Below are 57,671 nucleotides of genomic sequence, written 5' to 3' on the forward strand. Positions count from 1 at the left end.
TTCGGCTTGCCATGGCTCTTTGGAAAGTAAGGCTGAAGCCGCGCCATCTGCTCGTCGGTCAGCCAAAATAGACTACTCATGTTATACCCCTGAAACTCAGGGGTTTGAATCACGCAGCCGAGATGACGGCAACCAAATTAATGGGTCCAGAACCTAGGTTACTCCAACTATGTTCGGTGCGAGCATCGGTCGAAAGATCATTTTAGATCTACGCGCCTCGGACGGCAGTCGCTGCTATGGCAGGCATCGGAACGTGGTATTCCTCGCCGTCGAGAAAGTCCTTTAACTGGGTATCCCAAGAGAAGTAGATTTCTTTCAGGACGTCTTCATTCTGCTTGTCGAGAATAACAGCCGCCCTTGCAGCGAAGTTTCGGAAATGTTTGGCGAACTGTCCTTTCGGAGCTTTGAAGACGAGTGGAACTCGGGCACTTGAGAACTCCCTAAAACCAGCCGCTTCCAATTTCTCTCGCATGGTATCTTCCGAAGAAAGAGCGAATGGGGGCGGTGACGCAGGGACGACGGACATGTCCGCAAGGCTCTGCATCGTGCCGAAGACGATCCGGAACAACGGTGACTGTGGCGGTCCAATCCAATGGCTGAGTGCTACTCGCCCACCGGGTTTCAAAACACGCGCAATCTCGTTGAACATGGTTTCTGGGCTACCCAAATGCATTATCCCGAACGAGCAAATCACAGCATCGAAATCAGCATCATTTTTCGGTATCGCCTCGGCATCGCCGGTAACAAAGCGTGCCGCGGGGAAAGCGCTTTGCGCCGCCTTGACCATCGACGCAGATATATCAATGCCCTCAGCGTCAGCGCCAAGCGCGATTGCAGCGCCCGCAGCCCTACCGGTGCCGCAGCAAAGGTCTAGAATACGTTTGCCAGGGGCCAATTCGGCCATCGCCAGAAGCGTCGGAATCGCGCCGGTCGTGACCCGCCCTGTGAAGTCGTTATAGGCGGCAGCACGGGCGTCCCATCCCTCTTTTTCTGCAAACTTGAAGGCTTCGTGGGTCATGATTTTCCTCGCGTGCTTTTGTAGTCTGCTCCAAACTGGCGGACAAAAAACGCATGCGTCAGGGTCGAACTGGCCACAAGAGGGCCAATTCGGCCATCGGATTCGGATGGGAGAGTATGAAAATGACAACCAGGGATTTCATCGCTGAACCTCTGCGGATCGACATCCTAGCGGCCGAGAGTTGCCGGGGCGCCATTCTCTACGGCATTTATGATTTGCTGACGTCGGTAGGGTCGGCGTGGTCCTACCTAACCGAGGGCGCGCCCACCCCGCCTATGACACGAGTTAGGATCGTCGCCAGAGCCAATGAGCCATTCCGTTGCATAAGCCGCGTCCCAGTGACACCTGACGCGACGCTTGAAGAAGCAGACGACGCAGAGATCATCTGCCTGCCAAACTTCAGGATTGGCATGATGACCCCGCCGAAGGAGGTTTTGGGGCCGGAGATCGACTGGATCGTCGAGCGACACTCGGCAGGGGCGCGCCTGGCAACGGCATGCTCTGGCTCGGCGCTCTTGGCGGATGCCGGGCTCCTCGACGGTCAAGAGGCAACGGCGCATTGGTCCATGGCTGAGGTTTTTGAGAAGCGTTATCCGCGCGTGGCTTTCTGTCCGGACCGCACGCTTACCTTTGCAGGAGAGGGAGACTGCATCGTGATGTCAGGAGGTATGGCATCCTGGCAGGACCTCGCGCTCTACCTGATTGCGCGTTACATCGGATCGGAGCACGCAGCGAAATCAGCGCGGTTCTATTGTGTCGATCCGAAACCCGACGGCCAAAGACACTACGCAGCTCCCAAGAGAAGGTTGCAGAGCGATGACGCGGTCATTCAGGAATGCCAGACGTGGCTCGCCGATGCTTATGGAAAGCGTGACGCAGTAGCGCGGATGATCTCTCGCTCTGGCCTCCCGCGACGTACGTTCGACCGACGCTTCCGTGCGGCAACGGGCTACAGCCCCAAAGACTATGTGCAGTCGCTGAGGGTCGAAGAGGCCAAGCAATTTTTGGAGATAGATGACCACAGTGTCGAAGCTGTCTCCGAGGCCGTCGGGTATTCAGATCCCCGAGCGTTCCGGCGCCTGTTCAAAAAGATGACTGGTCTCAGCCCTGCTGAGTATCGACGACGATTTTCCAGCAGAGGCTTTCTTTCGGCTCGCTGAGGCGTCTTTGGCAACGTCAGCTAGGGGCTCATAGCAGTCATCTCACGGTTTCGGTCAGGTTCACCAGCGCGCCGGACGTGTTCAACGGCGGCAGTGCGGACAAACCCGCCTTTTGCTCACGCGGCTATTGCTGATGCAGCATCCGATCCCAGGTGCGGCACGTTAGTGATTGCGATTCAGCGCAAGTCAGCAGTAATTGGACAGCGGGAAGATTGCCTGTCACCCAATCGGTGAACAATAATGAGCACCCCTGCCAATCAATCAAAAGCCGCTTATGCGCTCAATTAGCCAGTACATCGACACTGAACCGATGCCATAGCCGGCAATCACTGTCGTACTCTGGCTGATCGAGCGTACCATCAGCCGCCAGATCACAAGCAACAGAACCAATGCACCAACAAAACTCAATTGCCCGGCTTCAACGCCAAGGTTAAATGCAAGCAAGGCCGCTGGAATATCGTTCGCGGGCAGACCAATGTCAGCCAAGGCTCCTGCGAAGCCAAGACCATGCAATAGCCCAAATCCAAAACATACGATCCAGGGCTTTTGTTTTGAAAGCCTGAACCCTTCTTCTTCACCCTTCACAATCTCCGTGGCTAGAAAAACGATGGACAGCGCGATGACAGCTTCGACCGGCGGGCCGGGAACAGTCAAGACACCAAACGTCGCCAGCGCCAAAGTGATGGAGTGTGCGAATGTGAAGGCCGTTACAGCGCCGACCAGTCTCCAGGGTTCACAGACTAGAATGAAAAGCGCAAAAACGAACAGAAGGTGATCCCAGCCTTCCAGTATGTGCTCAAAACCCAATAGGGCATAAGTGGCGAAAACTGACCATGTCGTCTGCTGTGAAGGTATGGTCTGGATGGCGGTCTCAGGCGTGAAGCGCAGTGTGGTTGGCTCAGTTTCAAAAGGGTGTAGACGGACCAAAACGTCGTTCTTTTGAGCCTCCAGGCCGTCAATTGTGATCGGCCGCCCCGCGATATCCGCGTGGCACTCGACGATCCAAGATGAAACCCATGTTCGACCGTCTGACCTTGGAGAAGGCCCGCGAATCGGCGTACACTCTTTTGGCAACACCGCGTTAATCGCCATAGGCTGGCCATTCACATCAGGCTTCCGCCAGTGGACGCTCCAGGTATCAGAAGAGATTTGACGTATCTCCAGATATCCGGGATCAAGTGCGTGAGCATTGGCCTTGGCTGCGGGCCAAGCACACAGCGGGAAAACCAAAAAGCAGATCAGCCATCTCATTCGGCTGAACCTGAGAGATCGGGGCTAACGATCTCGTAGTTTTGGACCAAGCTATCGTATTGTGCGTGTGCCAGATCTTCGCTGGCGGCGCGTCGCCAATCGCGCAAGACATCACTGTGAATTTCGGACAAGGCCGGTGTACGGCTAGGCTCAAAGGCGCGCACTTGAACAAGATGCACACCGTAACCGGATTGGACCGGTCCTCCCCAAGGACCTGTTTCAACCTCTAAGAGGCCTTCTGAAAAGCCAGGGCCAAAGACCGAGTCGATTACTCTGGTCACGGTCAACGGCATTGAAGCAGGTAGAAATGTTGAAGCGTCCGAATCGGTAACCTCTTGCCCTGCCTTCAATGCGGCCAGTGATGCCTCTATTTGTGCCTCGCTGGGGTCTTCACCCAGAAAGATCTGGGTAAACGCCACCCTGTCAGGCGTTGCGTACCGTGCGGGGTTTTGATTGAGAAACGCCTCTAGCTCTTCTTCCTCCGGAACCACTGACGTGGCTATTGCTTCGGTCAGAAAGTCCATTTTCTGGCTCAGTCGAGACCTAATCACGGAATCTCCGCGATCCAGGCCAAGTTTTCTTGCTTCTCTGACCAGAACCTCTTCACGAATTGACGCATTGACCAAGGCTTCTAGCTCAGCATCGTTCGGTCGACGTTTCCACCTGGCTTCAAACTGGTCTGCCAAACGCGCGACATCGTCTTCGTCTATCGTGATGATTGCCAGACTTTCGACCGTCTCGGTCTCAGGTGCAACAATATGGAACCAAATGAAAATAGCCACCCCAATCAAAAAGAAATGGAACAGAGGTTCTTTCAGAATTCTCATGAGCGCTCCTGCAAAACCTGAGCTTGAGATCTCATTTCAGTTGTTTTTTGCAAAGGGTCCCGGACCACGCAAACCTCATGCGCATGGTGACTGCCCCGAGTTGAGCTCACCGTCTCGCTGTCTAAGTCCATGCCTAAATCATGTTACTCCGCGGGGGTGTACCAAATCGGGGAGGAATACGCACGCTCCTGATGCGTCAGAACAGCATCTTGGGGCAACTCTGCACCGAGCCTCAGCTTGTCATAGAGGACCCAACGCGGAGTTGGGATTTCGATTGCCCGAACGTAGTAGAACGCCCTTGCGTTGGGGTCGAAATCCGGATCGGACCAAACCTTCACCAACTCGGCCGTGCCGATTGTGTTGGTCCAGCTGGCCGTCTCCAGGTCTACTGTGTTTCCTACAGCTGGAAGCTTGCCATTTTCGTCAACCACGCGGTCATCTGACCATGCGACATCGTAAACTTTTTCTTGCAAGCTACCGTCCGGGTCGAGCCATCCCTTTACAACCTGAACGCGGTCCAGATTTGCACCAACCGGGTCGCGCAGGGCAGCTATCAGGAAGGACGGTGCCCCATCACCTTCGCGAGGGCGCAAATCCGACCCCATGGGAACACCTTTGGTATAGCCAACATCTGCAAGGAACCGGGTCTCTACGTCAGCATCGCTAAAGTCCCATCCGCCAAAGAATCTCAACCCGATCCGAGGTCCGGTTGTTGCGTAGGTTTCGCGCCGCTTGAACGCATCGAAGATCGCCGCGCGTGTGTTCTCGGTCGCCCAGACAGCTGTGTACCCGGACGCGACCAACAGATCACCGGGTATTTCACCAAGATCGTTGGCGATGAATGGGTGCTTGATACGAGAGGCCGATGGCTCAACGCTGACCGACTTGCCAAAGAAGTTGTCCTCTTCAGCCGTTGCCAACGATGTGTGGCTGTCGGTAGCGCCACCCATGCCGAACTTGTATGGGTTCACGCCGAACCTTTCTTCCAGCATCAAACCGCGCTTCAGCGCTTCTCGGGCATATTCTCCGGCCAACATGCCCTCTATCTTAAGCTCAGTGATATCGAGATTGCCGACGTCCCAGTTTTCATAGTCTGCAAACTCATCATCCGGGCTTAGGAATGGGTGCGCTTCGCCGTCACCCTTAATCTGCGTGACCTCATAGTGCGGCTCCCATTTCGCACGAGCAGCCACGTATTCTTCGTCCACCTTTCCGCCGTGATATGTGTCTTCGGTCGGAAACATCCATCCATTTGACAAGTTTCCATTATGGGCAAATGCGACAGCACGACCGCCGGTTTTTTCTTGGTACTCTTCAAGCCAAGCATAGAGCGATTTTGGGTCTGTGTCGCCGTAAGGCGGCTGCGTGACTGGGGGGACCATCTGAAGCGCTCTGATCGGCCCGTCCCGCAACATAACGTTCCGGTGAAGGTTGAATCCCTTCGGGACAGAGGTCCACTCGAACCCGATAAAGGCCGTAAAGTTCCCAGGGTCGTTGTGCCGCTCGGCCGCGAGCACAATGTGTTCCCAGGTAAACGCAAAGGCGTCCGCACCAGGGCTGTAGGACTCAAGCAGGACTTCCGGCAATGTCATCTGAGAGAAATTTGTAATGATATCAAAAGCGGTCTTCCCAGCTTCTTCACCTCCGGCTTTATACCCTTCGTACCACTCCAGACCTTTTGGGTCGGAAATAACACCCGGCTTGCCGGCTTGCAGATCCGGAGCGAACCCCATCAGATCAGTGTGATCCGTCAAGACCATCCAGTCCAATGGCCGCCCCAATCTGACGGGTTGGCCCGTCGACGAGATGACCTGCTCACCCTTTGCAAAACGCCATGCATCGTCTGGCAGCAACGTGTTTCCAAATGCGCCCGCGTCCAGAGAAAGCCCCGTGTGAAGATGGGTATCACCCCATAAGGGCCGCTCTGGAAAACTGCGTTGTGCATATGGGGAGTAGGGTTGTTCCACGAACAACCCTTGAGCTGCCTCTTCGCTTGGCACGGCGTCTGAAAAAGCAGAAGTTGGCGCAATTACAAGCGAAAAAACAACGGCGGAAACCCGGTACATATTGAACTCCCAAATCAACAAAACGGTTCGATACAAGGCTCTTGGCGGCCCGCTAATATTCGATTTTGTTTATATCATAAGGTGTCGATTTCTGAAAATATTTCTCCCTGGCGATGTTCTTTACGCCATCATGGGTCGTATTGGTGTGCCAACACGAGCTTTTCGCCGGCCACCGCCAAACCTCATTGCGGTCATAAGCGATGACTGAGCGTATTGGCGAAGGTTCCAAAACCAAGCCCCAACAATCGGGACGTACCGTGGCAAGTCATGTCCCAACCGACTTACTCGGATGCAGCATTTTCCTGCAGAACCATGTTTAGGAAAAACTGCGTTGCGGGGTCCGTTTCTTCGAGTGCTACCAAAGCTTCAAACTTTTGGTGCAGCGCAGTTTCGCCCCAATTTCGGGTTGCAACAGCAATTTGCAGGGTCAATTCTGGATCACTATCCAGAACATTCGCAAAAACCAGTATGATCTCATCCTGGAACTGTTTTTGTGACGATCCAGCATCGGACAATGCCCTAACCAGAGCATCCTTGTCCTCCCGCGTCTTCCTGCGGTCCTTGAGCGCGAGACCAATTGCGTTGATCGCATGTAGCCTGTCCGCCTCTATGCCGGCGAGCGCCCACTCATGGGAATGCAAGCCACCGGATCTCAAGGATTTGGCAAAGCGCGAGCGGACAATCGAACGTGCCTGTGGATCAGTTTGTAGTCCCAATAGTCGAATAGCAACGGGCCAGTAGGCAAAGCGGTTCAAGTCATTCAACTCTTCCATAATCTGGCTGGTTGAAACCCTGCCGCCAATCGGGCGCAAATATGCATAATTTGCCCGCCCGATTTCCACCATGGCCATGTCATGCAGAGCTTGATCCCGGTGCCACAAATAGTCAGAAAAGAACGAAACGCGTGCAGCGTTGTCAGTTTCTCCCAAACGCCAAAGCCCACTATTGGCTTGAAGTTGTTCAATAAACTCGCTTCTTTCTGGATTCATCACAAAGATGCGCCGCCAAGCCCGCGAAAAATTGCGCCCAGCCTTGTCGTTGATTTCTGGTCCATATATCAGCAGAACCATTGTCGTTGGATCAGCCCGGAAGGCCCGTCGAGTAACACTGTCTATTAGAAATGGAATATTGGGTGCTTTACTAAGCTTTTCGTCGCTCCCCCTAAAGATGCGTCGAGTCGAATACTCGAACGGATTTTCTGGTGCTGGACCCGCAAATACAACGACTTCTGCGGCTAATATTTGATCAGAAATGGATGCCTCTGGCAGTTCAACACAAACCACGCAAGCATGCAAAGCAGGCGGTGCCGCAAGCCCGAGTATGCATATGACAGCTGCAATAATCCTTCGCATCGATGGCTCACAGACCTAAAATTCAATTCGCAAGCGTTACTGGTGCCTTGAAAGTACCAAAATACAATGCTTTGTGAAACGGCGTTGATACGTGAAGGTCTCTCTTTGACCCTGAGGCCTTGAGAAACAGCCTGAAAATGAGAAGAACACTCGATGGACAAGCTACTGGTTGGCCCGATTTGATTGGGCCGGTTTGATTATTAGTGCATAACTGGTCTCTGGTCCATCGGAACAATGGTTTCTGGTGCCGGCGGACGGTAACCCAATGCGCTGTGTGGTCTCTTGGTGTTGTAGTGCTTCCTCCAGATTTCAATGATGATTTGTGCATCTCCTAATGAGTAGAAGATTTCTCGGTTCAGAAGCTCGTCTCTGAACCGCGCATTGAAACTCCCGTCATAGCCATTCTCCCAAGGGCTACCTGGCTCGATGAATGCTGTCTTGGCCCCGACGACTCCTATCCAGTCTCGAACCGCTTGGGCAACGAACTCCGGCCCATTGTCGCTACGCAAATGTGCCGGTGGCCCTCTCAGGATGAAGAGATCGGTCAGGGCGTCGATCACGTCGGTCGAGTTCAGCTTGCGCTTCACCCGGATCGCCAGGCATTCCCGGCTGAACTCATCGAGAATATTCAACGTACGGAATGATGAGACCTTGCCCGCCATTGGTCCGAGGACAATGGTCGAGTGCCGTCATCGGTTCGGCAATGCACGAAGTCATGTGGTTGCGGTGTTCAGGCCTCAGACGGATGCACGATCCGTCGTTCAGCCAGAGCCGCTCTTCTTCCACTGCTTGCGCGGCACCTTCAATCCCTCCCGTCTCCATAGCCGTTCTACACGACCGACACTTACCTGCCAGCCGGCATCTCTCAGCAGAACAGCAACGCGACGGTAACCGTAGCTGCTGTATTGCCGCGCCAGTGCGATCTTGTCCGCTACAAGACGGTCTTCGTCTTCCCGTGCACGTGGCTGATACCGTTGTGTCGAGCGATGCTGCCACAGTGCCAGGCAGATCCGGCGTTCCGCAGACGCTCATTCTCCTTCTGCAAACGCTTGTGTTCCTTTAGTTGATCGGTTCCCATCCCACCATATTGCTTGCGCCACCGGTAATAGGTTTGTTCCGTTATGCGAACCTCGCGGATCGCATCATTCCCAGGCCGACAAGCACATCAACTTGCCGCAACTTCTGGACTATTTCCTCTGGCTTGCGTCTCTTGTTCGACATTCTCGGTCCTCCGTTCCTCAAACATAACGGTGGTCCAAATCAAATGGGGCAGTCCAATCGAGCCCCAGCTAAATTCAAAAATACGCACTCTAACATCAGGCTTTTCCCACAAAATGCCAAGCCGGAGGTGGCAATTCTCGCGCATCGTGGAACGAGTTGAGGACGACAAAAAAATGAGCATTGCATAGTCAGGGTCCGCTTTCGCAATATAGGGTCTGAAACGAGGGTATATTAATGCGACTGCTTTGGTTTCTAGCCGGAACCTTTTTTCTGCTGGCGCTTGGTTTACTGACCTCTTCCGCCGGCGCGCAGGAAGTGGCGCCACCACCTGAAACCGTCGCTGAGGACGCAGACACTCAAGACCAATTCTTCGCGCCGGTAATTGTTGATGGAGAAGAGCTGTTTCGATTGCGGGGCTCAAGTGCATTGCCCGCCTCCGAACGGGTTCTCATTGTACAGGCGCGCGTCATCGAAGCGGCCGAAGCGTCGGATCAGAGCACGGTTGAGATTACCTTTGAGGACCATGATCTAGGCACGCTCATCCTCGCTGATAGCAGAGAGATCACAGTGGTCACCGAGGCCGATGGCGAACTGGAGCAGATGGATGTACCGGTGCTGGCACATTTGCAGGCCGAGGCAATCGAACAGGCAATCCTGACATACCGCCGTGAGCGAACGGACGAGGCAAGGGTCACCGGTGCGTTGGAAGCGCTTGGCTGGACCCTCGGGTTTGGTCTGTTTTCCTACGCGGTTTTCTGGATCAAGAACCGTCTGAAACGCAAGATTACAAGCCTCGTTCGCCGTCATTTTGCGAATGTGGAGACAGCGACAAACGAACAAGTCCAGGCGGATGCCATCGCGGCGCTGATCCGTTTCGGCGTCAATTTCGTACTGCTGACGCTCTTCTTCCTCGGTTTCTATTACTACTTATCGTTTATATTGTTGTCCTTTGCGGAAACACGTTACATCGCGCAGCTTCTGCTGACCTACGTCACCGAGCCGGTTCTGCACATCGTGCTCGGGTTCATTTCTTATCTGCCAAATTTGATTACCCTGGCGATCATTGCTCTCTTGACCCGCTATGTGATCAAAGGGCTTCGCGTGTTCTTTGATGCGGTTGCGGCGGGAACCTTCGATCTGGGCGATTTCGAATCTCACTGGATCAATCCAACCTTCAATATCGCCCGGGCCGTCGTCATCTTGCTTGCACTGGTGTTTTCGTTTCCCTACATACCCGGCTCTGACTCTGCCGCTTTTCAGGGGCTCACGATTCTGATTGGCGCCATGCTGTCGCTGGGTTCGAATTCGGTGGTTGGCAACATCCTGGCAGGCCTTTTTGTGATCTACAGGCGATCAACCTCCATCGGAGATCGCATCAAAGTGGGTGACCATATCGGCGACGTCGTGCAGATCAAATTAATGGAAACACATCTGAAATCGATCAAGAACGAACTCATCTCGATCCCAAATGCGCAGCTGCTGAACTCGGAGGTCACAAACTATACCAAGAAGATCGACGGGAGCGGGTTGCTGCTTCATACAACAGTGGGAATCGGCTACGAGGAAAACCCTGAGAAAATCGAAGCGATGTTGATCGAAGCTGCCCATCGCACGAAAGGACTCAAGAGCAGGCCCGAACCGTTCGTACTTTGGACCGCCTTGGCGGATTTTGCGATCAATTATCAGATCAACGCCTACACGACGCGAGGCGCATCTATCCCGCGCATTACTTCGGATTTGCATCGAAATATCATGGCTGTCTTCACCGAAAACGATGTGCAGATCATGACGCCATCCTACATCGCAGATCCGGAAGAGCCGAAGATTCCCAGCCAACGATGGGAGGGAAAGTTGGCCCATGATTCCGGCGAGGCAAACGCTTCACCCGATAGGTAGCGTTGATTGCCTGCATCGAGAATTCTGATGGGATGCATATTTTTGTCCTGTTTGTCATTATAGCTTTCGTTTGGTTGTTCATGTTCGTAATTGGATGTTTGTTGTCCGGGATCAGCACCTGTGGGCCTGATTAGAGGATTTGCATAACGGAGGGTTTCTGGCTCATCTGAACCGTTAATGAGTGAAAATGAGACGGAAAGCTGGAACCGACAAACCGGCGGCCGAACGAGTCGACAGGCTTTGGGTGGGTAGAACGGTCGGATATGTCGAATGTAAAAAAACAAACGAGGTGGACACAGCATCCTTTGTTGTTTCCGTTCACTTCCTATTTGATCTTTTGACGCTTTCGCTCAGGACTCGTTGCCGCCTTTCGCCACTATTCACAACAATGAACGGTCGCAGCCCAAACCAGACCTTCATCGTTGGGCTTTGCAAAGTCCTAAATGCGGACTTTGCAGTAGTTGGATTTTCAGCCTTCGCTGACGCAGCATGAACTTGCAGTTGCGGCAAGCATTTCGTTGCGATGCAGCGCATTTCACCGAAGTAGCGGTTCAACGGTGTCGATATTGGACGCACCAAGACCGTGCGTTCGCCACAACCTGTTCCGATAAACCATACGCGGGCCAAGTTCGCGAAGGCTCACTGGTTGCGGACGACCGATTTCAGCCTAAAGCAAAGCTTCGTTTCTCGTTGCCCGAGACTCCGCGATTCAGTTTGCTCTTCATTGTTCCGACTGATTAGGTCTAGATCCGCCCGTTTTGGACATCATGGCCTTCGCATAGTCGCGTCTTGCTTGCGCAGGGTCCTCGAAGCGAGCGTGTACGACGCAAAAAATAGGCTGCTTTCATCTAGATCGTTGCGACGTGTAAACCAATCAAAAGGATCGGTCGGCTCTACCGACGCAAACTTGTTAACCGGTGTTGTGACAGGTGCAACACTAGCTTCACTATTTGTGATGTCATCAAGCAAAGTTGGACGGGCCGTGCCGGTATCCGGTGTGAGAATACCCATGATCTGTTCGCGACCAGCCGGAACGAAACGCCCGCTCTCCTCGACTGGAAACCGGATCGGCTGCCCAGCATAAACATCTCGCTGCACTTCACTGTTCTTAACGACAAGTGTTCCGTTAACAAGCACATACGGAATGCCTTCTGACGGAAGACCTTGTTGACCGAGAGTATAGTTCGCCTTTTCGGTCACAGTCTCCGGATCAAAAATCGTGATGTCCGCGACCATGCCTTCTTGCATACGCCCACGCACTTGCATTGCTCGCAAGCCTGTGTCACCTAATCGCTTCGCATGGATATAACTTAGCTGAGTGAGTGTGAGCATAAGCGGCACATTCGCTTCGCGAGCCAGTCTCAGGACAAGCGCGTGACTGCCTGCTGACCGAGGATGCCCAGCATAGTCTTCATAGGGGGCATCCCAACTCATCAGATTGCCCTCGATGTCCAGCCCAGCCATACCGTCGCCCGAGATGCCATAGCCCGCAATTGTGATCCAATCGTTTAGCCATTGCTCTCTTGGAGGGCTAAATACAATGGCGGTCCGTCCCGGTTCATTCTCAGCGAAGCTCAAGAACTCGTCTTTGGTCACAAAGCGATCGAGTTGGGGATCAAAGATAGTGTCTTCGTAATTGTACCCCATCGAACCTTCCCAATTTTCGGGGGCGATGATCGAGGCTCCGTAGTTTCCCGATCCGGCAGTCCAAGGATAGTAGCTGGACCAGACGTTGTAGCCTTGGTCGCGTGCCATCTGGAGCTTTTCCTGATTTTCCCACCACCCATAATCATTGTCATGATGAATGTGCAGCGGGGCACCAAGCACCATCGCATTGACCAGGATTTCATTTACACCCGTCTGTGTCTCTGTCGGTGTCGAAGCACTGGGATGAAATCGGTGATGGACGGAGGTCAATCTACCGTAACGCGCCGCAGCCCGCTGCGCTTCGAACATCTCATAGGTTGTAATTCCTTCGCGGGCGTAGCCTATGGTCGATCCCACGCCGAGTGCTCCTAGACGTAGTCCCTCATCCAGCTGGGCAGTGATTTCATTCATCTGCTCACGGTTGCTTGGTACAGAAGACCACCCCTCGACACCATCTTCCACGGATTGCGCCCTCAGTGCGAAAAAGTTTCGGAAGTCTATGTCCCCACCTTCCAGCAGGAGGCCGTCATGCACCCGCATCCGTGCGAATTCTTGTCCAACGACCGTACCATAGTTTGCCTGCGTCGCGCCTTGGCGCGCGCCATACCATTCATCGATGTTTGCTGCCCCAACTTCAAAATCCATTTGTGTCGTAACGCCATCGCGAAGGTTTACCTTGATGCCCCAAGGGTCCAGCCCGTGTTGCTCGAGATCGATAAACCCGGGAGCTACAACGTGCCCTGTCGCGTCGATGGACTCGCTACCGCTAATTTCTTCGTCGGTAATCGCAGTGATCCAGCCGTTGCTTATCCCCACGTTAGCAATCTGATCGAACCCGGTTTCCGGGTCCATTACTCGACCTTTGAGAATGACGACGTCGTAAGGTTGCGCGAAACACAAAGTCGAACAAACAGACAACGTGCCTGCCAGAAACAAGGTACGCATGGATAGATCCTCCCTTTGATCGGCAAAACTGAATGTTTCATTATTTTTGGCGTCTATCTTCGAACCACCTCAGAAAACGATCCGGGTTCTTAGGCCGAACAGTGCAATGTTATCCTGCGTTGAGTTCAGCAGCGGGTCAGAAATGAATTGCAGTGACGGCGTGATCTGCAGTCCAGGTGAGATTGAAAAGCGATAGAATGCTTCCAGAGTGAACTGATCGCCATCTATGCCTCTTGCCTCGGCCCAGTTCAGGCCCAGACCGGCCAAATCTGTATTGCGACCATAGTAACCCAGACCGGCAGAAACCGACCGGTCATAAAGCGCTGCGGTCCCCTTTGAGGCCCCTGCGCGGAAGAACGGCATCCACTTATTGTCAACGAACCATGCCGCTGAAAACGCAGCGCCGTAGTCTTCTGGGCGGCTACCATTGTCAGCCGCATCCGCATGCCAAAGGGTCAGATGGACATTGTCGAAGTAGATGCGATCAAAGCCGGAGGTGTAGCCAAGTTCGAGTGATTTGAAGAGATTGCCGTCGCTAAACACATCAAAGTTTGGATCAGACGGGTCGGCGTTTGCGTCTGAGACGCTGGCAACGGCGTAAAGGTTCTCGCTCAGCTTTACCCCAACGGCAACACCAAGGCCTTGGTTGGGCGTGTTAATTGTCGGGTTGGTATTGAAAGATAGGTTCTGGAAACCACTGTAGGGGCTTACCAACCCGTAGATATCCACAAAGTCCGTTACATCAATCTGGCCAATTTGCAGCGTCCATGAACCGTCCTCTGCCCTTTGGGTCCAGAAGAGGTTGGTCAGCAGCAGACCATTATCGTTGAAGGCTGTCCCTGTGATCGAAAGGGCTCCACCATCTAACCCAAGGAATTGCGGGGCAACATCGGTGTAACTGTGCCGATCTTCTATCTTGAATGTCAAAGAACCCCGTTCAGTTGCCTGCAAACTGCCGTAGAAGCGCGCAATTCCGCTGGCCGCTTCGCCGGTTCCCAGATCAGCATTCGTCGTTTGGCCCAATGCCAAGTAATCAATGTTGAACCGAAACCCATTCTCGGCCAGTCGGTCTTTCCACTGAAACCAACTCGGTGCGACATTGCGTGGAAATTCGGAACGATATTGCGGGTCAGATAGACCATCTCCGGGCTCTAGATCAGCCTCGACCGAGGAGGGCCCCGACAGACCTTGAGCCGACGCGGCGCCAGCGAAGGCAATACTCAATGCGGCAACCAGAAGTCTCATCATTCAGACGCCCTTGCCCCGCCGGTCTTGCGATTTCCCGCCGCCCGGATGCGATCAGCAACACGCTGCTTCCATTCCAGCCTGTCAGCTTCAGTTTCCAGAGTTTCGACACGTTCCGTCTCTAGCTGGAATGTCGCATTCATAGGCATGAGACCGTCCACAACCATCATATTTTGAACAGAAGGATCGATAGTCAGCGTGCCCGTCAGCCGAACGGGTTCGTGGAAATAGCTGGGCGCCCAGTCCCCTTTCAGCCGCACACGGATCATTTGGTTGGGCGGAGGTGGCGGCATGTGACTGCACATCCCTCTTTCTGGCACCAAATACGCCACAGGCCGACCGTCCGGATCACTCGGAGCAGGGATGGCAAAGCCCGCGAGTGTGATTGTTTGACCGTCGAGTTGCGGATTTCCGTTCGTGCCAGCCTTTCTTCGACGTTCCGTCACGATCTCTCGCTGACCGAGTAGCCAGTCGACATCAATTTCATCAGCCACCAAGGCAGCCTCAGTCTCGGTCAGAAGCGCTTGCCATTTCTGTCTCTCTACTGCGCTGCCACCGTTCTCCTGCAGCCTACCGCGAAGTCGTACGACGTACAGGATATCGTCAAATTGTTCGGGGCTGAGATCACGGTAGGGGTCTTCAAAGACCTGCGCGGATGGGTCCGGCAGGTCTGCCCAGTCCAACGCGGTGTCCGGCGTCGCCAGGACAGGATGTCCACACCAAACCAACCCTGCGAATACTACGGAGCGGAGCCAATGTCGCATAAATACTCTCCGGCTATTTAGACAGGTCAATCCAGTGTGTTTTTGTAGATGACGCCGTCCTTCATGATCAGTCGGATCGTATCTGGGCTTTCTGGCCTCGGGTCAGCACCGAACCATTGATCACCCGTGCCAACAACCGAGAAGTCTTCAAGTGGGTTACCATCGATTAGCAGGATATCCGCATAGGCACCTTCCTCGATAACGCCCAGTTTTCCGGCAGTATACGGGTTCATAAAGTCACCTGACAAAGCGACCACCTCGCCACCCGTCGATGTCAGTGTGACCATCGAAGTGTAGGGACCGAAGAATTCATTGTTCAGATGCTTTTCGTAGGCAATCTGGATATTGCACGCCTCAACCGAACCAACGCAGTCGGTCTGGAAGCCTCGTTTTACCGGGCATTCCTTCATATTGTCGATGTAACCCGCAAATGTGGCCGAGGCGGACTTTGCCTTAGCAAGGCTCGATGGGACATTTGCCACTGCCGGAATATCAAGCAATCCGGGATCGAAGGCCGTCAGGTTGGTCGTAATGTATGCCCCTTTTTCGTTCATGACTTGGGCAATTTCACAGTCAAACGAGAAGCCATGTTCGATCGACATCACACCCGCGTCTAGCGCACTCAGTATAGCTTCCTTACGATAGGAATGCGCCATGACATAGCTGCCATACTCATTAGCCACCTGCACGGCGGCTCTAATTTCCTCGGGTGATCCAGCTAGCAATTGCCATGGGTCAAAGGCCGAAACAACACCCCCGGATTGCATGAACTTCAACTGCGTAGCGCCCATGCGGAAGTTGTTGCGTGCAAACTTGTAGACGTCATCTACACCGCTCACCTCCTGCGCCAGGTTCAGACGGCTCATGTTGGTCTCTGAACCCGGTGGAGCGGTGAAGTTCGCGAAGTCCGCATGACCGCCGCGCGTTCCGATAAATGCACCGGACGGAAAGTAACGCGGGCCGTTAATTTGCCCCGAGTCAATTGCCCGACGCAACCCGCCATTGGCCCCACCCGCATCCCTGACTGCGGTGAAGCCCTGCATCAAATACATCTCGGCCATTCGCGCACCGTGTATGGCAAAATCCTCCCAAGTTGTGTTGGCCTCCATAGCGGGCAAGGTCGGCCCCATCAGCATGAGGTGCGCGTGCAGTTCAATAAATCCGGGGGTAAGGGTCCGTCCATCTCCGTCAATGACAGTAGCATTGGGGGCGGCGATCGCATCGGTTGATACGGCTTTAATCAGGTTGCCCTCGACCAACACGCTGGCATTCTCGATGCGCTGTTGATTCTCGCCATCGAAGATATGCACGTTAGTAAACAGCGTTTGGGGTTCTTCTTGATCCTGAGCCTGCGCGGACGCTGAAAAAGAAAGACCTGCCGCGACAATTACCGTCGAGCAAAGCGACATTCGTAGACCGGACATAAGTACTCCCTTCATATTCATTTTTTGCTCACTGTAGTCCGGAAAACTTTGCCTCGGTTGCCATTTTCGAATTAGGATGTTCGAATGTGGCAGCAAAAATGGCCACTGGACACAGCATTTGGTCCTAAATGGGTGAAGAGATTGCCATTCAACTCCACTTCTAAAGAGCATAGCGAGGGCTTTATTCGCCTCTCCTTAGCCGCTCCGTTTTTGCAATATCTCACCGAACGCAAGTTCAATCCGCAACCAGCATTGGATCAAGTCGGCTTGAAAGCCGAACTGTTGTCTGACCCATCCGTGTTCGTTCACTCAGAGTTGGTCTACGGTTTGGTGAATGCGTTCTCAGAAGTGTCCGGGGATCGATACCTAGGACTGAATGTAGGGGAGACGTTTGACCTACACGGATGGCCGCCGTTCGCTCAAGCCTTGCAATCTACAGAAACGCTATTCGAGTTTTTTACCCGTTTCGTCGGGCTTGTTCCTCAGCAATCCAATTCTGTTCGGCACAGCCTTATCGTTGAAGCAGACAAAGCGACTTATCGTATCGAAAGGCAACAGGAACCAACTGTCCCACCTATTCAGGTGACAGGCTTTGGAGCCGCAATCTATGTGCGCCTATTGCAGACCGTCGTCGGAGAGGCCTGGGATTCTTCCCGTGTGCGGTGGGAATGCAGATACATTAATGGTCTGCCTATCGACTACAAAGGGATCGAGGTTGGTCTTGGGACCGATTCTGGAATGCAAATTAGTTTTCCTGTGGAATGGTTGTTTTTGCACCATGTCTCTGAGGGCTCTGCCAAGCCCATAGCCTCGCCTCGACAGGATGAAGAGGTAACCGTGGTAGCTGCATTGCGATCTGTATTGCGCGAAAAACTGGATGAATCCGATTTGGGACCAGAGGTGGTGGCTGGATTACTGGGGATACAGCCGGAACGGTTTCTTAAAGCGCTTCAACAACAAGGCACAACGCTACCCCGTGAAATCAAGCGGCTGCGTGTCGATGTCGCCAAGGAGCACCTTAAAGGAGACCAGATGACAATTGCGGAGATTGGTCTGATGCTCGGCTATTCTGACAAGTCCCATTTCACTCGCTTTTTCCGAGGGCAAACCGGAATGACGCCGACCAAGTTTCGAAGCAAGTCAATGTAGTCAAGCCAAAGGAATGTTCAGAAGATGAACTACTCATCGGATCGGTTTGGACAAGTTACAGGGCGACGATAACTGGAATAGTCGACGGCTTGAATGGGGCGCCTGTTCAAAAAGATGACTGGTCTCAGCCGTGCCGATTATCGACGACGATTTTCCAGCATAGGCTTTCTTTCGGCTCGCTGAGGCCTCTTTGGCAACGTCAGCCATGGGCTCAGACCAGTCATCCGACGGTTTCGGTCAAGTTCGTAAGCTCGCCCAACGTGTTCAACGGCGGCAGTGCGGACATTGCTGCCGTAGGCTCAAAAGCTGCCGATGACCGCTCGCAGCCCCAAACCGGACATTTATTGCCGTGCTTTGCAATCTTCGACATGCGCAACATTGCTGCCATCCCGGAGGCCAAGGCAAAGTCAGCTAAGGATACACGCATCTCACATGTTCGCGGTCTCAACCACTCGCATCTTTACGTGTTTTCTCTGCGTCCATGCTTCGAGGTTCTGCTGAACGAACTCGGCGATTGAAGTCGGAACCTTTCCGGTCAGCTTCTGTACGTTGCCTGTGACACGGTCTTCTGAGCCTGCTGCAATTGCACCGTCCATTGCGGCCAATGATCTTGCATACTCTTCCGGCAAACCGAGACCCTGGTGACGTTCAGCAAGTCCGTCGATTGTCAGCCTGTTGTGGCTGATCTGGCGCCCGAGCTGATTGGTCAGTGTCTCAGCAACCACATCATAGGAAATCGCTTCCGGGCCAGTGAGAATGTAGTCGGTATTTTCGACCGTATCTGCGACCAGCAAGGCGGCGGCACAGGCGGCGATGTCACCCGCATCGATGAAGCCGATGCGGCCGTCATCAGTTGCCGTGTAGATCGCGGCCTCATCGCGGATCGGATCACGATGGTGTAGTTCCGAGAAGTTCTGCATGAACCATGCCGGTCGCAGCACTGCCCATTCCAGAGCGTTGGAGCGAAGCCAGGCGTGGACTGCGCCCATCATAGGCCCGCCTTCTTCAAGTGAAGAACCGCTGAGCAGTACGAAGCGCTGGACGCCAGCGGCGAGCGCCGCCTCAAGACCGGGTTGCATTCCTCCCAGTGAATCCACGGTGTCCGTGGGGGCTATGAGGTAGACAGCTCTGACGCCTTTGAACGCGGCATCAAATGTCGATGGGTCCTTCCAGTCAAAGCGTGCATCGTTTTCACCCTTTGGGCTACGTGTGCCTACGCGCGGAGAGACGCCTTTTGCTTTCAACTGTCCGACAACGCGGCTGCCGGTTTTCCCAGTACCGCCGGTAACAAGAATGGAGTTAGCCATCGATAAAGTCTCCCAGTTTGGATTTCAGAACTTCGACGCCTCCGACAGCATTCAGCAGAACCAGAGGGTTCCAGTAGTCGCGGTAACGGGTGATACGTCCGTTCTTTACCTCAATGACCGAGATGTAATTCTGGTCGTAGCGCCCGGCCTCGCCTTTACCTTTGCAAGAGAACTCCAACACAAAGGTTTCGCCGTCTTTGGCAACATGGGTGACAGCCGGGCTCATGGATTCAAAGCTGATGAGGCCTCCGGCTTTTGGCAAATAGGCTGCCATTGTGTCTCGGCCGCGGAGTTCGCGCACTGAGCCTTTTGGAGAAAACGGGAACTCGAACACGATGCCTTCGTCACACATGTCCAGGAAGTTCTCGCCTGCATCTGCGATGATTGCGTCACCGAGAGCGCCGCGCAGCATCGCGCCAAAGCTGGGTATGTTGTTTGTGTCAGACATGATCTCATTACCTCTTGTTGTTCCCATAATGGGAGGGTTGTTCTGTGAGTGGTGGCTTTGGTTATGTCGCTTTTCCGAACTGCATGATCAGAACACCTGCAATCGATAGCACAGCACCAGTGATGCGATAGAAGTCTGCTGGTCGAGGAGCGTTCCCAAGAAGCCCGTTCTGGTCCAGGATGAGTGCCATCGTCATTTGTCCGGCAACGACTGCGGCAATAAAAGCAGCGGCCCCAAAGCGTGGGATTAGAACCATGGTCGCCATCACGTAAATGACACCGATCACACCTCCTACCCACGCCCAGGGAGGAGCCGCATATAGTGATGATAAGGTTGGCAATGTTGGACGGAGCCAAGCGACCCCAACCATCAGGCAAGCGAATGAAATTCCAAAGGACAACAGGGTTGCCCAGAGGGGGTGCCCAGCCGCACGGCTGAGCTCTGCGTTCATTCCGGCATGGATGGGTATCAAGGCCCCGCAAAGCAGAGGCGCAAACCAAAGAAGTGCGATTTTCGGGTCCATCTTCGCACCCTTTCATAAGTCGCCAAAAACAGGTTGCAGTATCGATAAGTTTGATTCAAACTACGTCGGAACGATACTGTCTCGTCCTATATAAGGTAGAATCACGATGGAACGCAAGAGTTCCGACGTAAAAAATCCTGATCGGCCGCGTCGGAAGCCGGCCGGGGCTGCCGTTTTGCAAGACACGGTGACGGAAGCAATCCAACGCGCCTTGTTCGAGGAATGGGCGGAAACGGGTTACTCGGCTCTACGAATGGAGCGCATTGCGGCTCGCGCAGGTGTCGGAAAGGCTGCGCTCTATCGAAGGAGTAAATCCAAGTTTGAACTGGTGACCGAAGCGGTGAAATCAGCGGCCACGAATATCACTCCAATTCCGGACACAGGATCCTTTGAGAAGGACGTTGCCAAGCTTATGCAAAGGATGGCTGCAACTCTGCGTCATCCACTTGTGAGGCGGATTCTACCTGATCTGCATGCTGAGCACGCTCGCTCTGATGAATTGGCGGAATTGCTGGAGAGCGTGACGAGGGATCGCCGGGCCCAGGCAATGGTCATGCTGGACAGAGCTATTGAGCGTGGTGAACTTTCAGAAGACGCAGATAAGGGCGTGGTGCTCGATATGTTCATCGCACCGCTCTATTGGCACGTCATTGTTCAGCATCGACCTGTCAGATCAGAAAACATCCAACGATTTACCAATCTGGTACTAAGTGTATAAAAAAAAAGCAGTAACTATAAAGCACATTGAAAAACTGAGACAAAGGTCGTCTCGGTTTTTCGGCACAGCTTAACAGCCTAGGGAACCCAGTTTTGGTGGATGATCGCATAGTTTAATGCTTCGAGATCTTCAGTCAGCTGGCTGTATGAAATTGGTCCTCCCAGACATACCCTGACCGCTTCATCGGGCATTCCCTTCACCGTAAACGCGTTGCTCGGCATGATCCCGATTTGGCGATTGGCCATGTGACTCATCACATCAGCTCGGCTGGATCCTTCGGGTAGTGCCAGCCAGATATTAAATGCCTCCCGACTGGCCATGAAGTCTTGGTCCTGCATGATCTTGGCCGCCAAGTTCTGTCTGCGGTTCGCCTCCTTACGGACGAACTTCTGCACCGCCGCGGCTGTGCCATCCTCGACCCATCGCGCCATCAAAGCTGTTGTGATTGGTGACGCCATGACATTCGATGCCTGCAAAACCCGCGTGAAGTGGGTTTTCGACAGTCCAGACGGAACCACCGCAAGCGCAAGCCTCAAACCAGCGCCCAGACATTTGGAAAGACCCGCGATGTACCACCCCAATTCGGGAATCTGCTGCGAGATAGGCGGTGGAGCATCCGACGACACAAAACGACAAGCGTCATCTTCAATCAAAGGCAAACCGTACTTGTCCAAAACGGACGCGATCTGCTGACGTCGCTCCATCGGAATTGTAAGCGTCAGGGGATTTTGCAGCGTCGGGTTCAGATAAAGAGCAGAAGGTGCGTGCTCTTGGATAGCGGCATCCAGATCATCAGGAAGAATACCGCTGTCGTCTGATCTCACGCCAATTAGCCGGATGCCAAGTTGAGCGCCTATGGCGCGAATACCGGGATAGGTCACGCGCTCACAGATCACGGTGTCTCCGGGCTTGGCGAGCAATGTCAGGATCGACAGCAAACTGGCATGTGCGCCGGGCGTGATTGCCAATTGGTCTGCTGTAACGTCGATACCGTTGATGTTCATCCAGCGTGCTGCGGTCTCCCGGTCCTGCCGGCTCCCGATAATGGATTGGTAGCGAAGCAGAGGAACGAGGTTCGCAGCAACTTGTGCAAGGCCTTGTTCCATACGGGCCACAAGAGCCGGATCGTCTGGCTCCGGGGGCATATTCATGTTCGGGTCTTCTTCCAGCGCGCGACGCGGGTCTGCTTTTTCTGAAGTTTCTTCTGGCTTCCGAATAAACGAGCCCCGGCCGACAAAAGTGTCGATATACCCTCGCTTCGCAGCCTCAGAGTATCCGCGAGAGACAGTTGTGAAATCCAAGCCAACAAGCTTGGCGACGCTGCGTTGAGGCGGAAGCCTGTCACCTGCATCTAGCACACCTGTCTCTACATCATGTCTGATCGCTTCCGCGATCTGGACATAGAGTGGTTTCCCGTCGTCGCGCAGATTCGGTGTCCATGACTTCAAGGCTTCACTCCATTCAATGCAGGAAATTGTTTTTGTCACTTTTACCTTTATTGCAGGTGAATTTCAACATGTTGTCTCACCTTTCGTCACATTGATTGGTTATTGATTGCATTGTGTCTAGAGATGAACTATCTGAGGCGCAACCAAAGGAGATCAAAGATGTCCGAACTTGCAATTGACACCCACGACGACAGTGAAGAGCGCCCCATCAAACCCGCGATCATGAATGGGATGCGCCTCAAGTGCCCCAGATGCGGGGAAGGCAAACTGCTGCACAGCTACATCAAAGTGAACGATGAGTGCTCGAATTGCGGTTTGGATCTGAGCCATCAGCGGGCTGATGATGGTCCGGCTTATCTAACGATCCTGATCGTTGGCCACCTCATGGGATTCGCGTTGCACATCGCCTGGGTGACATGGAGGCCAGAACCATGGGTCTTGGCTTTAAGCATGTCTGTGATTGCAGTAGTCGGTGCCTTGGCACTGCTGCCGGTCATGAAGGGCCTGATTGTTGGATACCAATGGGCCAAACGAATGCACGGGTTCTAGCCAGCCTACTTTTGCAGACTAGCCATGCGCCTGTGGCTTGCTTCTGCTGCCAAGCTTCGAGGTCATGCCCGAACGACTTCGGTAGTTGAAGCTGGAGGATTCCTTGATGGATTTGAATTTCTATTCACTTGAGGCGACAGGAAAGACAATTGCAGATCTCACATCAGCCGCTCCCCTTATTCCTGCGAGAACCCCTGTCAATGTGGCCTGGCTGAACGATGAGGATGACTACGACCGGTTGCGAACGGTGCGCCGGATTGACGATGCCGGACTATTGCCGGTGCCGATATTTGCAGCTCGACGCCTTCAATCAAAGAAACACTTGTTTGACCTTACCGAAAAACTCCGGTTTGCCGGCGCACAAGGGCAAGCCATGGTCGTTGGCGGTGACCCAACTGATGCGTCGGGCCCCTTCAACAACACGATGGATCTCCTTCGAACGGAGTGGATTGAAAAGTATGCGATCAAGAGGGTCACCTTGCCGGGTTTTCCAGAGGGAAACACAGCCATAGGTTATCGTTCGGATGTGGCCCTACTGGAGCAGAAGGTAAAACTTTTAGAGTCCTGCGGGTGCAGCGTGAGCATAACCACTCAACTTGCCTTTGATCCATCCAGAATTCTCAACTGGATAAGCCAGCTTCGAAACGTTGGTGTTAGCCAGACCATCCAAATTGGGATACCAGGGCCGACTAAAAGGGATCTCCTGCTCAGGTTTGCACGCTCATTTGGGGTTTCGGCTGGCGGATTGAACAACGTGAGTGACACCGTGGACGGGATCGTTGATTGCTCCCGTCTGGTCTGCTTGATCGAACAAGGGCTGCAACGACGCAATTTAGCTGATGTTGCGGTTCACCTTTATCCCTTTGGTGGCGCGATGGTTGCCGTTGAGTGGCTAAAGGCGGTTAAGGCGCGGCAAGTTCGGGACGCTTCGAGCAAAATGCTAGCCTGAGGAAAAGGCCGGCCATTTAGGTCGGCCATTCCAGTTCTTAGAAAAGTTTTCCTATTTTTGAGGGTATCAGGCCGCCAGTGCGACCGAGTCCTTACCGGCAGGGATTCGCAGCGGACAAGTGGTATCGGTCACGGCTCTCCAGATTGCCTGAACGACGTCTTCTGAGAAGGTGAACTCTTTCCCTTCAGCGTTCATAAAGGCCGCCATAGTCTGCTCGACGAACGGCTTGTAGTCTTCAGGCGTGTCATTGGTTTCTGACATCAGTGCCATCGCGTTCTTGCCAAAATTCGTTGTTGGGGCCTGACCAGGTAGAACAATATGGGTCCGAATACCCAGTGGGGCCAGTTCAAGGGCAAGACATTCGGTGAAGACGTTCACTGCGGCCTTGCTTGCTGTGTAGACCGAAGCCAGCGGCAGCGGTTTGAGCGTGACGCTGGAAGAGACATTCACGATCACCCCTGATCCCGTGGCACGCATTTGCGGCAGCACGGCACGTGTCAATTCCATGGTGCCGAACGTGTTGGTCTTAAAGATCCGGCGAAGGTTATCCTCTGACGTGCCCTCAAAAGGCGAAAGCCAGCCGACGCCTGCATTGTTCACTAAAGCGTCGATGGGGCCAGCAGCGTCCAATGCCTTTGCAATACTCTCGCTGTCCGAGATATCCAATGGCAGGATCGTCAAACGATTCGAGGCCGGGAATAGTGCTTCATCTGGCTTGCGCATTGTCGCGATTACCGACCAGCCCTGTTCGAGGAAGAAGCGCGCCGTCTCCAGGCCAAATCCCGAAGAACATCCTGTGATCAATACGGTATTCATGACGTTATCTCCTGTTCTTTGATGCCTTGAAAGTAGACGACGTTGGCAGTATCATATATAATCAATAGTCCGTTATTTGTTTTCAATGGTCCGAAATGACAGATCCATTCTCTGAAATCATCGCTCTCCTTCAACCCAAAGCATCCTATTCAAAGCTGGTGCATGCATCTGGGCCGTTTCGGGTGCATCGTGAGGACGTAAACGAGGCCTTCTACTGCTCACTTCTTACCGGACGTGCGTGCCTGGAAGTCGAAGGGAAAGAGCCCCTGGTCTTGAATGCGGGTGACTTTGTGCTGATCCCAGCGGTCAAGTCCTTCACCTTCTCCAGTGTGGACCCTCCTCCACCCGATGGGCTAGTCAACTATCCTGTGGAAGATGAAGGCGGAGTATTCAGGCTTGGGTCAACCGATGCGGATCCAGAGGTTCAACAGCTGGTAGGACACTGCACCTTTGCCAGCCCGGATGTCGATCTCTTGGTCTCATTGCTACCAGACCTGATCTTTGTCCGCGGTGAGGGTCGGCTGGCTTCGCTTACAGGGCTTGTTCGCGATGAAGCTCGCGCAAACCGGCCGGCGCGAGATGTGATCGTCGAGAACCTATTACAAGTCCTACTGATCGAAGCCTTCCGATCTGGCGGGGACCCAGCCCCGACTGCTGGCCTTTTACATGGGTTGGCAGACATTCGGGTTGGGCCCAGTTTGCGAGCCATGCACGCGGCCCCGGCTCACAGTTGGACTGTTCAAGCTCTTGCAACTGAAGCTGGGCTGTCTCGATCAGCATTCTTCACACGATTTGAAGGGGTCATGGGAATGCCCCCAATAAGCTATTTGCAGAACTGGCGGATGACACTGGCAAAACACATGCTCCGGGCAGGAGATCTCAGCATTGCCGAAATCTCTGCCCAGACCGGATATGGTTCATCCAGTGCCTTCAGCACCGCATTCTCCCGCTATGTAGGATGCTCGCCCGCGCGCTACTCAAAGGCAAATCCACTGGAAGCTTCGGGCTAAGCTTTTCAGATGACACCGCCATTGGCGCGAAGAGTTTGCCCACTAATCCAACGGCCATCAGGTCCGGCCAGGAGCGAAACAACAGCAGCGATGTCTTCGGGGGTTCCGAGCCGACCAAACGGGTTTACCTTCTTGATGTTCTCGATCACCGCCTCGGACTTTCCAGTCATGAACAGGTCGGTCGCGACTGGCCCAGGCGCGACAGCATTCACGGTGATGCCACGTGGGCCCAATTCTTTGGCCAGCACATGGGTCATCGCTTCCACCGCAGCTTTTGTCGCCGCATAGACACCCTAAGTCGGCTGATATAGCCCGACAACACTGGATAAAAGACTGATGATTGCACCACCTTTGTTCAAACGGTTGGCGGCCTCGCGCATGCCACGAAAGACACCGCCAATATTGATGGCGCAGTGAGCCTCGAACTCTTAGCTAGCGCGCATCGAGGTTGGCGACCGAAGCCTCGATAGAGGACAGAAGATTTTCCGCACGCAGTCGCAACATCTCGACCTTTGCTACCGTTTCTCGTGCGCCGACTTCGCCGTACCAAAAGAAGTGATTGCCGGGCACGCGAGCATTTAACGCACCAGAGGTCGCGTAGCTCATTTGATCCATCAGGTTCTGCCAATTCTCCGGATTAATTGCTTCGGATTTGGACAAAGCTGGAAGCACGATGTTTCGGTAGAGATGCTGAACCTGATAAATTCCCCAATTGCCTCGGTCCGTCAGCGCGTGGTCATTGTCCAGTACCTTGTTGCCAGAGATCGTGACAACAAAAGGAAAGTCGGTCACCTTGAGCGCACCCGTATCGGCCATCGCCCAATCCAGATCCTCTACAAAACCACCGTTTTCGTAGCGCGATGCGATCATAATCGCATTTAGCGCGACCGGGATGTCTCCGAGTACATCGCTCTCGAAGCTTTCCCAAGGAAAAATCACATGCCCGTTCAACTCGTTCTGAGCAGTCACGTATTTCTCAAACAAGTCATAGAATTGCGGCGCCTTTGAAAGACCGTTATCCGCCTTCGAAATTGCACCGGGAGCGGCCAGCAGGAGGGGGATAGGTGGGGTTGACGCGAGCGACACATAGAGGCTCATGTCCAGCCCATTGGCCTCCGAAGCCTCGTAGACCGATTGAGCTATTTGCCCACCCGCGCTCCAGCCCAGAACGATGATCTCGCCCGATAGATTGTGCTTGTCCACATAGTGCTTGGCAACTGCAGCCACCTGTTTGCCCCAGTCGCGGATCGAGAATTCGGGGTAGACTTTGGAGTATACTTTGTTTCCTGTCGGATAAGACGCGGCGAGAAAAGAGTAGCCCTGCTGCCCAAACCAATAGGCCAGAAAGTCTTTCTCGTTACCGTCGGGGTAGCCATATGCGACGCGAGCCAGATGAAACCCGCCAGGAACAAATATCACCAATGGCTTTTTTGGATCGCCAGGCGCAAAATAATTCAGCGTCTCAAAGCTGTTAGTCAGTAGCATTTCTTCGCCTGGGTAGAGGTGTGCGCTCGCGTCGGCGCGCTCAACGCCCCAACTCTGCTCGGCGTTGCCTCCCATGGCGGCCAAAGACAAAACGAGCGCATACAACAGCCTTTTATATTTGCTCATTCATTAACTCCCATCTCGACGCCGGGTTTGAAGGTATGACACACCCGGCGATTTGATGTAGGGGTCAGTGCTCTTTCTTGGCCAACCAAAATCTCGCAACAGAACCTAAATACGAACCAGCGCAACAGAACCGATCAGAATGGGATCGATAACCGCAGGCTGGCACCGAGATCTCGGCTGTTTTCGGAGAAGACCCCGAAGCCGTTGACGTTGACCACCATGCCGTTGGACGCGAAGATATCCATACCAGCGGCGACTTCGAACCGCGTACGGTCGAGTTCCGCATTCCAAGCGAAGGAGGACAGACCCGAGGGCGCACTTGCCAGACGCGCTGTAGTCGAAACGTCAGCGCCGCCCAGAAGCTGAGAGATCGCCAGAGTGGCCTTTGGCCGGAAGATCGTTCCATTGGTACCCTCAAATTGGCCTCCAAATTCAATTGCAGGACGGGCATAAAAGAATGTCTCTGTATCACCATCGACGTCAAGTTCGGCACCTGTCGACCCCGTCTCGCTATACCCGTCGGTTCGCAACCCCGCGAAGCCAAGCGACATGAGCGGTTTGGCAAACCAAGCACCTTGATCGATCATGTAGCCTGCCCGAACTTCAGCTCCGTAGCTCAAAAAATCCTGCGTGCCCTTGACCGACTGCCCGGCCAATACCTCGCTCGTTATGTCTGCTGAGCCAAAACCAATCGACGCCCCGGCACCCAATTCCCAAGGGCCATAGTAGCGTTTTACCGAGAGCCCGGCCTGAAGGTGGTAGCCATCGCTGCTTGCATTGATCGTGTCGAAGTCCAGATCGCTCGTCTCATAAGCCAGCGCGGCACCATAGGTGAAGCCATTGTCGGCGACCATTTGCATGCCACCGGCCAGCCGGAAGCTGGATTCGTCGAAGCCATCGAGATCGTCGGTTGCATCCCGCGAAAAGCGGCGACCGCCCGCATCGAAATAGTAACATTGACCGTCGTCGAAGAACTTGGCGGACCCGTCCAGATCAGGGCAGCTGAACAACGACTCCGCGAAACGGAGTGTGGAATTCACTGTCGTGACTTGGTTGGCGACATCCACGCTCGGGCCAATCAGGTTAAGCATGTTCCGATAGGTGGTCACATCTGCGAGTCCGAGCAATTCTCCCGTCAATCCATCGTCGAGCGAACCTGCCTGAAAGACACCTTCGATATGACCAGCCAGACCTCTTTGGTTCCTTGACAGGATCCCAAATGAGCTGGGATTGGCAAAATCGATGGCATAACCGAGCTGCAACCGTTCTTCGCCAATCTGGCTAAGCGTATAGCGCACCACGGCTGCGTCTTTCACTTTCAGGCTGCTTGTGTCCATTGCACCAGCGGAGCCAACGATGTCGAGCGTACCAGCGGACTCGCCGCCAATGCCGGAGAGCTTTACTTGAACCTCACCGTCTAACACGGTGTCACTCTCAATCCGGATAAAATCGCCCGTCGCGGAATCGGTGTCCACATCGATCGCCAGGATCGCGGTGCTGTCATGAGTCAGATCTCCCGTCAGGACAGTCGTACCGATATTGTCTTCGCCTGCCACAAACAACGTCCCGGAATTATGGACTCTGGTCACGTCCATATCCCCCGTCGCCTGAAGCTCGGCCCCGTCGCTGTTGTTGATAATGACGTTTCCTGAATGGCCGCCGGTGATCGAACCGCCACCCTTGTTATTGACCGTTAGGCGCGCGTCGCCTTTATACGCAATCGCCAGACCATTGGCCTTTTGAGACGCGATCGTTCCCGCATTTGTGATTGTGTTGTCGGTCGTGCCATCCAGGACCAGGATCGCCGTGTCAGGGCTGCCCGGTAGCGTTGAGCTTGCACCGCCAGTGACCGAAGATTTACTATCGAGTTCGATGGTGACCTTGTTGCTGCGGCCTGCCGCACCTTCAGATTGTGCGATGATTGCAGCTGCGCCGGCACCGGCCACATTGATCTGCGATCCGATGAGGCTTACATTGACTTCGCTACTCAAGTCACTTGTTGACGCCGATTGCGCGAACACGCCATGCGCGAACTGACCGCTCGTTGTCACTGAACTATCCGTAAGCGAGACTGTCACCCCGGAACTGAGGCCTGCACCGCCTGCACTGCCCAGCTTCGCGCCGGCCTCTGCATTGTCCGGATCCGGCGTTCCAAGGATACCGCCGCCACCGCCGACCGACTGTGCAAGGATTCCAACTGCGTTGTTGCCTGCATCGGGATTTGCCGCGACCCCGGTTTGGATCTTCGCGTTATCCAGGGTCACAAAGACGCCGCCGCCAAATCCGTTTGCGGTACCGTCACTCCCCATGTCGAGCCCGGCCCCCCAATTACTTGGCCCGCCGCCCATAAACAATGCGCCGCCGAGACCGCCGCCGCCGCCGACCGACTGCGCCAGGATGCCATGGGCGCCACCGCCGGTTGTTGTGACACTGCCGGAGAAAATCACATCGACTTCGTCTGCATCGCTTCGGATCGCACTGGTGTTCTTGTTGGTTCCCAATGAGATTGCCGAGCCCGTTGCGCCGGTCAGATCAAGACCTGCAGTGCCGCCGCCGCCGCCAACCGACTGTGCCAGAATACCAATAGCAGCTTGGCCGGATGTATTGATGGTTCCAAAGGCCGGAGTTGACGCGGTTTCCCCGTAGATCAAAACCTGACTGCTATTGCCAGATGAAGAAAGCTCACTGCCGCCAAGCGTAATCCCGATCTTGGAGTTTTTAGTTGTGTAATTTGCGTTCTCGCCCGTACCCGCGCTGTCTTGGCCCGCCGCATTTGCAGCTTCCCCGCCACCGCCACCGATGGATTGGGCAAAGATCCCGTGTGATCCGTCTCCGTGGGTCGTGATGCTTGGCACAAAGGAACCGGTATTTTTGTACATCTGGACAACAACCTCCTTGCCGCTACCAGTCTTACCGCTTCCGCCCACGGCAATCGTCGCGTCCCATGTGAGGCTGCCATCACCTGTTCCAATCCCGCCAATGCTCCCTGCGTGGCCGCCACCGCCGCCAATTGACTGGGCATAGAGCGCGTGTGAGGCGTTGTAATAGGTTGTCAGTCCGCCTTGGTTGATCACATTTACGCCGCCGCCATCTCCTCCGCCGGATACGCTGCTGCCAACCGCAAAATCCAGCCCCCTCGCGGTATCGGTGTTGTTGGCGTCGCCCATGATGAAACCGCCGGTCAAAATGCCTGTACCACCGCCGCCGCCAATCGATTGGGCGTGCACGGCAAAGGCGTCGCTGTTTTCACGGTTGCCACTGTCCGCAGCGCTGCCAGTTGTGATGGTGCTGTTGCCAGAGACCGTTACGGTCACATTTTCGCCCGAACCCCCGCTGCCGCCAGATCGGCCGAGCCCGAATGTGAGAGCCTTTCCCTGGCTGTTGCCGCCATCACCCCCTGTCGAAACGGTACCCTTCACGCCGATGGCGCCATTCCCGCCGCCGCCACCAATTGATTGAGCCAGAATGCCGCGCGCAGCGTCTCCGGACAGGCTGATAAAACCTGTGTGTTTAACGTCCACAGTATTTCCCGAACCGCCCGTGCCGCCCGTACCGCCGATCCCGACGGTCGCAACGCGGGTATTCTCAGTCCCCTTGACATCTCCATCGACACCGATGCCGGCATTCCCACCGCCGCCGCCAATGGATTGCGCCAGAATGCCAACCGCATTGACCGTACTGTCCAGCGCCGCCGATGCCGAATTCAGCTCAATTGTGCCAGTGTTGTCGATCGATACGACCCCGCCATCGCTCGCGGTTCCGCCTTTACCACCGACGCCAACATTCAGATGATAGCGCGGAGTATCGGTGCCACCTTTGTCATCCGTAGTGACCATATCGCCGACGATGCCGCCACCACCATTGCCGCCGCCGCCGCCGATGGATTGGGCAAATACCCCGCGGCTGCTGTCACCGGCGATTTTCAAGGTGCCCGCATTTGAAACAGTCACCGCGCCGCCCGTGCCACCTTTCGCACCACTGCCTGCCACACCGAGCGCAAGTTCAATCCCGCCGCTGCCGTCGGATGCAGTCATGGCTGTGTCGCTGCTTTGGATTCCAAACCCGCCATTGCCGCCACCGCCGCCGATGGATTGGGCAAAAATCGCGTCCATTTCGCGTGAGGTCGCGCCTGATGCGCTTCCGGCGGTCGTGATCGTGCCGCCGTTTGTGATCCACACCTCGCCGCCGGCACCGCCCCCGGTGCCGCTTGCCCCCAAACCAAAGGTCAGCTGCTTGGTGTTGTCTTCGCCGCCGCTTGTGACACTGCCTTTGATGCCCGCGCCGCCGTTGCCACCGCCGCCGCCGATGGACTGAGCAAATATGCCCTTCGAATTGTCGCCATCGATGTTAATCGTCGCATCACTTAAGATCCTGACTTCGTCGCCGATGCCACCGCCTGAAGAGGAGGCGCCAAATGCAAGGTTCAGGCCATTCGCGGATTTGTTGCTTATGTTGCCGTTGACACCATAGCCACCATCGCCGCCACCGCCACCGATCGATTGGGCGACGATCCCATTCGAGTTCCAGTTCTTCGTGGTGATTGTTCCCGCGATTGGGATTGGGTTGTTTGCGGTGCCATTGTAGATGTTGACCGCGCCACCATCACCTCCGCCGCCTCCCGCGCCGCCAAAGTCTACATTGGCCGCCACTGAATTGTCGCCACCCTCTGTCTGAACGTTTCCGGTCATCCCGGCACCGCCGATACCGCCGCTGCCACCGATTGATTGTGCAACAACTGCGTGGCCCGTGAAGTGGTTGCCATCGTCAGGTGAGCTGGCCAATGTACTGCCGGTTGTGACCGAAGCGCCTGCTTCAAGTGAAAACTGCACCATCCCGCCATGAGAGGCTTTATCTGCTTTGCCGCCGATACCGATATTGAGCGCGTCGCCCGGCGCGCTACCGTCTTTGGCGCCGAAATGGTTCGACCCGCCAGCGCCGCCGTTGCCACCGATTGATTGCACAAGCACGCCACGCGATCCGGCTCCGGAGGCCGTAACGTGACCGCCGGAGGCCAGTTTGACCGTCGCGCTTTCGCCCGATGAACTGCCGCCGCCTTGGCCACCGATCGACAAGCTGATATCCTTCGACTCCTTGTTGGCGTCCTCATAGTTGAGCGAACCGCCACCTGAGCCGCCTGCGCCGCTGATCGATTGTGCAACAATCGCGTCAGAGAGGTGCCCAAGCGTCGTTGTCGCGCCGGATACCGTGACCGAGACGGTAGATGTCGTGCCGCCCGCACCACCTTTGCCGCCAATATTCACTTCCAGGGAACGACCGCCCTGATTGCCCTTTTCGGGATCGCTTTTGTCCTTGGTTGCGGAGGCCGACACTCCGCCTGACCCGCCGCCACCCGCTATGGATTGCGCGATGATTGCGTTGCCGCCCTGTTGCGCCGAAATGACATCCGTGCTGTACGCACCGGTCGTTCCCACCGTGATGGCGCTGGCGCTGTTTACGATGACGGCTTTGCTTGCGCCACCACCGCCGCCGCTGCCGCCAAACCCGAATTGCACGTCGGTCGATCCGGTCGCATTGGTGAAAGAGCCGGTTGCCGCCATTCCGCCATTGCCACCGCCGCCAGCGATGGATTGCGCGATAATGCCCTTGGCCGCGTCGCCTGATGCGATGATTTTCTCGCCGCTTGCTGTGGAAACAGTAACCGCGCCCGCACTCGAGCCGGAGGCGGCTTTGCCGCCGATGGCAACGTTAACTGTATTACTGTCTTCGCCGAGGTTGAAATTCCCGGCCGCGGCCATACCGCCATTGCCGCCGCTGCCGCCAATTGACTGTGCGACAATCGCATCCGACATGACAGCCGTTGTCTGAACGCCACCATTGGCATTCACCGTAACGGCACTACCAATGCCTCCGTTCGCACCCCGCCCTCCGACTGCGACGTTGACGCCGGTGCTCTGGCCGGAAACCGTCGCTGACCCAGCGATCGCACTGCCGCCATTGCCGCCGCTGCCGCCGATGGACTGGGCGACAATGCCATCTGCGTTCACGCCACCTGTCTGAATCAACTCGGTGCTGGTGACATTTACGACGTTACCATTACCAGCTTTCTTCCCGCTGCCGCCGACTCCGACCGAAATCCCATTCGAGCCTTCGCTAACGGTCAAATTGACTGCGATGCCGCTGCCGCCACTGCCTCCGCCTCCGCCGATCGATTGGGCCAGAAGCCCGACAGCGTGATCGCCACCTGTGGAAATCGCACCGCGACTGGTCACATCGACCTCGGCACCGCCACCGCCGCCGCTGCCGCTGCCGCCGACAGCAGTTGAAACCGCTGCTGTTCCTTCTATGCCAATGCTCGCGGAGCCCGATAGCGCGAATCCACCATTGCCGCCGCCGCCGCCAATCGCCTGTGCAACTAGGCCTGACGAACGGTCGCCCTCGGTCGTGATGGTGGCGTCGCTCTCGACCATTACAGGATTGGTGAATCCGCCCGGTCCGCCAGCCCCGCCAATGCCAATGGCTGCGCTGGCAAAGCCAATATCGGCGCTAGCGCTCACAGCAAAACCACCGTTGCCACCACCGCCGCCAATCGATTGTGCGAGCATGCCAAAGGAATCCATCCCCGAGGTCGATATGGAATTGCCTTCATCGATCGCCGTTATGGTCACGGACTGACCTTCGCCGCCACCTCCCGCGCCACCGCCGACAGCGATGGATGCGGCACCGCCAACGCCGGCTGCGGCCGCGACAGCGAAACCGCCATTGCCGCCGCCGCCACCAATTGATTGTGCATTAAGACCGTGAGATCTGTCCCCATGGGTCACAACCTCGCTATGCGACATGGTGACTTCAACCTCGCCGCCGGAACCGCCGGTTTTGCCGCGCCCACCGACGCCAACCGCGACAAGTTCACCAATTGCGACTGCATTGCCGCCATTGCCGCCACCGCCACCAATGGAATGCGCCGTGACCCCGTCTGAATCGGACAGATGCGTGGTGATTGTCGAGCCAAACTCGAGATTGCCAAGGTTGACAGAGACCTCTCCGGATTGAACGCTGCCGTCTCCACCCTTGCCTCCGACAGAGAACCATCCTTCGCTGCTGCCGCCATTGCCGCCACCGCCGCCGATGGACTGTGCCAGAATCCCGCGCGAGCATCCCGAAGGGCACCCGGCTTCCGAAGCGGCACTCACCGAATTTGGATCAGCCGCTGCCGCTTCGCCGGTCACAATTGTACCCACATGGTTGACCACCACGTTGCCACCATGGCCGCCACCACCGCCGCCGCCTCCTACAGCCGCGCCTAAGGCCGTTTTTGCCACCCCACCGGAACCGCCACCGCCGCCGATCGATTGCGCCTCAATCGCAGTGGATGCATGGCCCTGGGTTTCAATGGTCCCTGTATTCGTAACGATAACCGACTCAGCGGCGCCGCCAACGCCACCTTGGCCCGATGTTGTATAAAAGGCCCCAAAGGCATCTCCACCAGCGCCGCCGCCGCCGCCAAGCGCATGGGCCAGGATGCCCATAGACGCGTCGCCTTTGGTGCTGATCGTACCTTCGTTTGTCAAATCGATGCCCTTGCTCTTTCCACCGCCGCCGCCCGCTGCGGCAAATGCGACAACGCCCTTTGCCGGGGGCGCATTGCCACCCCGTCCGCCTATGGACTGGGCTGCCAACCCGACCGCGCTGGTCCCGGATGTTGTCACTGTGCTGGTGTTTGACAGATCGGCCGTCACATTGCCGGCATCGCCACCCGGGCTGCCAGACGTTCCACCTTGACCCCCCATGCTGACTGCCACAATCCCATCTGCATCCTCACCGGATGTCGTAACGTTAAGTGTACCGCTTACATGTACGGTGCCGCCTTCCCCCCCCGCCATCTTCGAAACAGATTTTTGGCTTGCCAGCCCAATGCTTGACGCCGAAATACCATGCGATTGATCTGACTGGGTTGTCACAGTAATGGTGGCGTCATCAATCGTGACGGGCGCAGCGATGCCTCCTGCACCACCTTCCCCCGCGGTTGCTACTTGACCTCCGGAGCTCCTAAGGCTGAGGCCGGGAGTTAGACCCAGATTGTTCCTATGGATTGTGAAAGAGGCACCGTCTTCCGTACGCAGCGTTACAATTCCACCGTGCCCGCCGCGCGTCGAAGTTTGTGCGCTCCTCATGAGGCCACCGGTGCTATCTAGAGACAATCCTTCATCTAACCCACCTAAACCGGGAGCTCCCAGCACGATAGGGGTGGAGGCGGTTAAACTGATGTTACCCGCCGTGCCCGCATTGAATTCATTCCTTTGACTGGTGGTTGGACCACCAGTTGCTTCGAATGCAATCCCCACTTGTGATTGTAAGGTTCCGTTTTCCGTCGGCGCACCCAGCGTTGCGTCGATCGAGTAGCCGGTATACGAATCTGGGCCGGGTGTATTCTGCCCGATCGTGTCCACCTCAAATGACAGCGCTTCTTCAGAAATCTCAGGGGTAGCCAGATTGAATGAGACGACCGGCTCACTTTTGCTATCGCCAGTCCATTCGAAATTTAAGTCGACCGCGCCCGTGAGGTTATGGGTCCCAGTATCAATGTTGAAATTGAGATCTGTCGGGTTTTTGATGACATATCGACTCGGACCGGTAAGGCCACCCAAGTTGCTTGTCAGATTGGATACTGTCAGGTCGGTCGTGCCGATGGGCACGTCGGTTCCCAATATAATCCCGCCAGATTGGTTTCCCTTGCAGGTATAGCTGGTCGGACTGCTGCCCTGCGTGCAGTTGGCTGGTCCGGCCTCTGCACCCGTCTGCGACAGCGGATAAACGACCAAGGCCGAGACATGACAAATCGTCGCTAATTCTAGCTTCCGGGTCATCCGAAACCACTTGCAATTACCAGACATGGGGCCATCTCCGCTTTGGTCTTCGTTCCGGGCAGGCGGCTTCGCCACGACCAAGCGCGCACTAAGGCGCAGTGGTCAGAACCAGAATGCCCGTTCAGTTATTGGACTGGTTCTGACATCAATTTTAACAAAGACTTATCGATGCTTCTTGGTCTGAGCGTCTCGAATATTGTGGTCACTGCGTCTCATTGCGGGCTTTTTGGCCGTAATGGATGCCCCCTTGGATCATGGAGAACACAGACCTCTCTCACGGCCCTTGCGCAGATGCCTTGATTGCGCCGCCCCCATTGACGCTCGAACCAATGGCGCCTTCAATGGGCAACTCATCAAAGGAGCGACGCCTGTCGGCGAATGCGGACATTCACCTGCCAGTACAAGATGGCGAATCCTTTGCGGCCTACTTCGGACAGGTGCTGGTCCCGGAGCTTGAGCGAGGAACAGTCATCATCTTGGACAACCTCGCCACGCAGAAGAACGCTGCCGTGGCCAAAACCCTGCGAAATGTGGGGTGTTGGTTCCTCTTCTTGCCGCGCTACAGCCCCGACCCGAACTCGATTGAGATGGCGTTCTCGAAACTCAAGGCGCAGCTGCGACGGATCGACGTCCGAACATTCATAGACATGTTCGACGCCCTCACAGAAATCTGCAATCTATTCTCATCAGAAGAGTGTTGGAACTGCTTCATAGCTGCCGGCCATGTCCAAGATTAAAGGCCGAAGGCTCTAATGAGCGACAGTCTTTTTTCCTGCCCCCCTAAACCGCGAGCTCCCAGCACGATGGGTGGGGAGGCGGTCAAACTGATGTTACCCGCCGTACCGGTGTTGAATTTAATTCTTTGACTGGTGCCTGGACCGCCAGTTGCTCCGAATGCCATCCCCACTTGGGATTGGAATGTACCGCTTTCCGCCAGCGCTCTCAGCGTTGCGTCGATCGCATGGCCGGCCAGCGGGTGTTTTTCGGGGTGTCCTAGCCCGATCGTGGCCACCTCAAAAGGCTGCGCTTCTTCAGAAATCTCTGGCGTAGTCAGATTGAATGAAACGACCGGTTCATTATTGCAATCGCCAGTCCATTTGAGCGATAGGTCGACTAGGGCCGTGAGGTTACGGGTCCCAGTATCAATGTCGAAATTGAGATTTGTCGGGTTTTTGATGACATGTCGACTCGGGCCGGTGAGGCCACCCAAGTTGCTTGTCAGGCCCGATACTGTCAGGTCTGTCGTGCCGGTAGGCACGTCGGTTCCCAATACAATCCCGCCCGATTGATCCCCCTTGCAGGTATAGGTGGTACCGGTGCCCTGCGTGAAGTTAACTGGTCCAGCCTCTGCGCTCGTCTGCGACAGCAGATAAGAAACGAGCATCAAGAGGTGACACATCGCCGCCAATTCAAGCTTCCAGATCATCCGAAACCACTTGCAATTACCAGACATGGGGTCATCTCCGCTTGGGTCTTCATTCAGACAGGCGGCTTCGCCGCGACCAAGCGCGCGCTAAGGCGCAGTGGTCAGAACCAGCGCGCCCGTGCAGTATTTGGGCTGGTCCTGATACCAATTTTAACAAAGACTTATCGACGCTTCTTGGTCTGAGCGCCTCGAATAATATGGTCACTGCGTCTCATTGGGTGACAGCAGGCCTTGGGAGCCATCGCCGCACCGGATATGTCTGCCCGGCAGAAACATGACAACGGTTTTCCGAACGTCGCGGATGACTTCAATAGCCGCAAAATTATAGGGAAGTTTGAGAACCTTTTTTGCAAAACTCGATCGGATCGAATCCCATGATCGCGTACAAAGAACCCTGATGTAGCCTGGATGTTCGAGAATAGGCGATCGCTACATCTTGCGTTGCGCCTCAGTGAATTGTTTCGCCAGGCTTGCGCATCCAGTCTAGAACAGGATGATAAACCTGCCCACCTCTGCTCCTTAGAGTGTCGTCACTCAGGCATTCCGAAGGCGAAACTCCGAACTTGGCGCGAAAACTGCGCCTGAAGTTCGATGCATCGTAAAAACCCCATCGCTCCGCGACGCGATGAACGGCTCCATGGATATTGGGGGAACGAAGCAGATCATTGCAGCAATTCTCCAATCTCTGTTCCCTGATGTAGTGGTCGATACCATTCTTTCCGAACGTGCGGTAAAGCGTTGCCCGCGACATACCAAGTTCGCGACAAATCCGATCCGGTGACAGATCGCTACGAGCGATGTTTTTTTGTACGAAGCTCTCGATGATTGACCGCCGACTCTTCTCGCTGCTGTCCTCCCAATATTCCTCCCCATCGCTGAGGATAAGACTCCGCATTTGAGCAAGCATCGCCGACGCGAGATGTTCGACGTCCCTGGTTTCTCCATCCCGCATTTGCCCGACCAGCAAATCAAGAGTGAAGGCCAGAAGTCGTCCGCGCGGCGTTTTGAGCGGGAGTGAGAGGTAGGCAGGGTGCCGCGATGGATCGTAACCGACGAGGGCGTGAGGGATTTGGAGCCCGACCACGGCTGCGTCTTGCATGAGTGCTGTATAGTCTCTTGACCAATCCATGATGTGGATGCTGTTTGCGTCTACGAAGGTGGTCTCATCATCAATCAGTCCCCGGCACGATCCGCCTTTATAGGTTTCGACCAGAAGTATGTTCGTGTCGAATTGCCTGATATGATGGGGCTTCCTCCAGATCTTTTGGTTGGAGAATTCTACTTCCGTCATGACCAGTCGATCGTGATGGTAGAATGCCACGTCGACAAAAAATGCATCAAGGGGTGTTTGTAGCGACACCCCAAAGAAGGGGCGTGCAAGCTCATGGTACTCTTCAACATCCAGGCGCATCTGCCGTTTCTCCAGAAATCATCACGTTACGATCAAGATCCCGACGCCGATTTCGGCTTCACTTTACAGGGGTGTGTCTCAAGCTTTGGGGCCGAGTGGACGAGAATGCGTGTTTTGCTGCTTGTTGCCTACACAACACTCATAAAGCAGGTTGCAGCAGGGTCTCATTCAAAGGCTCCGCTTAAGATTACGTGATACGATATATTAATCTTTTGTATAGTTGTATCCAACTATACACAAACCGGTGGTAAATTGCAATATTCTTACCTATTCTAGACCAGATGTATATCTCTATATCTAAATCTGTCAACTCTCCGGAGTTACGCTCAAGATATAGATGCTGGCGGGCCGCCCCGCTAGATTGCTCGAAATCCGCGTCAACAGCCCAAAGGAGGAGTGATGAAACAAAACGGGGCCGGTACAACTGATAGCCAGACCCGCGCCGAGCGGATCCACGAAACGGTCCGCGAACGGATCCTCACCAATCGCTACCCGCCCGGCACGACTTTGCGAGAGGGGGAACTGGCCGAGGAGTTCGGTGTGAGCCGCTCGCCGATCCGTCGCGCCTTTGCCCGGCTCGAGGAGGCGCGGCTGCTTGAGATCAGGCATGGCGTCGGCGCATTGGTGACGGAGATCCAGGCAGAAGATTTCTTCGCGGCCTATGACGTTCGCATGTTGCTGCTCGCGCAGTCAGGCCCGTATTTCGTGAGTCCGTTCCCAGCCGATGCGCCAGCTTTCTTCGCGGAGTGTCGTGATCGGTTTCTAAGCCTGGAAGAGGGGGACGTGATCGGCTTTGCACAGGTCAACAACGTCTATTTCATCGGCGCGCTAAACCTGATCAGAAACGAATATCTGCGGGATATTCAGATCAGGCTATTCTACGACACCGCACGAATGTGGAACGTCAAGCTGCCCGAGATTGTTTGGGCGGAAACCGTGTCCGACGTGATCCGCGATATCGACAATGTGATACACGCAATCAAGGGCCAAGATGCCGTGGGCCTGGCCTTCGTCCTCCGCAACACTCTCTGGACTGCAAAAGCCAGGTTCAACCAGACCCTGGAAAACTCAGCGTCCGCGCCACCGTGGCACCCGCCTACCTGGTCGGATGACGCCCCCCCAGATGATTGACCTGGTCATGTCGCGCAGGTCATCTTCCAGTCTTAAGCCTCGGCGGATGGTCTTTCCAAGTGATCCGCCCCGGTGTTCGGTTGAGTACATAGAGAAAGTCCGCGCGTTGCTCTTTACCTGACGAAATCTCGCTGCGTTGGGCGCAAATGGCCGCACCTGCTGCTGCATTGCAGTGCTCAGGAGGATGCTTGTGCGGAAAAACCTGTGCTGCGAGCGCACGCAGCGAGAAAATCAAACTTACGGGTTGGGCTCTTCAAGTTGCTACGCTTCCCTTTGGACGAAGGACTGGTTCCGGACTTGGCCGCCATTAAGTACTTTGCTTTGGAACAAGTAATAAGCGGGACACCCCGACAAACGAGATGAACGGATGTGCCTGGTTGGAAAGTTGCCTTTCGCAGCCAAATTTTCGTATGTTGTTGATAAAGATCGAAGGCATATCCGCATTCAAAACCGAATGTAAACGCCACCATGCGACAGCTCTCCGCCGTCTTAGGACTCGTAAAAAACAGGTTGGACCGATGATCGGGCGAACAGCGCTCAAGACTCTCTTTCTCTTGCTACCAATCGGACTAACTGGTCCCGTCATAGCCGAGGCACCAGATGCCAAAGCCGCTACCCCTTCAGGATCGGTTGATATCGTCGCGGTTTTCAATGCGACCTGCGCGTCTGGAAGGACGACCGCTGCGAGCTTACGGGAGAGCTTTGAAGCGCAAGGCTTCACCACAGATTGGCAGAATGACACATACGGTTATTTTACCCGTGCAGGCTTTGCGGCGAACTATCACATCTATCCAGGCAGCTGGAACTGCTTTGTGTCCGCTGAGAGTGCTGTGACACCTGATCTGTGTGAGATATTGTCAGTAGACGGTATTGAAGTGAGTGCCCGGCTGCCCGATGGTACCTGTGTTGCCAATATACCCGAGCATGGGCTGACCGTATTGGTTCGCAATATCTGCCCAGATTCGTCGCACGGAGCTTGCACTTGGGTGCAAGCCACACTGACTTCGGATCGGGAGTGCCGCGCCGATGAGGTTGTCGATTTGGCCGTTTTGGCCCGAAGCATTGTGAATTCGAATTAATTTGCATTGATCGATCTTCAGGCCGATGGGGGAAAAACTCCGTAGAGACTTTGACTTAATGTATGCCCTGCGGCACATAGAAACCTGTTGGCTTCGCCGCTTCTGTGACGCCTTGGCCAGGCTGCGTGCCCCGCTGGCATTCGGCGGCTGTGAACCCAAACTGCACCTCGATTGGGTCACCAGATCCGCAGATGTAGAGTACGCGGCGACTATCCTTGATTCCTGTCCGATTTGCTCGAGCGCATCCATCGTTTTTTGGGTGCCTCGAGACATTTCGTCTGATGGGTTAACAATGCGCTGAAAGCTTGTTGCGTTTGCTAATAGTTTCCTTAGCTCTTCGCCTTAACTCCCTTTGAATGTCTCATAGTATTTTTCGATGGGCGCATCGGCGAGGAAAGCAAGGCGTTCAGAGTTCCAACTATCGCCAACCGACAGAAGCGTATTCTTAAAGTCGAGAACTTCAGAAAGCTCATCGTGCTTTTCGTCGAACTTGGCACGAAAATATGGGTCGATCTCACCCTCAATGAAATGATTTTGGTCTAGATCGAAGAAGGCCTTCCCCTCGTCCCGACCAGCGACGTAGAGGTCAACCAGCTCTCTCGCATCGGCCTCGCGGTTGAAGTCCTTAAGAATGCGGAAAGTCCCCAGTGCGTTGACAGGAGTGATATGCTGGAAGTTCTTCTTGAACGACGCGTTTAGGGCGTCACCTATTTCAATCTCATTGTCGCCAAAGGAGTCATGGTACAATTGCCATGCGTTCCCGGCCTCCGGTGGATTGGATCCAGATTAAGTCAGAATCGGCTCTGAAGTCCAGTTTTGCAGATGGATTTCGGCGCCGGAATGGAGCTGCCAGTCTGGGAACTTGCCACCAACTGCAGTATTTGAGGCAGCCCATGGACTTGGACGCTGCGGAACTGGGCAGGCAAAGGCTTGCAACTTAACTGCATCTCTTGAATGCGATCACGTTGATACTGGAAGTGAGATGTCCTTAAAGAGGCTCATTGCCGTCCTGTGAGTGTCGAGCGCGAACAGGGTAATCTCTAGCGGGACCGAACTGTAGGCGTCGGCCAGGGATACTAGACTGCCCGTCTCTATCTCCTTGTGGCACATCGTGTGTGGCAACCACGCCACCCCGGACCCGCGTAAGACAAGTTCCCTCAGCAAGACCGAATAGGCGGATTCGACCTCGCGCTCGGAAGTCGAGCTTTGCACAAGCGCATCGGACAGCCCGGTTTGCTCCAGAAGTGCCCCGAAGTGGCTTTCCCTCGGATAGGACAAAACCGGAACCTTGGCGCCAAGTGTCTTGTCTTCCCGCACAATGCCACGAAGATCGCCACCAATCACTGGGATCAGAGTGTCGACCCCAATTACTTGGCGTCGGACAGTTTCATCGAACGGCAGCGACGGAAAGCCCTTGGCCTCATAGCACAAAAGCAGATCGGCATCGCCTCGTAGAAAGAGCGCGACGCAATCTTCACGGTTGAGCGTACGTACCCGCCAGGCCACTTCGGGACGCTTGTCCGCTAGCAGACCAAAAACCCGCGGGAACTCATCGGCTCCCAGGGCATGCTGAGTCGCGATCACTACGGTTAACTGCCTTTGGCCCTCGGGCGTCAAAAGAACGCGTAATTTTTTTGCGCGAGTGATCAACGCACGAATTTCCGGTTCGGCGGCCAACAACGCTTCAGACAATTCGATTTTGTTACTACCTCGCTTCAAAAGCGGTTCGCCAACCCAGTCCTCAAGAGCTCGTATTCGGCGCGAAAACGCTGGTTGCGTTACGTTTCTGCGCACTGCAGCCAAACTCAGCGAGCCACATTCGATCAGCGCGATAGCATCTTCAAGGAGCTTCAAATTCATTCTTGCTCATACCATTCGGCATAGCAGTTTGCAAATTCGGCATTTGCCACATCATGATTTACTGCCGACGCTAAGCCAAAGTCCAATCCAGTAGGGGTGATCAATATGAGCGAAACAGATTTGATTGCAAAGCCACAGATGGACGCTCTTGCCGCCGCACTTCGGCGCCATCCCAAACTGCGGCTCGCCCATCTTCCGACACCGTTGGAGCCCATGGATCGCCTTAGCGAAGCTCTTGGCGGACCGCGCTTTTGGATCAAGAGGGACGATTGCACCGGATTAGCGACAGGCGGCAACAAGGCTCGCAAGCTAGATTATCTCATGGCGGAAGCGAAAGCGGCAGGAGCAACGGCCATCGTCACACAAGGCGCAACCCAGTCAAACCATACGCGACAGTCCGCCGCCGCAGCAGCAAAGCTGGGTATGACCTGTCACATTCTTTTGGAGGACCGCACAGGGTCCGATGACCCATCTTACAATGCGAACGGCAATGTTCTTCTCAGCCGTCTGGCCGGAGGTAAGCTAAGAAAACTCCCGGGTGGCACTGACATGCCGGCCGAAATGGAACGCGTTGCCGACGATCTGCGTGCTCAGGGCGAGTCAGTCTACGTTATTCCGGGTGGCGGTTCCAACGCAATCGGTGCGCTCGGCTATGTCGAATGCGCACACGAGCTCTTGTCCCAAGCTGGCGCGACGGGATTGGAGATCGACATGATTGTGCAGCCAACTGGCAGCTCAGGCACGCATGCAGGAATGGTTGCGGGTCTTCACATTATCGAAAGCGAGATTCCCCTTCTTGGGATCGGGACGCGCTCCCCGCGTGAGAAGCAAGAACAGATGGTGTATGACCTGGCCCTGAAGACGCTGAACCTCCTCGGCAATGAAGTGCCTCTGGACCGGGCCCGCGTGCAGGCAAATTGCGACTATGTGGGTGAAGGCTACGGGATACCGACCCGGGGCATGGTTGAAGCGGTACAGACGCTGGCGGGCCTTGAGGGGCTACTTTTCGATCCGGTCTATTCGGGCAAGGCGATTGATGGACTGCTCGATCTCGCGCGCAAGGGCCACTTCGCAGGACTAAGAAACGTCGTCTTCCTGCATACAGGCGGCAGTTCTGCGATCTTCGCCTATCCCAATGCCTTCAATGCCAACCCGATTTAGCGAACTCTCCCAAGAACGGGGCGTCCTATCCGGCGCCATGCCACCAACTGAAAGCGAAAGGAAACCTAAATGACAACGCAGAGACTGAACCTAAGAGCCACATTGGCCGGTGCCACTCTCGCGCTCGCCACGGCCCTGCCCTTGGGCGCATTAGCCGCAGACGTCGAGATCAAACTGGCGCATCCGAATGTGCCGGACCACCCGATGGGACAAGGTTTTGAGTTCTTTAAGAAGCTGGTCGAAGAGCGGTCCAATGGCGAGATCGAAGTTACGATCTTCGACAGTTCAAAATTCGGCAACTTCGATAGCGTCGTCCAGGGATTGCAAAGCGGTCTCTTGCAGATGGGCTCGGCCTCAACACCGAACCTGGCGCCATTCTCCAAGGACTTTCTGATTTTCGACATGCCATTTCTTATCCCGAGCTACGAGGCTGCGGATCTGATCACAGACGGTGAGATTGGCAAGACGGCAGCGCGCGCATTGGAGCCCACGGGTATCCTTGGCATGGGTTATATTGAGATCGGTTTCCGACATAACTTCAACAGCACCCGCTCGGTTGAGACGCTAGCTGACATGGAGGGGATGAAGATCCGCTCGACGCCGTCCAAGGCACATATCGCGACTTTGCAGTCGCTGGGTGCAAACCCGACGCCGATTGCGTGGAGTGAAGTCTACACGGCGCTTCAGCAGCAGACGGTTGACGGGATCGACATCGACCTGAACCTCGCATGGGCCAACAACTTTCACGAAGTGACGGATAACCTGACGCTTGTCGGCTCACTCTATAGCCCGCATCTGGTGATGGGCTCGCAGATCTGGTGGATGGGCCTCTCTCCCGAGCATCAGGAACTGATCGAAACGGCCTTTGCCGAAATGCAGGTCTTCCAGCGCGGCAAAATTCGGGAAAACGAAGCCGATATCTTGGTGAAGATGGCCGATAAGGGCATGACCATTGTCGAACTCAGCGCAGAAGAACGCGCCAAGTTCCAAGAAGCCTCGCAGTCGGTACTTGCCGATTTTGAATCCGAAATCGGTGCCGATCTGATCGAGAAAGCGCAGAACACGATTTCGGACGCCGGCATGTAAGTCGTCGGTCATGAAGAAGTGCGCGCCGGCGGAGCCGATACGCTGCTGGCGCACTCATCCGAATACACAAGGGAGCGGTCGGGATGCTGACACGTATTGAGGAGTTTATTTCCTTCATCTGCATGGGGGTCATGGTCGTCATCATCGGCATGCAGGTGTTCAACCGGTACTTGCTCGGCTCTTCGCTCGTTTGGTCGGAGGAGTTAGGACGTTTTCTCTTCATCTGGTCCGTCTGGGTCGGCTGTAGCCTCGCGATGCGCTCAGACAGGCATCTACGCGTCACCGCTTTGTCCGAGTTTTCCGGTCGACGCATGCGATTCGCGCTGGATGTCTTTGCGCAGGTCGCGACCCTGATCTTCTGCGGTTTTGTCGTAGTATGGGGGATAAGCATGATCTTCTTCCTGATGCGTACGGGCCAGGAAGCGCCGGCACTGGAAGTGCCAATCTACTGGGTCTACATGGCCTTGCCCCTTGGAATGGCGCTGATGTCCATCCGTTGCCTGCAAAACCTTTACGCACTCTTTACCGGGCAAAAAATCGAAACCTCAGACATTTCGTCAATCTAATTCGCCCCAACATTTGGAAACAGCGCCGTGACAATTGCACTTATCTTCATCACCCTCTTCCTACTGCTGGTCTTAGGTGCACCCATCGGAGTTGCCATCGGGCTCAGTGTGGTCGTGGGGATGCTCATCGATGGTATTCCATCGATTTTTCTAGTGCAGAAACTTGTCACTTCCCTCGACAGTTTCCCTCTGCTCGCGGTGCCGTTCTTTGTCATGGCAGGCGAGATCATGCAAAAGGGCAGCATGGCTGAACGCCTGCTGGCGCTTTCACGCAGCCTTGTGGGGCATATCACGGGGGGCACGGCGCATATCTCGGTTCTGACAAGCCTCTTTTTCGGAGCGCTCTCAGGATCGTCGCCCGCCACCGTGGCAGCCGTCGGCGGTATCATGGTGCCCAAGATGAAGGAAGAGGGCTACGACACCGGTTATGCGACGGCGGTCAACACGTCGGCGGGCTGTCTGGGAGTTATGATCCCGCCCAGCGTGCCGCTGATCATCTACGGCACGACGGCAGGCTTGTCGGTCGGTGACCTCTTTATCGCGGGGATTCTGCCGGGTGTGTTTGTCGGCATATCCCTGATGCTTTGCGCCTATGTCATCGCCAAGCGTCGCGGCTATACGACGACGCGTGAACGCGCGCCGATCGGCGAGGTCGGGCAATCATTCATTGGCTCCATCCACGCGCTGATGGTGCCGATCATCGTGCTTGGCGGTATCTACGGCGGTATCATGACCCCGACCGAGGCGGGCGTAAGCGCTGTGGCCTACGCGCTTTTTGTCGAAACCGTTGTTCTGCGGGCCATCGGGTTCCGTGAGATCTGGGAAATCCTCAGGTCAACAGTGCTGACTACGGCATCGATCTTCTTCCTTGTTGCAACGGCGACGGCGCTTGGACAGATCCTCTTGTTCAACAGCGTGCCGGACATGATGGTCGATCTGATGACCTCGATCTCGGACAACCGCTATGTTCTGCTCGTCCTGATAATCATCCTTCTTCTGGTGGTGGGCACCTTCATGGATGCGCTTGCCAACATCCTGATCCTGACGCCCTTGCTTCTGCCAGTGGTGCGGGAAGTAGGCATCGATCCGATCCATTTCGGCATCGTGATGATCGTGTCAATCGCCATTGGCTTCCTAACCCCGCCAGTGGGCGTGAACCTCTTCGTCGGCTGCTCGATCGGGCAGATTTCCATTGAGCATCTTTCTATCGCCGTCATGCCATTCCTCGGCTCCATGATCCTTGCGCTGCTGGTCCTGGCCTTCGTGCCACAGATCAGTCTGATCCTGTTGTGACACCGCATTGGCGCGAGACTGAATGGGCGGACGGAATCGAGAAGTTCGCAGAGCGTTTGCGAAGTGGTGAAGACACGGCATTGGCCGCTACCGAGCGGGCGCTTCAGCGGATCGCAACTCATGATGAACAGATGCAGGCCTTCGTCCACGTCGCTGCCGAGGCTGCGCTTGAACAGGCCTCGCGATGTGACGCTTTGCTGGCGGACGGGCAAGATCTCGGACCGCTGATGGGGATACCCGTTGGCGTAAAGGATCTGTTCGCAGTCGATGGCATGCCGACCCGCGCTGGTAGCAGGTTGGACGTATCCCATGCCATTGGCCCCCAGGGTCCGTTCATTGACCGGCTGCAAGCTGCCGGGGCTGTGATCCTTGGGAAATGCCGAACTATCGAATTCGCGGCAGGCGCACAGAATGTCAGCCATCCAACTCCGTGGAACCCGGCGGATCCGGTTCGCCAACGCAGCCCCGGTGGATCCAGTAATGGCTCTGCAATCGCGGTCGCGGCCGGCTATTGCCCTCTGTCAATAGGATCAGACACGGGCGGCTCGGTGCGCGCGCCCGCATCACTTTGCGGGCTGACCGGACACAAATTCACTGCCGGCTCCGTCTCTTTAGAGGGTGTGTTTCCACTTTGCGCGCGGCTCGACAGCCCTGGGATATTCACCGTCAACTGTCGTGATGCCCAGCTTGCCTACGATTGCCTCAACGGCGGACAAGGCGGCGCGGACAGGGTTGAGGTTTCGCTCGACACGTGCCGGCTTGGAAAACCACATGACGACTTTTTTCGCGGGTTGGAGTCCGAGGTGGCGGAGGCCTACACCGCCGCGCTGTCGCGGCTGGCAGGCGCAGGCGCCAAGATCGTGTCACTCGACTGGCCGAACAGAGACGAAATTGCGCTAATCTCGCAGGTTTTTGCCGGGCTGATCCCTGCAGAACTGACCACGACACTTGGCGCAGAGCTGATCGCAGTCGAAGCGGATCAGATCGACCCGGTGGCAATGCATAGGTTGGGTCCGGGTCGCATCGTTGCAGATGGCGACATCGGATCGCTCACCGTTTTTCTGGGTCGCTTGGTTACCGACGTGCAGGAACGCATGCAAGACCTTGCAGGCCTAGTCTATCCAACGACGCCGGTCACCGCACCGCTCGTCGAGGACGTCTTGACGCCTGCCACCGCAGTCTCCTTTACCGGCCAGGTTCTGAGTTTAACACGAGTGGCAAACGCCTATGGACTGACAGCTTGCTCGATTCCCTTACCGCAAATGCAAGGCAAGCTGCCAATCGGTATCGATGTCGCGGCGTCCGCAGGTGGGGATCGCCAGTGTCTCGGCCTGGCCTGCGTTATCGAGGCTGCGTTGGCGAGATGAGCTTGCGAGACGAATTCGAAAGTCGTAGCAACTGTAATATATTGCCGAAGGCCGATGTCAGCGAGGCGGGCAGCGAACAGCAGAACCCAAGCATTTTGCGCCATCCGATATATATCGGCAGGACGCTGGCGAACGGTCATCCTCGTATAGCCCAGGACCAAAAGGCTATTCTTGGTCAACTGAACGAACTCAAGATCTAGAATGAATTTACCACGTATTGCCTGATTGCTGCGCAAGCTTATTTTGTCCAGCCAACGGTTTCGAGTTTAGATGCAAGCGGCGAGTGTGGGCTATCCTTCCAAACTGCCAATGTCGGATTTCACTTTTCGGAGACATTGGTGCGATCCGCAGCATCCGGAAGTTTGGGCTCTCTCCGGACTTACGGCGGTGCGGCAAGCGGGTGTTGGCCTTGCAGGCCTGGGCGCGGCCAACCGGATGACCGATCCCAGCCCAAATCAGACATTGGCGACGAAGCTTCGCAATTCCAAGTACGCAACTTTGCAGCCGATTGTTTGTCCAAGTCGAACGACCATTTTGACAGTAAGCGTTCGATATCAACAGGCATCCGTCATGTGCTTGACCAAAGAGGTCAATTGTTTGTCTCCGTATCCCCCCTCCCACGCGGCTTTTGTGCGGTCATGCATAATTCGGATGAAGTCAGCCGGTGCTTGCAGAGATAGGCAAGTCTTTAGAGCGTCCTCCTGGGCCAATGCGTAGACTTTCAACGAGGCTTCAGCGTCGTCATAGTCCTCGGTCGGAACGGTTCGGGCAAAGAGATCGTGGTAGTCATTAACCAATTTAATCGTGGCAGGGAGTTGATCGGCATAGACCTGCATCGGAACACCAGCTTTCTGGCAAACCAATGCGCCGTAGATCATCCCGAACATGAACCCTTGCCGGACAGTGAAGAGACCAGCAAAAAGCGCTGCAAGAGCTGCGGGTTTCTCGCCGACTTGGGCGGACTTTCCCCCAAGAGACCTTATGACCTCGCCGTAGCGATCCCAGGTTCCGGCACTGCCAACGGTAAGGATGGTGGTGTCGCTGCTGCCAATGCCCGAAGGGTATGCATTGATCATGCCCAGCATGTAGTCGGCGTTTTTTTGGCTAAGGAATGAGACTAATGAATCGGCATCGGACGTATCGCCGGTGCTCATGTCGCAGATTGTTTTTCCTTCCAAAGATACACTTAGCCCACTGACCAATTCGGCGGTTTCCTTGTGGCTCTTGATACAGACGATGACGAAATCGGACGCTGCAACAGCATCTTCCGGCGATACGCAAATCACTGCACCTGCATTTGCAAACGACTTTGTCTTTTCAGGTGTCCGATTCCAGATGCAGACGCTGTAACCTGCTTTGAGCAGGCTATGCGCCAGCGCCGAACCCATATTGCCCAATCCGAGTACCGCAAGCGTTGCCATGGTTTCCTCCTGTTCTGGTTATTGGTGTTCCACGTCAACATGCGTAAGAATCGAGAAATCGCGTAGTTGTAAATCTTTCTTTATTGTTAGATTTTCTAACTAATGGATTGGCAAACGCTACCCTCACTGACGTCTCTCAGAGCCTTTGCCGCCGCCGCAGAGTTTAGAAACTTGACCCGCGCAGCAGCGGCGCTGAATGTGACCCATTCCGCGGTCAGCCAACAAATCCGAGGACTGGAACAGCATCTAGGAACCCAGCTTGTTACTCGGACGCGACACGGTATCGCTCTGACCGCACAGGGAGAATTCTTAGCGGCGGGTCTACATGAAGCATTCGCCTCAATGGCGTCCCTGACCGAGAGCATATCAAGTGCAGAGGCGGTTCGCCCGCTGGTGGTCAGTGCGACACCGATGTTTTCAAGCGCATTCCTCATGCCGCGTCTATCGGCGTTTGTTCAGGAGTTCCCGGATATTGAACTTCGGATCGACTCAACAATCCAGGCTGTCGACCTCAAACCAGGGGGCATTGACATAGCCATTCGGTACGGCACCGGGCGCTGGTCGGGACTGGTCTCGCAAATGTTGCTACCTGGTTGTCTGACAGTGGTTGCTGCAAAAGAATTGATTGGGGAACGAGTGCTTAATGACCCAATTGAATTGCTCGACTTTACTCTTCTTCAGGAACAGGCTTCGGTCGAATTTGACCTGTGGTTGGAAAAGGTTGGAGTACCACCTGGTGCCCATAGGAGAGTTGTTCGCTTGCCGGGCAACATGCTGCTTGATGGAATCCGCCGGGGTGATGGTGTCGGGGCGACGGTTCCGGCATTCATCTCTGATGAATTGAAATCTGGAGATCTCGTGGCGCTATTCGATGATCCAATCCCGCAGATCGGATATCACCTCGTCACGCTGCCTGGACCAGTTCGCCCAGCGGCAAAGGTGTTTCAGAAGTGGCTTTCTAATTCAATTACTGAATATGAGAAAAGCCTTTTCAGATGGACGCCTGCTCACTTGATATAACCGTTATTGGTGTTCAACTCGAATGGACGGCAACAACCCAAAGCGGCGATGAATTCTCGCAAGATGAAGACAAAAGGCCGTTTGCCCACTGAGCTATTCAAGCAGACGCATCGCAGCGCTTCCCAAAGATGAAACAGACTTCAAGCAAGATCAGAAACCGCCCCTGTTCACTTTCGCATGGCCTAAACACATAGCGACCAGTATGAAACAGAAAGGAGGACAACACGTGGAGCGAAAGCTGGCGGCTATCCTAATTGCTGACCTTGTCGGCTTCACAGCCCGGATGGAGCGGGACGAGACTGGCACGCTCGATGTTCTTTCAGAACTCATCGACAATATTGTTGCTCCGCTTGTCGGTCGACATCATGGTCACATTATCAAACAGATGGGCGACGGCCTTCTCGTCAGCTTCGACAGCGCTGTCGATGCCGTGTCCTGCGCCGTCGAATGGCAAAATTCGCCGGTGGCAGGCTCAGACCCACTCCGCTTTCGCATCGGAGTAAACCTTGGCGACATTATCATGCGCGACGGAGATGTTTTTGGCTCTGGTGTGAACCTTGCGTCAAGGTTGGAGCAGCTTGCCCCACCCGGCGGTGTGTTGGTGTCAGACGCTGTTTATCGTGTGGTCGGGAGCCGCATACCGGTCGCTTGGGTGGACACGGGCCAGCACAAGGTAAAGAACGTCGCCGAGCCGGTACGTGCTTGGAGTGTAGGCGGGTCAAGCGCAGTATGTGCGGAACCGCCTCGGACTGAATCATCAGGTAAAGCCACTATAGCGGTCTTGCCACTACACAGCTTGAGCGATGACCCCGAGCAGGCCTTCTTTAGCGACGGGATTGCGGAAGACATCATTATGGGCTTATCGCGTTTTCGGACGCTTAAGGTTGTTTCCAGAAACGCGTCGTTCAGGTTCCGAACACAAGGCACAGATCCGGCTAAAATCGCGGAGGCCCTCGGCGCAGATTACCTCGTTGAAGGCAGCGTGCGGAAGGCCGGCAGTCGCGTGAGAATCTCGATACAGCTCGCTGACGCGCATACGGGCACTCAAATCTGGTCGGATCGATACGACCACGAACTGGAAGACGTTCTGGCGGTCCAAGATGAGGTGGCTCGCAACATCGTGGCGGTATTACCGGGCAGGGTCCAGCACGATGTCGTCGACCGTTCGACACAGAAGCCAACGGATCAGATGAAGGCCTACGAACTGATGCTAAAGGGCAAGGCGTTACGCGACGGTCTGAACGCGCGAGATACGGCTAAGGCGAGAGCGTTGTTGGAACGAGCGGTCGCACTCGATCCGACCATCGCGCGATCTTACATGTATCTTTCAGATACATATGTCATTGATTTGTGGCTTGGGCTGGCGGACGCTGACGCACCCACGCACACGTTGAAAATTGCCCGAAAGGGCGTCGCACTAGACAACCGGGACGTCTACATTCAGGACCAACTTGGTTTTGCTTATCTCTGTGCTGGACTTTGGGATGAGGCCGAGGCGCAATTCAACAAGACACTTTCGATGATAGACAGCGAGGCGGAGTCGATGGCCTGGTGTGGCTATGCTTTCCTGCTGCTCGGCTTGCACGAAAAGGCGCACGAAGTAGTTTCGGAAGCTATGGTGCTGGACCCGCTGCATCCGCCTGCCATCGACTGGATTATGGGGCAGGTCGAATTCTTCAACGGCAACTTCGAAGCATCGCTTGGTTTTCTGATGGGAGCAGCGCGGCTCAACTCGCTGGCCACTGCCTTTGTCGCCGCGTCTTACGCGCAGCTCAGACGAGAGCGAGACGCCTCCGACGCGTTGCGAGAATTCGTCACCGAACGTCACGATGAGTTCACAAGCCGAGGTATTGTGGTTGAGGATGACACAGTAGATAGCCTTGCCCGCGGGTTCAGGTCGATGTGGCGGCGTCCGGATGATTTTGAACGGGTTGCCGATGGGCTACGGGCGGCAGGTTTGACCGGCTGACGCCGACCTTTACTCTTTTGTCGAACCACCGCGGCCTCGGCAACGACTAAAAAGCGGACCTTTTTGTCGTTGAGCAACCTTTCTGGTGCGTTCTTCCGACCAAGGCCACATTGTCCGCAATTCTTATTGGACAGAAGCCACACGATGCAGACATTCCTGCTTCCCGCAGCATCCGTCAAAAAGGGGCTCTTCGCGGTCACTCTCTGCGTGTTAAACGAAGCGCTGCTTACCGATGTGTTCAGCTAGAAATTCATGAATTTTAGAGTCCCAGAAATTCAAATCTCTAAGTGATTGATTTTGTTGAAACCCTTGTCTCACTATCAAAGAGATCCGACACGCGATGTCGGAGTACGTAAATAATGGGACCGAATTATTGAGACTCGCTCCCCAATGAATTCAACACCTTGAGATTTTTGCGCTTTTCGAGTGTTTCGATCGTTCAAGCACTTCAAGTCGACGTAAAATAGAAAGCTAATGAGCCTCTTCGTAACCTGGAAACCGGCACAGTGTGTCTGACTTGGGCTTGATTGATCAGCAGAATACCCTGCCCCAGCGCTCGGCCCACTGCGGACATTCGTTGTGTCTTCGGAACGCTGCAGTGCGGCCCGTCGAACCTGCCGTTCGCTGCGCGCGCAAATCGAAAGCCAGCTGAACTCTCAGTCTGCGGGATATTGCCGCCGTTGAAATAAAAGATTCCGCGACTGCGGCAAGATATGAGACGAGCTATCAATGCTTGGCTTGGAGTAGATTAGGCTTCGGTTCGCGTCGGGCCATGCCTTCGACAGGACCATTTCTGTACAACCCAGCCGGGGTGTTTCTCCGCCCAGGACGCCAGTTCGAGCTGTCCGCGTCGCATGCAGACCATGAGCGGGATGTCAATGAACAAAAGGCTTTCGTCCCGGCACGTTGTGGGTGCAGCTGCGAGGCAGGCAATAAACGCAAGTTCGATCATCTCAGCTCACTCCTTCCTCAAATTCGGAACGTCCTCGGAAGTCCAAAAGTGCTCCAAAGCTCTTTTAAGACTTGCTTCAAGACTGCGTTTCCCGCCGATCACGCATATCGGGCGCAAAAGAGTTTTCGCGTCAGGTTTGGCCAATGGCCTTAATCGGCAATGGCATGTGATGGCTCAGCGCTGACGGCGACGGAGCTGCGATTCCGTGCGAAACGATAGAGATATCCAGTCTGTCCAGGCAATCCAAACGATACGCTGTCGCCGTCCGACAGGCCCATGCGCAGCCGGGCAGGATCATATGGACCATTGTACAGCGCATAAGTCGCAACAACTTCGAAATGGTCTCCGTGATCCACGTAGTAGACCGTCATGTCGATGTCACCCGCGCGCAACGATGCGCCTGCCTGTGGTGCATTGAGACGGATGCTGTCTGCTGAAATCGCGGCGCTTGCGCCAAGAGATATGCAGGCGATGACAGTGGCGGCGAATATGTGAGGTTTCAGTGTCATGGGAGCGATCCTTTCATCGAGTTGAGGGGTTGGATCCGTTCAGCAGCGTGTGCGTGAGCGCGACAGGAAGTAACGGTTGGGTGCGGCGTTTCAACTTTCCGCTGGTGTGGGCATTCGCCGACAAGTTACTAGGCCTGCCAAGCGCCGGAGCTTCGGCAGTCGCGTTCTCGTGCCTCAGCAAGGCAATTTCGGGAATCGGCCTATCTGTAGTATCCTATGTAGAGTTCGCGGCGGTCCACGCCATTGACACCATGGCCGGCCCGTTCATTGGTGATCTCCCTCCTGACCGTTTGCCTTTGTCATTCAGCAAACACAGGCCGGGGTGATCGGTCTTGAAATCCGAGGTGAAATTCTCTGAAGATTTCTGATACGCAGGCTTGAGTCTTGATAATAGATTTTGAATTTAAATACTTAAGTTACTTTGTCGGATTGGCCACCGATGCCGTTAATATGCAGTTCCCATGGCAATGTTCGAGCGCTGCGCGAGGGAAACCCGGATCGAACGCGCCGTATCGGAGCAATGCGCCATGACCTTGCCAACCGGTCTCATTGCCTTGGGTGAGGTGCGGTATGATCCGGATCGCAGGGCAGTCCTCGGGCCAGATGATGCGCTGATTTCGCTTCGTCCCCAGTCTCTGGACGTGCTGCACACGCTCGCATCCAACCCCGGTGAAGTTGTTTCAAAGGACGATCTGATCAAGGCGGTCTGGAAAGACCTGAATGTGACGGATGACAGCCTGACGCAATGTATCGCCGATATCCGGCGAGCCATCGGGGACAATGATCGCTCGATTTTGCAGACGGTTCCGAAGCACGGCTACCGGCTGCAGGTGGTCGACACGGCGGTGCGTTCACGCAAAGCTGCGAAAGCCCTGCCCTGGCTCATGGCGGGCATGGCCTGCCTTGCCATTGCTCTGTTCGCGGTCTGGCAATTCAGGACGCCGCCCAAGAATGACTCGCCGCTCTTTCAGACCCTGATCGCACCGCAGGTGGCGCGCTCAGGGCCCTCAATCGCTGTGCTGCCGTTCGAATCCGTCGAAGCCAATGAACGGTGGATACGTCTCGGGCGCGGGCTGGCCATGGACATTGCGAGCGAGCTCTCACTAACCGACTGGCTTTACGTGACCGTACCGGAATCGCTGCGGAATGTGGCTGGCGGTCTGCCGCCGCCAAGCCCCGTTCTCGACGTTCGGTTTGCGCTCGGCGGAACCATTCAGACTGCGGGCGACGAAATCCGCATCTCCGCCCATCTGACGGACGCCACGACGCGTGAGATTCTCTGGTCTGAAACCTGGACGGAACCGCAGGACAATGTCTTTGCCGTACAAGATCACATCATTGCCCGGATCGGCGGGAGCCTCGCCAGCACCTATTCTGGTGCTGTTGCACAAGCCGAGCTGAAACGGGTCAAACGCAAGCTCACCGACGATCTCGATGCCTACGAGCATTATCTGCTCGCCTATGAGCAGCTTCACAGGTGGAACCCGGACGAGATCGCGGACACGATTGCGCATCTGGAGGCTGCGGTCGAAATCGACCCGAACTTCGCCGGGGCGCTGGTCACCCTGTCGGTCGCACAATTCGTGCGGGCGGATTATGCGGAGGGCGACGAAGCCAAGCGCTGGATTGAGGCAAGCCAGGACTCTGCCTATCGCGCCTATGATCTTGATCCGGACAATCCCAATGTTTTGTGGAACCTAGCGCGGGCATATGCGCTTGATGGTCAGCTGGATATTGCGGGAACGACATTGCGGCACGCTGTCGAACGCGCGCCGAACAATGCCGATGTTCTGATGATCTCGGCAGGCTACAGCGACCTTGCGGGTATACCGGGGTCGGAGTCGCTGGAATGGACCCGGCGTGCGCTTGAGTTGAATCCAATGGCACCGGCATGGTGGTACAGCGATCTGGGCGCAGCGGCCTATGGTGCCGGAGACTACGAATTGGCAGCGCAGAGTATGAAACGGGCACCGCCCATGAGCAACGCGCGCTGGCTGATAACGGCGCTTGCGCAGGTACATCTCGGCAACTTTGCCGAGGCTCAAAAAGCCGCCCGGAAGTTCCGCGAACTGGCCCCGTACCTGACCATCGAACAATTTGCCGGAGGGTCAGAGGCCAGCCGCCCGGACCAGCATCACATGTTCGAGGCCGCGCGCAAGTTGGGATTACCCATCACCGCCGAAGACCTGCGTCTGATGAACAGACCCGCCATCGCGGTTCTGCAACTGGAAGACCTGACAGGCGATGCGCGGTGGCAGCGGATTGGCCGGGGGATTTCGGCTGACATTGCCAATGAGTTGGCACGCAGCAAATCTCTCTATGTCACGGCCCCTGATACCGCGCTCAATACCATTGCGCCGCCCGCCGAAGCCGGTCGCGCGCTGAATGTGCGCTATGTGCTGGATGGCAGCTTGCAGGCCGAAGGAGATGACCTGCGCGTGATGGCGCGCCTGACCGACGCCGCCACCGGTGCCATCGTCTGGTCGCAACGCTGGACGCGGCGCACCGACGATATCTTTGCCGTGCAAGACGAGATCGTGGCGAGGATCGGCTCGACCGTGGACAACACATGGAGCGGGGTTCTTCCCATGTCCGAACGCGCCGTTGCGCTGCGTCGCACGACGGACAATCTGGATGCGTATCACCTCACGTTGCTGGGGGTCGATGAAAAGCACAAATTCACGGAAAAGGGCTTTGCCAATGCCAGCGCGTATCTCAGCCAAGCCCTGGCCATCGATCCTGATAACGTGCCTGCGCTCGCCACGCTTTCGATCGTGAAGCTCTTCCAATCCCACGCTGCTGCGTCACCTGAGCAGAGCGCTGCGCTGTTGCATGAGAGCTTTGATCTTGGAAGGAAAGCCTATGTAGTTGATCCCAGCCATCCCGAAGCCCTTCTTCGAATGAGCGCTGAACAGGTCTCTTCCGGCGATCCACGCACTGCTTTTCGCTACGCAAGGCAGGCGGTGGATGCTGCACCGAACAATGCTGACATTCTGGCGATGGCTGCCTGGATTTCTGGTGTGATGGGTTCGGAAAGCCCGCTACCTTATGAATGGGGGCGCCGGGCCGTCGCACTGAACCCGAACCACCCGGATTGGTACCGGTTGTCACTTGGCATTGCGGCCTTCTTTGCGGACGATCTTGAAACAAGCCTGGCAGCGCTACGTGCGGCAAAGTTGGACGTGGAAAACGGAATAATCCTTGCTGCGGCGGAGGCGTTGCAGGGAAACATGAATGCCGCCAAAACAGCC

Annotated in this window: 40 protein-coding genes and 3 pseudogenes (1 of these 43 running past the window's edge); 18 read left to right on the plus strand and 25 right to left on the minus strand. The window is 55.4% G+C overall.

Annotated features, from left to right (window positions below; translation table 11 throughout):
* Window positions 1-80: pseudogene (locus Q5Y75_RS25495) on the minus strand (IS5/IS1182 family transposase); the annotation flags it as partial.
* Between the two features lie 128 nt (window positions 81-208).
* A complete protein-coding gene (locus Q5Y75_RS25500) occupies window positions 209-1,018 on the minus strand; it encodes a class I SAM-dependent methyltransferase (protein ID WP_306202856.1) in 810 nt (269 codons plus the stop codon).
* A gap of 116 nt (window positions 1,019-1,134) precedes the next feature.
* Here Q5Y75_RS25500 and Q5Y75_RS25505 point away from each other — a divergent pair, with 116 nt between their 5' ends.
* Window positions 1,135-2,178 (plus strand): GlxA family transcriptional regulator, encoded by a 1,044-nt coding sequence (locus Q5Y75_RS25505; protein ID WP_306202858.1) that lies wholly within the window; start codon window positions 1,135-1,137, stop codon window positions 2,176-2,178.
* 261 nt (window positions 2,179-2,439) lie between these two features.
* Here Q5Y75_RS25505 and Q5Y75_RS25510 read toward each other — a convergent pair whose 3' ends face one another.
* The 5 genes and pseudogenes from Q5Y75_RS25510 to Q5Y75_RS25530 all read right to left on the minus strand — a co-directional run bounded on the left by Q5Y75_RS25510 (window position 2,440) and on the right by Q5Y75_RS25530 (window position 8,895).
* Complete coding sequence (locus tag Q5Y75_RS25510) at window positions 2,440-3,429, minus strand: HupE/UreJ family protein (RefSeq protein ID WP_306202860.1); 990 nt, start codon at window positions 3,427-3,429, stop codon at window positions 2,440-2,442.
* Complete coding sequence (locus Q5Y75_RS25515) at window positions 3,426-4,256, minus strand: peptidylprolyl isomerase (protein ID WP_306202862.1); 831 nt, start codon at window positions 4,254-4,256, stop codon at window positions 3,426-3,428. Before Q5Y75_RS25515 ends, Q5Y75_RS25510 begins: the two co-directional genes overlap by 4 nt.
* 143 nt (window positions 4,257-4,399) lie before the next feature.
* Window positions 4,400-6,358 (minus strand): DUF3604 domain-containing protein, encoded by a 1,959-nt coding sequence (locus Q5Y75_RS25520; RefSeq protein WP_306202864.1) that lies wholly within the window; start codon window positions 6,356-6,358, stop codon window positions 4,400-4,402.
* 245 nt (window positions 6,359-6,603) lie between these two features.
* Complete coding sequence (locus Q5Y75_RS25525) at window positions 6,604-7,674, minus strand: hypothetical protein (protein ID WP_306202866.1); 1,071 nt, start codon at window positions 7,672-7,674, stop codon at window positions 6,604-6,606.
* Between the two features lie 200 nt (window positions 7,675-7,874).
* Window positions 7,875-8,895: pseudogene (locus Q5Y75_RS25530) on the minus strand (IS3 family transposase).
* 234 nt (window positions 8,896-9,129) lie between these two features.
* On the opposite strand from Q5Y75_RS25530, the gene Q5Y75_RS25535 reads away from it, so the two are divergent.
* On the plus strand, window positions 9,130-10,791 hold the full coding sequence (locus Q5Y75_RS25535) for a mechanosensitive ion channel family protein (RefSeq protein WP_306202868.1): 1,662 nt from the start codon (window positions 9,130-9,132) through the stop codon (window positions 10,789-10,791).
* Between the two features lie 765 nt (window positions 10,792-11,556).
* Here the strand turns inward: Q5Y75_RS25535 and Q5Y75_RS25540 are convergent.
* From Q5Y75_RS25540 to Q5Y75_RS25555, 4 genes are all read right to left on the minus strand, one after another.
* On the minus strand, window positions 11,557-13,383 hold the full coding sequence (locus Q5Y75_RS25540) for an amidohydrolase family protein (protein ID WP_306202870.1): 1,827 nt from the start codon (window positions 13,381-13,383) through the stop codon (window positions 11,557-11,559).
* A 69-nt stretch (window positions 13,384-13,452) separates the two neighbouring features.
* On the minus strand, window positions 13,453-14,631 hold the full coding sequence (locus Q5Y75_RS25545; protein ID WP_306202871.1) for a carbohydrate porin: 1,179 nt from the start codon (window positions 14,629-14,631) through the stop codon (window positions 13,453-13,455).
* Window positions 14,628-15,311 carry a DUF3299 domain-containing protein gene (locus tag Q5Y75_RS25550; RefSeq protein ID WP_306202873.1) on the minus strand — a complete coding sequence of 228 codons (684 nt, stop codon included), beginning with the start codon at window positions 15,309-15,311 and terminating at the stop codon, window positions 14,628-14,630. The genes Q5Y75_RS25545 and Q5Y75_RS25550 overlap by 4 nt, the downstream gene beginning before the upstream one ends.
* 107 nt (window positions 15,312-15,418) lie before the next feature.
* Window positions 15,419-16,837 carry an amidohydrolase family protein gene (locus Q5Y75_RS25555; protein ID WP_306202875.1) on the minus strand — a complete coding sequence of 473 codons (1,419 nt, stop codon included), beginning with the start codon at window positions 16,835-16,837 and terminating at the stop codon, window positions 15,419-15,421.
* A 63-nt stretch (window positions 16,838-16,900) separates the two neighbouring features.
* Here Q5Y75_RS25555 and Q5Y75_RS25560 point away from each other — a divergent pair, with 63 nt between their 5' ends.
* Complete coding sequence (locus Q5Y75_RS25560) at window positions 16,901-17,965, plus strand: AraC family transcriptional regulator (RefSeq protein WP_306202877.1); 1,065 nt, start codon at window positions 16,901-16,903, stop codon at window positions 17,963-17,965.
* Between the two features lie 428 nt (window positions 17,966-18,393).
* Here the strand turns inward: Q5Y75_RS25560 and Q5Y75_RS25565 are convergent, their stop codons facing one another.
* The 3 genes from Q5Y75_RS25565 to Q5Y75_RS25575 form a co-directional block, all read right to left on the minus strand.
* Window positions 18,394-19,272 carry an ergot alkaloid biosynthesis protein gene (locus Q5Y75_RS25565; RefSeq protein WP_306202879.1) on the minus strand — a complete coding sequence of 293 codons (879 nt, stop codon included), beginning with the start codon at window positions 19,270-19,272 and terminating at the stop codon, window positions 18,394-18,396.
* Window positions 19,265-19,720, minus strand: a complete 456-nt coding sequence (locus tag Q5Y75_RS25570; protein WP_306202881.1) for a nuclear transport factor 2 family protein — start codon at window positions 19,718-19,720, stop codon at window positions 19,265-19,267. The genes Q5Y75_RS25565 and Q5Y75_RS25570 overlap by 8 nt, the downstream gene beginning before the upstream one ends.
* Window positions 19,721-19,781: 61 nt before the next feature.
* Entirely contained in the window at window positions 19,782-20,243 is a 462-nt protein-coding gene (locus Q5Y75_RS25575; RefSeq protein ID WP_306202882.1) for a DMT family transporter, read from the minus strand.
* A 106-nt stretch (window positions 20,244-20,349) separates the two neighbouring features.
* Here Q5Y75_RS25575 and Q5Y75_RS25580 point away from each other — a divergent pair, with 106 nt between their 5' ends.
* The gene (locus tag Q5Y75_RS25580; protein ID WP_306202884.1) at window positions 20,350-20,961 is read left to right on the plus strand and encodes a TetR/AcrR family transcriptional regulator; all 612 of its coding nucleotides are present in this window, start codon (window positions 20,350-20,352) and stop codon (window positions 20,959-20,961) included.
* 77 nt (window positions 20,962-21,038) lie between these two features.
* Here the strand turns inward: Q5Y75_RS25580 and Q5Y75_RS25585 are convergent, their stop codons facing one another.
* A complete protein-coding gene (locus Q5Y75_RS25585) occupies window positions 21,039-22,448 on the minus strand; it encodes an aminotransferase-like domain-containing protein (RefSeq protein WP_306202885.1) in 1,410 nt (469 codons plus the stop codon).
* A gap of 120 nt (window positions 22,449-22,568) precedes the next feature.
* Here Q5Y75_RS25585 and Q5Y75_RS25590 point away from each other — a divergent pair, with 120 nt between their 5' ends.
* Both Q5Y75_RS25590 and Q5Y75_RS25595 read left to right on the plus strand, forming a co-directional pair.
* Window positions 22,569-22,958 carry a DUF983 domain-containing protein gene (locus tag Q5Y75_RS25590; RefSeq protein WP_306202887.1) on the plus strand — a complete coding sequence of 130 codons (390 nt, stop codon included), beginning with the start codon at window positions 22,569-22,571 and terminating at the stop codon, window positions 22,956-22,958.
* A 106-nt stretch (window positions 22,959-23,064) separates the two neighbouring features.
* On the plus strand, window positions 23,065-23,907 hold the full coding sequence (locus Q5Y75_RS25595; protein WP_306202889.1) for a methylenetetrahydrofolate reductase: 843 nt from the start codon (window positions 23,065-23,067) through the stop codon (window positions 23,905-23,907).
* Window positions 23,908-23,973: 66 nt separating this feature from the next.
* On the opposite strand, the gene Q5Y75_RS25600 is transcribed toward Q5Y75_RS25595, so the two are convergent.
* Window positions 23,974-24,723: an SDR family oxidoreductase gene (locus Q5Y75_RS25600; RefSeq protein WP_306202892.1), complete on the minus strand. Its 750-nt coding sequence runs from the start codon at window positions 24,721-24,723 to the stop codon at window positions 23,974-23,976.
* 95 nt (window positions 24,724-24,818) lie between these two features.
* On the opposite strand from Q5Y75_RS25600, the gene Q5Y75_RS25605 reads away from it, so the two are divergent.
* Window positions 24,819-25,733: an AraC family transcriptional regulator gene (locus Q5Y75_RS25605; RefSeq protein ID WP_306202894.1), complete on the plus strand. Its 915-nt coding sequence runs from the start codon at window positions 24,819-24,821 to the stop codon at window positions 25,731-25,733.
* A gap of 5 nt (window positions 25,734-25,738) precedes the next feature.
* Here the strand turns inward: Q5Y75_RS25605 and Q5Y75_RS25610 are convergent.
* The 3 genes and pseudogenes from Q5Y75_RS25610 to Q5Y75_RS25620 all read right to left on the minus strand — a co-directional run.
* Window positions 25,739-26,011: pseudogene (locus Q5Y75_RS25610) on the minus strand (SDR family oxidoreductase); the annotation flags it as partial.
* A 154-nt stretch (window positions 26,012-26,165) separates the two neighbouring features.
* Window positions 26,166-27,344 (minus strand): alpha/beta hydrolase family protein, encoded by a 1,179-nt coding sequence (locus Q5Y75_RS25615; RefSeq protein WP_306202895.1) that lies wholly within the window; start codon window positions 27,342-27,344, stop codon window positions 26,166-26,168.
* A gap of 134 nt (window positions 27,345-27,478) precedes the next feature.
* A complete protein-coding gene (locus tag Q5Y75_RS25620) occupies window positions 27,479-35,185 on the minus strand; it encodes an autotransporter outer membrane beta-barrel domain-containing protein (protein WP_306202897.1) in 7,707 nt (2,568 codons plus the stop codon).
* 1,238 nt (window positions 35,186-36,423) lie between these two features.
* Here Q5Y75_RS25620 and Q5Y75_RS25625 point away from each other — a divergent pair.
* Window positions 36,424-36,906 carry a transposase gene (locus Q5Y75_RS25625; protein ID WP_306202898.1) on the plus strand — a complete coding sequence of 161 codons (483 nt, stop codon included), beginning with the start codon at window positions 36,424-36,426 and terminating at the stop codon, window positions 36,904-36,906.
* Here the strand turns inward: Q5Y75_RS25625 and Q5Y75_RS25630 are convergent.
* Together Q5Y75_RS25630 and Q5Y75_RS25635 are read right to left on the minus strand one after the other, a co-directional pair.
* Window positions 36,903-37,595: a hypothetical protein gene (locus tag Q5Y75_RS25630; RefSeq protein WP_306202900.1), complete on the minus strand. Its 693-nt coding sequence runs from the start codon at window positions 37,593-37,595 to the stop codon at window positions 36,903-36,905. The genes Q5Y75_RS25625 and Q5Y75_RS25630 overlap by 4 nt on opposite strands.
* A 448-nt stretch (window positions 37,596-38,043) precedes the next feature.
* Window positions 38,044-39,006 (minus strand): helix-turn-helix domain-containing protein, encoded by a 963-nt coding sequence (locus Q5Y75_RS25635; RefSeq protein ID WP_306202902.1) that lies wholly within the window; start codon window positions 39,004-39,006, stop codon window positions 38,044-38,046.
* Between the two features lie 399 nt (window positions 39,007-39,405).
* Here Q5Y75_RS25635 and Q5Y75_RS25640 point away from each other — a divergent pair, with 399 nt between their 5' ends.
* Together Q5Y75_RS25640 and Q5Y75_RS25645 are read left to right on the plus strand one after the other, a co-directional pair.
* Window positions 39,406-40,137 (plus strand): GntR family transcriptional regulator, encoded by a 732-nt coding sequence (locus Q5Y75_RS25640; RefSeq protein WP_306202904.1) that lies wholly within the window; start codon window positions 39,406-39,408, stop codon window positions 40,135-40,137.
* Between the two features lie 377 nt (window positions 40,138-40,514).
* Window positions 40,515-41,216 carry a hypothetical protein gene (locus Q5Y75_RS25645; protein ID WP_306202906.1) on the plus strand — a complete coding sequence of 234 codons (702 nt, stop codon included), beginning with the start codon at window positions 40,515-40,517 and terminating at the stop codon, window positions 41,214-41,216.
* Between the two features lie 342 nt (window positions 41,217-41,558).
* Here the strand turns inward: Q5Y75_RS25645 and Q5Y75_RS25650 are convergent, their stop codons facing one another.
* Both Q5Y75_RS25650 and Q5Y75_RS25655 read right to left on the minus strand, forming a co-directional pair.
* Window positions 41,559-41,963 carry a hypothetical protein gene (locus Q5Y75_RS25650; RefSeq protein ID WP_306202908.1) on the minus strand — a complete coding sequence of 135 codons (405 nt, stop codon included), beginning with the start codon at window positions 41,961-41,963 and terminating at the stop codon, window positions 41,559-41,561.
* 213 nt (window positions 41,964-42,176) lie between these two features.
* Window positions 42,177-43,076, minus strand: coding sequence for a LysR family transcriptional regulator (locus Q5Y75_RS25655; RefSeq protein WP_306202911.1), 900 nt, complete (start codon window positions 43,074-43,076; stop codon window positions 42,177-42,179).
* Between the two features lie 105 nt (window positions 43,077-43,181).
* On the opposite strand from Q5Y75_RS25655, the gene cuyA reads away from it, so the two are divergent.
* From cuyA to Q5Y75_RS25680, 5 genes are all read left to right on the plus strand, one after another.
* On the plus strand, window positions 43,182-44,237 hold the full coding sequence (gene cuyA, locus Q5Y75_RS25660; protein WP_306202913.1) for a D-cysteate sulfo-lyase: 1,056 nt from the start codon (window positions 43,182-43,184) through the stop codon (window positions 44,235-44,237).
* A 69-nt stretch (window positions 44,238-44,306) separates the two neighbouring features.
* Entirely contained in the window at window positions 44,307-45,323 is a 1,017-nt protein-coding gene (locus Q5Y75_RS25665) for a TRAP transporter substrate-binding protein (protein ID WP_306202915.1), read from the plus strand.
* An 83-nt stretch (window positions 45,324-45,406) separates the two neighbouring features.
* Entirely contained in the window at window positions 45,407-45,889 is a 483-nt protein-coding gene (locus Q5Y75_RS25670) for a TRAP transporter small permease (RefSeq protein ID WP_306202916.1), read from the plus strand.
* A 27-nt stretch (window positions 45,890-45,916) separates the two neighbouring features.
* Window positions 45,917-47,182 carry a TRAP transporter large permease gene (locus Q5Y75_RS25675; RefSeq protein WP_306202918.1) on the plus strand — a complete coding sequence of 422 codons (1,266 nt, stop codon included), beginning with the start codon at window positions 45,917-45,919 and terminating at the stop codon, window positions 47,180-47,182.
* Window positions 47,179-48,549, plus strand: coding sequence for an amidase (locus Q5Y75_RS25680; RefSeq protein WP_306202920.1), 1,371 nt, complete (start codon window positions 47,179-47,181; stop codon window positions 48,547-48,549). Before Q5Y75_RS25675 ends, Q5Y75_RS25680 begins: the two co-directional genes overlap by 4 nt.
* A gap of 554 nt (window positions 48,550-49,103) precedes the next feature.
* On the opposite strand, the gene Q5Y75_RS25685 is transcribed toward Q5Y75_RS25680, so the two are convergent.
* Window positions 49,104-49,970, minus strand: coding sequence for an NAD(P)-dependent oxidoreductase (locus Q5Y75_RS25685; protein WP_306202922.1), 867 nt, complete (start codon window positions 49,968-49,970; stop codon window positions 49,104-49,106).
* Window positions 49,971-50,072: 102 nt separating this feature from the next.
* On the opposite strand from Q5Y75_RS25685, the gene Q5Y75_RS25690 reads away from it, so the two are divergent.
* Entirely contained in the window at window positions 50,073-50,990 is a 918-nt protein-coding gene (locus Q5Y75_RS25690) for a LysR family transcriptional regulator (RefSeq protein WP_306202924.1), read from the plus strand.
* Window positions 50,991-51,216: 226 nt separating this feature from the next.
* Window positions 51,217-52,959: an adenylate/guanylate cyclase domain-containing protein gene (locus Q5Y75_RS25695; protein WP_306202927.1), complete on the plus strand. Its 1,743-nt coding sequence runs from the start codon at window positions 51,217-51,219 to the stop codon at window positions 52,957-52,959.
* A gap of 1,101 nt (window positions 52,960-54,060) precedes the next feature.
* Here Q5Y75_RS25695 and Q5Y75_RS25700 read toward each other — a convergent pair.
* Window positions 54,061-54,420 (minus strand): hypothetical protein, encoded by a 360-nt coding sequence (locus Q5Y75_RS25700; RefSeq protein ID WP_306202929.1) that lies wholly within the window; start codon window positions 54,418-54,420, stop codon window positions 54,061-54,063.
* 527 nt (window positions 54,421-54,947) lie between these two features.
* Between Q5Y75_RS25700 and Q5Y75_RS25705 the strand changes: the two genes are divergently transcribed.
* Window positions 54,948-57,671: the 5' portion of a winged helix-turn-helix domain-containing protein gene (locus Q5Y75_RS25705; protein WP_306202931.1), read on the plus strand. Its footprint extends 177 nt past the window's final position; 2,724 of the gene's 2,901 nt are visible here — the first part of the coding sequence; the start codon lies at window positions 54,948-54,950; its stop codon lies off the right edge, out of view.

Source organism: Ruegeria discodermiae, assembly GCF_030758345.1.
Classification (GTDB): Bacteria; Pseudomonadota; Alphaproteobacteria; order Rhodobacterales; family Rhodobacteraceae; genus Ruegeria_C.

Coding starts and splice junctions, on each gene's coding strand:
- Q5Y75_RS25500 (WP_306202856.1), bottom strand. CDS start 1,018: ATGACCCACGAAGCCTTCAAGTTTGCAGAAAAAGAGGGATGGGACGCC.
- Q5Y75_RS25505 (WP_306202858.1), top strand. CDS start 1,135: ATGAAAATGACAACCAGGGATTTCATCGCTGAACCTCTGCGGATCGAC.
- Q5Y75_RS25510 (WP_306202860.1), bottom strand. CDS start 3,429: ATGAGATGGCTGATCTGCTTTTTGGTTTTCCCGCTGTGTGCTTGGCCC.
- Q5Y75_RS25515 (WP_306202862.1), bottom strand. CDS start 4,256: ATGAGAATTCTGAAAGAACCTCTGTTCCATTTCTTTTTGATTGGGGTG.
- Q5Y75_RS25525 (WP_306202866.1), bottom strand. CDS start 7,674: ATGCGAAGGATTATTGCAGCTGTCATATGCATACTCGGGCTTGCGGCA.
- Q5Y75_RS25535 (WP_306202868.1), top strand. CDS start 9,130: ATGCGACTGCTTTGGTTTCTAGCCGGAACCTTTTTTCTGCTGGCGCTT.
- Q5Y75_RS25540 (WP_306202870.1), bottom strand. CDS start 13,383: ATGCGTACCTTGTTTCTGGCAGGCACGTTGTCTGTTTGTTCGACTTTG.
- Q5Y75_RS25545 (WP_306202871.1), bottom strand. CDS start 14,631: ATGATGAGACTTCTGGTTGCCGCATTGAGTATTGCCTTCGCTGGCGCC.
- Q5Y75_RS25555 (WP_306202875.1), bottom strand. CDS start 16,837: ATGAATATGAAGGGAGTACTTATGTCCGGTCTACGAATGTCGCTTTGC.
- Q5Y75_RS25560 (WP_306202877.1), top strand. CDS start 16,901: ATGTGGCAGCAAAAATGGCCACTGGACACAGCATTTGGTCCTAAATGG.
- Q5Y75_RS25565 (WP_306202879.1), bottom strand. CDS start 19,272: ATGGCTAACTCCATTCTTGTTACCGGCGGTACTGGGAAAACCGGCAGC.
- Q5Y75_RS25570 (WP_306202881.1), bottom strand. CDS start 19,720: ATGTCTGACACAAACAACATACCCAGCTTTGGCGCGATGCTGCGCGGC.
- Q5Y75_RS25575 (WP_306202882.1), bottom strand. CDS start 20,243: ATGGACCCGAAAATCGCACTTCTTTGGTTTGCGCCTCTGCTTTGCGGG.
- Q5Y75_RS25580 (WP_306202884.1), top strand. CDS start 20,350: ATGGAACGCAAGAGTTCCGACGTAAAAAATCCTGATCGGCCGCGTCGG.
- Q5Y75_RS25590 (WP_306202887.1), top strand. CDS start 22,569: ATGTCCGAACTTGCAATTGACACCCACGACGACAGTGAAGAGCGCCCC.
- Q5Y75_RS25595 (WP_306202889.1), top strand. CDS start 23,065: ATGGATTTGAATTTCTATTCACTTGAGGCGACAGGAAAGACAATTGCA.
- Q5Y75_RS25600 (WP_306202892.1), bottom strand. CDS start 24,723: ATGAATACCGTATTGATCACAGGATGTTCTTCGGGATTTGGCCTGGAG.
- Q5Y75_RS25605 (WP_306202894.1), top strand. CDS start 24,819: ATGACAGATCCATTCTCTGAAATCATCGCTCTCCTTCAACCCAAAGCA.
- Q5Y75_RS25615 (WP_306202895.1), bottom strand. CDS start 27,344: ATGAGCAAATATAAAAGGCTGTTGTATGCGCTCGTTTTGTCTTTGGCC.
- Q5Y75_RS25620 (WP_306202897.1), bottom strand. CDS start 35,185: ATGGCGGGGGGGGAAGGCGGCACCGTACATGTAAGCGGTACACTTAAC.
- Q5Y75_RS25625 (WP_306202898.1), top strand. CDS start 36,424: ATGGAGAACACAGACCTCTCTCACGGCCCTTGCGCAGATGCCTTGATT.
- Q5Y75_RS25630 (WP_306202900.1), bottom strand. CDS start 37,595: ATGATCTGGAAGCTTGAATTGGCGGCGATGTGTCACCTCTTGATGCTC.
- Q5Y75_RS25635 (WP_306202902.1), bottom strand. CDS start 39,006: ATGCGCCTGGATGTTGAAGAGTACCATGAGCTTGCACGCCCCTTCTTT.
- Q5Y75_RS25640 (WP_306202904.1), top strand. CDS start 39,406: ATGAAACAAAACGGGGCCGGTACAACTGATAGCCAGACCCGCGCCGAG.
- Q5Y75_RS25655 (WP_306202911.1), bottom strand. CDS start 43,076: ATGAATTTGAAGCTCCTTGAAGATGCTATCGCGCTGATCGAATGTGGC.
- cuyA (WP_306202913.1), top strand. CDS start 43,182: ATGAGCGAAACAGATTTGATTGCAAAGCCACAGATGGACGCTCTTGCC.
- Q5Y75_RS25665 (WP_306202915.1), top strand. CDS start 44,307: ATGACAACGCAGAGACTGAACCTAAGAGCCACATTGGCCGGTGCCACT.
- Q5Y75_RS25670 (WP_306202916.1), top strand. CDS start 45,407: ATGCTGACACGTATTGAGGAGTTTATTTCCTTCATCTGCATGGGGGTC.
- Q5Y75_RS25685 (WP_306202922.1), bottom strand. CDS start 49,970: ATGGCAACGCTTGCGGTACTCGGATTGGGCAATATGGGTTCGGCGCTG.
- Q5Y75_RS25690 (WP_306202924.1), top strand. CDS start 50,073: ATGGATTGGCAAACGCTACCCTCACTGACGTCTCTCAGAGCCTTTGCC.
- Q5Y75_RS25700 (WP_306202929.1), bottom strand. CDS start 54,420: ATGACACTGAAACCTCACATATTCGCCGCCACTGTCATCGCCTGCATA.